Here is a 57671-nt window from a genome sequence, read left to right as displayed (position 1 = left end):
GGATCAGCGGATCGGAGGACGGCGAGAGCCCGGCATCCGCGGCTTCCTTCGGCGACAATATCCGGTCCATCATAGCCCGGTCGGAATGGATAACAGGATTGCCGGAAGTATCTACGATGAACGCAACCGTATCCGGTGACATCCTTTCGGCTGAGAGAAAATCGATGATCGTGTCGAGGACAATGTCGACGCCGACAACGACTTTGCCGTTGCCACGGTGCGCTTGGGCGACAGTCATGCCTAGGGCTCCGGTGGTCGCCATTTCATAGGGGCCGATGGAAACCGGCGTCCTGAGACCCATGGCGGCCTTATACCATGGCCGCGTTCTGGGGTCGTATCCCGAGGTCTGTGCCGCGTGCTCGAACATCCGGTTGCCGTCGGCATCCAGGAAGATCAGCCGATTGTACTGTCCGCCAGCAGGATCGTTCTCAATTGAGCGAACGGCCGTCTCCGCGCCTCGCGGTGAATTGAGAGCAATCCGCCAGCCGCTCGCCTTGAGGCTCACGACATGGAAGAACGATCCATCGGGATATCCGACATAGGCGCCGTCAATATGTGGTGACTTGGACATGCCTTCGCGAAGGATGGCTATCTTGTCATCCATGCGTTCAGGTGGCGGCGTCAGCAGCGAGTTCGCCACAGAAGCCACGATCTCGACCAGTGTAACCGTGTCCCCGGAAAGAACGCCGAACCGGTCGACGAGACGATCAGCAAACACCCGCATGCTTGCCTTGGTGTCCTCGATTGCAGCATTGCGGGCACGGCGGTAATCCAAACCCACCAATGTCAAAGAGACCACGATGAGCAAACTGACCATGGCAAGACTGAGGAGAGTTCGAAGAGACCTGGTCCATTTCGAACCGTCGATATTTCCCGATGGAGCCGGTGCTTGGCCTGATACCGTCAATTTCTGCTTATCCCCCCAATAGTTAGCAGGCACATTATCCCAAATCCGAAAACGTTGTAACAACAAATGGATGCGTGTTGCGGTGATTGAACCTCCGAGCCGATCCAGAGCGGACCGACAGGTGTGAACCTCGAGCCCTACTCGTCTGAGGTTGTCGCCGGCCGGTCGGTGTTGTTATGCTGCGGCCCAGACAGGCCGATTGGCTCTATCGGGAGGTTGGCATGACATCCGGAACCAGCAAGACAGACAGCGAAGCTTACGACTTGGCGAGCAGGACAGCCGATGCACAGCGCGCAAATCTTCCCGAGTGGCAACGCAACCAAATCAGCGATGACGACATGCAAGTCGGAGAAACGTGGTTTGTCTGGGGCTTTTACTGTGCGATGACCGACGATACCGACCGCCGGAAACGCCTGCTGGTGACCTATCTGAACACGAAGTATCCGCAGGTCAAAAATAGCGAAAAAATCGTTGAAGACATCGCCAAAACGGCAGGCGAAGAAAACCGCCTGTTCGATGCAATCGCGGCAGCGGGCCGACAGGCTTACCTGGAAGGCGGCGACAGTCATCTGGCAAGTATCGCGACAATCTTTCTCAACGTGATCAGAAACCACTAGGCCATTGTGACAGAAGAAAATTAGCCACCTACAGGAGCATCTATTGCGGTAGCCGCCATTCAGGCGATTGCCGCCAATCCAGCAGCTCGCCGAATTCTCGGCGATAGGTTCGCAGTTCAGTGGCAACGTCTTCGAGCAGATCGCGCTCGCCCGGGCCCCAATCGCTTGGATCCCACTCGTCTACCAGCTTTTGGAAGCGTGCTAGGGTATCTGTTGTCATTTTCGTCTCCCCTGCTTGATCCCATTTCGGGGCGGGTGCATGCGAAAGGCGATCGCCCAAGCAATCATCGCGCAGACCGCGGCGAAGACACCGCCATATATGATCACGCCAAGCAGTAACCGGTCTTCCTCGCCCATGTGCCTTGTCCCAATGCACAATCCGGATCATCGATTGAACACCATTGTCTGGCGAACGTCTATCGGGTCTTTCCCGTACAAAAGGTGGAATTTTCACCGGCAACTCCACGCTGTCAGATGGCTTCGTGTAGCTGTGACCTAAGGGATACATCCCTGTCGCGGCCACGGCAAACTCAAACATTCTGACGAATCCAAGACCTAGGAAATGTCGAGCCCACGGCGCTTTTCCGAGATATCGCTTGACATTCGAACTAGTTCGTACATTTTGGACGAGCGTCACGAAATGCTGGAGGAGCGACCGTGATGCACCGCTCGCGCAAGTCTGACCCCGGCCAATGCCGGTCACGACAAGCTGCATTGCGCGGTAGATCGCCTGGGAGGAGCGAATGGTCCGGATAATCGAATTCTTTTTCCTGTTGTTGAAGGCAGTGATAGCGCTGCTGCTCGCCGGGATGATCGTACTGGTCTTCGGCAACGTCGTCCTGCGCTATGCCTTCAATGCCGGCATCACTTACTCCGAAGAGCTGTCGCGGATCTTCTTCGTTTGGCTGACCTTCCTCGGTGCCGTCGTCGCGATGCGGGAGCACGCGCATCTCGGTATGGATTCGCTGCTTCGGCAGCTGCCGCCGCTCGGTGCAAAAGCTGCGGTCCTGTCCGGACAGGCGCTGATGCTGTGGGCGACGTGGCTGATGATCAGCGGAAGCTGGACGCAGACGCTCATCAACCTGCATGTCGCCGCCCCCGCCACTGGCATTTCCATGGGCATGTTCTACGGCGCCGGCATCGCCTTCGGGGTTCCCGCATTCCTGATCATCCTTTGGGACGCCTTCGCAGTCGCCACGGGCCGTATCGATATCGCGACGGCCGAGTTGGTGCGTGACAGTGAGGATCAGCTTGCGCTCGACGATCATCCAGTGCCGCCGCTTCCCCATCCGATCGCAAAGCCCTGAGGAGCACGCCATGACCGTCACGATTTTTCTCGGTGCCCTGCTTGGTCCAATGGCGCTGGGTGTGCCCATTGCCTTCGCGTTGATCATCAGCGGTGTGGCGCTGATGATGTATCTCGGCATGTTCGACGCGCAGATCGTCGCCCAGAACGTCCTGAATGGTGCCGACAGCTTTCCGCTGATGGCGGTGCCGTTCTTTCTGCTGGCGGGCGAAGTCATGAATACCGGGGGATTGTCGCGTCGTATAGTCGATCTGGCCATGGCCATGGTTGGCCATGTGCGCGGCGGCCTCGGCTTTGTCGCCATCTTCGCGGCCTGCGTTCTTTCGAGCCTTTCCGGTTCGGCCGTGGCAGATGCGGCAGCACTGGGCGCGCTGCTCTTCCCGATGATGCTCAAGTCCGGCCATGATCCGGCGCGCACCGGCGGACTTCTGGCATCCGCCTCCATCATCGGTCCGATCATTCCGCCTTCCATCGGGTTCATCCTTTATGGCGTGGTGGGCGGTGTTTCGATAACCAAGCTTTTCCTCGCCGGCATTTTTCCTGGTCTGCTGATCGCCGGAGCATTGTGCATCACCTGGGCGATCGTCGCCCGCAAGGAACAATTCGCCCTGCCCGCAAAGCAAAGTGGCGCGATACGGCTCAAGGCATTTCTCGACAGTATCTGGGCGCTTCTGCTGCCGCTGATCATTATCATCGGCCTGAAGTTCGGCGTCTTCACGCCAACGGAAGCCGGCGTCGTCGCAGCGGTCTATTCGCTGTTCGTTTCGATGGTGATCTATCGCGAATTGCCGCCGGCCAAGCTGTTCCAGGTTTTTGTGGCGGCGGCGAAAATCACGTCGGTGGTGATGTTCCTGGTCGCCTGCGCCGCCGTTTCTGCCTGGCTGATCACTGTGGCAAACGTTCCTGGCGAACTTGCCCAGCTCGTTGAGCCGCTGATGGACAATCAAACCCTTCTGCTGCTCGCCATCATGGGGCTCGTCGTTGTCGTGGGCACCGCCATGGATATGACACCGACAATCCTGATCATGACGCCGGTGCTGATGCCGATCATCAAGCAGGCGGGCATCGATCCGGTATATTTCGGCGTCCTCTTCATCATCAACAACGCGATTGGCCTGATCACGCCGCCGGTCGGCACCGTTCTGAACGTGATCTGCGGCGTTTCCAAACTCAGGATGGAAGAGCTGATGAAGGGTGTCATGCCCTTCCTGATTGCTGAACTCATCGTCCTTTTGCTGCTGGTCCTGTTCCCGCAGCTGGTGACCGTTCCGAGCTCCTGGTTCGGGCGATAGGAACGCAAGATTCAACCGGCCGAAGGGAGAACCCGGCCAAACATGGGAGGAAAACAATGTTGAACAGATTGATGAAAATAGCGATGGGCGTTGCTGTTCCGCTAGTCTTGCTGGCAGCAGGTCCGGCAATGGCCGAAATCCGTGAACACCAGATCAAATTCGCTGCCGCCAACAACAAGGGCCATCCGCAAGTGACCGGGATGGAAAAATTCGCCGAACTGGTGGCCGCGAAGAGCGACGGCAAGATCGAGGTCAAGCTTTTCCCCGGCGGCGTGCTGGGCGGTGACGTGCAGACCGTTTCTGCGCTTCAAGGCGGAGTGATCGAGATGACCGTGCTCAATGCCGGGATTCTCGCAGGCAACGTCAAGCAGTTCGGCGCCGTCGATCTGCCCTTCCTCTTCAACAGTGGCGAGGAAGCCGACAAGGTGATGGACGGACCTTTCGGCACCAGCCTCATGGAACTCCTGCCAAACACCGGTCTCGTCGGTCTCGGCTATTGGGAACTCGGCTTCCGCAATCTGACCAACAATCGTCATGCGGTCACGAAGCTCGAGGACATCAAGGGCCTGAAGATCCGCACCATTCAGTCACCGATCCCGATCGAACTGTTCAACAGTCTCGGCGCCAATGCCGTGCCGCTGCCTTACACCGAGCTCTATACGGCGCTGGAAACGGGTACGGTCGACGGTCAGGAAAACCCCGCCGCCAACATCCTCAATGCCAAATTCTATGAAGTGCAGAAATACATGACGGTCACCCGCCATCAGTACAATCCGCAGATCGTGCTGATCAGCAAAAAGTTCTGGGATGGCCTCAATGACGAGGAGAAGGCGCTGCTGCAGTCGGCTGCCACGGAAGCCCGCGACTATCAGCGCAAGGTTTCGCGTGAACTGGACGCGAAGGCCATCGCGGACATCAAGGCGACCGGCATGGAAGTCACCGAACTGACGCCGGAAGAGACGCAGAAACTCCGGGATGCGGTCAAGCCGATGATCGACAAATTCAGTGCCGAGATCGGCGCCGATACGGTAGCTGCGCTGTTCAAGCAACTGGACGCGGCGCGCGGACAGTAATTCGGGAGCCGGCCTTCGCTTGCAGCAGGCCGGCACCCCTCCGATTGATGGAACCCGAGATGACCGAGACACTCCTCAAACCGTTGAAGGCCGGCTTGATCGGCGCCGGTATCCAGGCGTCCCTTACGCCGGCGATGCACATGCAGGAAGGTGCGGCACAGGGCCTCGCCTATGAATATGAACTGATCGATCTCGGTGAGCGCCACGCGACGCCCGCGGACTTGCCGCAACTGTTGCGGCAGGCCGAGCTCGACGGCTTTTCTGGTTTGAATATCACACATCCCTGCAAGCAGCTGGTTATCCCGCTGCTTGACGGACTGTCGGATGAGGCCCGCAATCTCGGTGCGGTCAATACGGTTGTGCTGAAAGATGGCCGGCGTTTTGGCCACAACACCGACTGGTGGGGCTTCGGCGAGAGCTTTCGCCGCGGGCTGCCCGACGCCGACATGTCGTCCGCCGTGCAGATTGGCGCCGGAGGAGCCGGTGTCGCAACGGCCTATGCAATCCTCGCGCTCGGGCTCCGCACGCTGACCGTGTTCGATCAGGACATCCACCGCGCCCAAGCGCTGGTAGCAGGCATGTCGGCGCTTTTCCCGGATTCCGACGTTCGTGCTGGCGCAGATCTCGCTGCAGCAATGAAAGCTGCCGCTGGCCTCATCCATGCGACGCCGACGGGCATGGTGAAATATCCGGGCGTACCGCTTCCTCCCGAGATGCTGGAATCTCGCCACTGGGTCGCCGACATCGTCTACTTTCCCCTGGAAACCGCGCTCCTGGCGGAAGCCAAACGGCGTGGCTGCAGCACGCTCGATGGCGGCGGCATGGCCGTTTTCCAGGCTGTGGGCGCCTTCCGCCTATTCACCGGGTGCGAGCCCGATGCCACGCGCATGCTCAACCACTTCAAGACGCTCACCGCCTGATAGCCGCACGCTCTCATTCGTTAACGCTACGAAAATTAATGCGTGGAAATTGCCATCCAACCCTGGCAAAGCTAATGCTAAGTTAAGGGTTAATCAGTGGCATCTTCCGGTCGCTTCCAAGCGCCTTTCCTGAAACAGAGATGATGAGCACCATACAGGCGCCAGAAACGGACACACTGTCGTTGGATCACCTGATCCTGGCCGACCAGCTCATGGCCGTGCGCCGGAGCATGCTGATATCGGTGCCGGTGAGCATCATTCTCGGGGTTATCAGTGTGCTCGTCGCCGTCTACTACGGGCTTGGACTAGCCGGGTTGTTGTGGTTTTTTGCGTCAAGCGTCGTCAATGTGGCGCGCATTGTGCTTTGCCGGTACCCCGTACGCCTTCTCAATCCCGATGGGTCGGCTGAGCCAAAGAACCTGGATCCGTCGTCGGTCAGGCAGCATCTCTCATGGCAATCGGCCATGGCTGCCGCATCGGGGGTGGTCTGGGCCTTCATCGCGATCCTGTGCGAGGGATACACTGCCCCGCAAACGGTCTTCTACCTGACCGTGATATGCGGGATTACCGCGGGCGCTATAACCGCCGGATTTGCTTACGCGCGCATGCCCATCTGTTACATTGTCCCGGTGCTGTTGTCGGTCGCCGGCTGCCTAATCTATGCGGGCGGGTTTGAACGCTACTGTCTGGCGGCGACGGCAGTACTTTACCTTGCAGCACTGATGCGCGGTGCCTTTGAAAGCGAAGCTCTGTTCCGGCAGTCCAGCCGGTTGAAAAACGAGGCCACCGCCATGGCAGCGTCGCTGGCAGCAGCCAGGGATCAGGCCACGGAAGCGGCGGTTGAGCTCGGGCATCGCGCAGCTCATGATGCACTGACGGGACTTCTCAACCGCAATGGGCTCATGCAAGCGGTTGCATCCCTGCCCCCTGCAAGTGCCACACGGCTTACGCTGATGCTGCTCGATCTCGATGGCTTCAAGGGGATTAACGATGCCTTTGGCCACAAGGCAGGCGACCGCGTGCTTGTCGAGGTCAGCCGGAGACTCCGTCAAAGCCTTGAGAGTGACGTTATTGTGGCTCGTTGGGGCGGCGATGAGTTTGCCGTCCTGTTCGACTCCAGGCTCGGTGAGGATGCCCCTTCAATCGTGGCTACCAAGCTGATCGCCGCCATGTCCATTCCATTTGCCACCTTTGACGCCGGCCGTATTGGCGTCAGCATCGGTATTTGCGCATCAGACGAGCGGGATATCGACGAGATGCTGATTCAGGCAGACGCTGCGCTCTACCGTGCAAAATCCGAGGGACGCAACCGGTATTATATTTTCGATGACGACCTGCGCAAACACCTCGAAATGCGGCGCGACATAGAGCGGGACCTCGCCAAAGCACTCAGCAGCGACGCTTTGGAAGTTTGGTTCCAGCCTATCCTGGGCGCCGGAGGACGCAAGCTTACTGATCTGGAAGCCTTGGTGCGCTGGAACCACCCTCGCCATGGATCAATCCCCGCACCCGATCTGGTGGCGGTCGCATCGATGTCCGGACTGGCAGAACCGCTGTTTCGGACCATTTTGAAGGATGTATGCGCGATGATGCAGACATTGCGCGCGATGAACCTCGGTCACATCAAGGTGGCGATGAACATGTCACCGCGTGAAATGGCGCAGATCGCCGTCGACGACCTGATCCTTACCAAATTGCGTCGACTCGATCTTCCCGCCGCGATGCTGGAAATCGAGATCACCGAGGACACGGCCAAGGATATCCGCTCTGTAAAGAGCAAACTTGCCGCTCTGACCAATGAGGGCGTGCGGATTGCGATAGACGATTTCGGCGTTGGCTATTCGTCGATGTCGTCGCTTCGCCAGCTCCATGTCGACCGGATCAAGATTGATCGGTCGTTTGTCGATGGTATTGCCGGATCGGTCGATGATCGCAACGTGGTGCAATCCATCCTCAGCCTCGGCAAGTCGCTGGGAATAGAAGTCGTCGCGGAAGGTGTCGAGACAGAAGCCGACATGCAAACATTGCGGCGGCTCGGTTGTTCCACCATGCAAGGCTATTATTTTGCGAAGCCAATGCCCCAACACGAAACCATCGAATGGATCAATCGATCCCGGTCGCTCGTCAATTGATGGAACGATGATCCTCGCCGATCAGTATCCGCAATAGCGCATCTCTGCCGCCCCGATCGTCTGGTATCGCCCGTTGCTCGTGACGACCTGTGCGCAGATTGTCGTGGTCGGGTTCCACCAGAACGTGGTCTGGCCCTGCTGGATGGTCTTTTTGTAGCCGCGTGCCAGCAACTGGCTTTGCCCGCTGGCAGCGGTAGCATTGACCAGATCGGCTATATCGCCGGGCGCGCCACCCGGGACGGTGACCGACGATGCCATGCCGGGCGGTATGGCTGATGCAGGCACGGCGTCAGCGTCATCGCCGGTGGACTGGCATCCTGCAAGTGCCAGTAGCGTCAAGATTGTCACGGGCATCGCAATGCGCATCGGATTCTCCCCCTCTCCGAAACCATCGATGATATGGCTGGCGCGAAAACGTGGCAAGCCGAACAACCCGGGAACGAAAGCGGATAAGAGTCTCGGGTCAGAATATTGGTGTAAAGGCAAGATGGCCAATGGATTGGGTCACATAACTACCCTGGAACCCGGCTTAACCCGCTCTGGGTAAACCCATCTATTGAAAGACCTGCGCTTTCTCTTTGTGTACTCTGATCCAGCTAACCGCGAGGGCCCCTAGACCCTACTGCCCCGCCTTCCGGTTCAGCTCAATGGGGAGGAGTAAGAGACTAGAGTTCCCCAACCCTGTCTTATGCTTCTCCCCCTTTTTTCGGCCCGACTGGAGCGGCTCCCTAGTGTATCTTCCGCCCTAGGAAAGCCCCGGTGGCCCCTTCCCCAAGCACCCGCGTACGGCTGGGTGGCTGAGTTGGTCCCAAAAGGCTGATCGCGCGGATGAAAACAAAGAAAAGTTGTGAAACCAACAAATAAAAATAAAAACAAAAGCTTAGGGGCATTCTGAGCGGCCACAGAACCCAAGTTGTGAAGCCTCGACGCCCCACAGGCTGCGAGTTGTGACAACTATTAAATTGGCGGAACTCATTGAGTTTATTGAGCAAAATTGGGTTTAACCCGAACCGACTAATGCCTTTCGACGGACAGACCGGCGCTACACATGGGCGTATCCTGATCCTGCTGACCGCGCGAAGGGGGGGTTACATCATGCTCGATAGAACCGCATTTATTGCAATAGGTTTAGGCCTTGCGATGGTCTTCGCGCTATTGCTGTATTTGGCCCTGCAAGGAAGACACGAAGAATACACGGCAGACAAGCATCTGGGAGCTATTACTCTTTGATCAATCCCGCTGCTCTGCCCTTGTTGATCAGATACGATACAAACGCCGCACAGGCTCCAAGCATGAATAGCGAAGATCGCGGACGAAGAGCGCAAGGAGCCCGTGACCATTCCGAACTTCTGGCTTCACGATTTGCGCCGCAGCGCCGCGACCGGGATGCAGAAGCTTGGAACCCCGCCCGATGTGATTGAGGCCGTGCTGTCCCACACGAGCGCCGACAAGGCCAATAGCCTCAAGGATGTGTATATCAGGTGGATGACTACGCCGATGAGCAGGAGGAGGCGCTGCAAGCGTGGGGGCAAGCCGTCGAGCGACTGGCCAGCGGTGGCCCTCTCAAGCCAAGGCCCGTCGTTGTGCCCTTCCCGCAGGCCCAACACGCTTAGGCATTTGGCGGAAAACGCCCTGAGACACCGAACGCGGGACGAGACGGTTTATTATCACATAAATCTTTGCTTATGTATTACTTTTGGTTGTGTTGAGTGGTCTGCTCAACCCCCGATTGCAGGCGACACTACGTCACAAACTCAGCATCTTGGCACTGCAAATCCAGGAACCCCCGGACTAACGCCCTGCCCTTGGACCGTGGGATGCCCACAGCATGACAGGATGACAGCGCAGCACAACCCGGCAATTGGCCGTCTCAGGGCTCAACATTCCAGAACACCTGATATTGTATCAGAGGGCCTTATTGCTGAAATGCCTGCAATAACAGTAGCTTGGTCGAACACACCCGCATCGTTTTCCGCACAAGGGATACGTCAAGGGGCATTCAGCGCCACCGCCCCGGGGGCTTGGATGCTCTAGGCAGCACCCCAGGTACGGGGGTTCCCCCAGGCCCAGCGCCAGCCCGGGTGGTACGAGGTGGGGCCCATGGCACTGACAGGGGCAATGAAATCCAAAAAATAAAAATACAAATAACCCATTGGCAGAATTGAGCTTTTGTCCGCCTGACCATCGGGCCCCCGGAAATCGGTTTCACCCTCGCGGGGTAAGCAATTGTATTGAAAGACCGGGGGTCGGTCTGTGTGTACTGTGCCCGGGCTGAACTGCTGCTGGGAGGGGCAGCAACAAAGGTCCTAATCCGGCGTTTGTGTTCCTCCCCTTTTTCCGCCCTACTCTTTGATCAGTCCCGCCGCTCTGCCCTTGTTGATGAGGTACGAGACAAACGCCGCACATGCTCCAAGCATAAACAGCGCGTCCGTCTGGTCCACCTTCGCGGCATCCCCGTCTAACAAAGCATGGCGGATACCTTTTTCGTCGCTAGTAAATCCGTAGAGGGAACTAAATCCCTGCTTCATGGCCTTGTGAATTGCCCCGTGCCCTTCGAGTTTGGCCAGCGCTGGACCAAGCTCTTTGGCGTCCGGGACAAGCGATTTTGCCGTAGCCTCCACCGCGTGAATGCTTTCCCTGACACTTCCTGCCCAGTTCCCTGCCGTCGCCCCCTCGGCGGCCAATTTCAAATGCTGACGCGCTCCGTTGAATTCTGTAGATGCAAGATCGGAGAATGCACGTTCCAGTGTTTGCTTTTCGTCGGATGATGAGACTGGGACAATCGTGTCACCGTTCACCACGCGATAAGCTGCGTGGCCCAACCTCAATCGCTGATCAACGTTTCTAGCAAACTCGTAGACGCAGTTGGGGTGGCGCATAACCCATTGCAGAAAGCCAAAGATTTCGAGATATGTTCCTCGAACAAAAATCCCTTTGATCTGCGGGTACAGCACGTCCTCATCTGACGTAAATTCATCTGCCATCTTGTGGTAACGATGCACATGCATGTCACGTAGGATGACTTGCCAATCTCCGAAGACGTATCCCTCGCGGCTCGTTTTTGCAACCAATGAGCCGTGGATATATATTCCCACAGAACCGCTCTCAACTGCTGAGACACTTCTTGCAATTCTAACTGCCGTGGTAGCGGGGCAGACCCTTCCGCCTGCTCGAATGTCAGTTTTGAGCGATCTATGCTTTCTTCCGCCAAGATGTTTTCATCCCGCTGCTGTTCATTTCCGCTCACGATCCACCGTACGCGATCCGGCGTCAATGCATGGGATAGATATACAAATTCATCCACAACTATAGTGCGATCTGCCCTAAGGTTTTTGATCCCTCTCCGCTAGCCACTTATCTCTTCGTTCCAGCATCTCGCGCCTATGCTCTTCCATTTTGCGTTGGTGACGGGATAGAGGGCCGTCCGGAATTTCGATGGCATCGAGCGATTTTTCCAAGCGATCCCGGAGGTTGATCATCTCGGGGATGAATTTCTCCATTCGCGTCACGGGAAATATGAGTTTGTCGGCGAGGCTTTTCCCTTTTTGCGTCTCGTTAAAGATTTCGTCCATCTGCTGCGACGTAAGATTGGATGAGAAACGTGCTGGCTCTCGATTGAACTCTCCCCACGATGCGTGGACGATTTTGTTCCTGATGGTGCTGAATTTCTGCACTTCGGCAAAAAGCCCTTGCAGTTCGACCCTATGCTCTTCCTTGGGCAAGAGTTCGCAGATTTGGGTCAGCATTGCCAACTGGTCTACATTGCTGACGTTGTCAAAAATAATCATCGTCAAATCATAGTTGAGGTCCGTAAGTTTTCGAAACAGGAAACCACATACAACTTCGATTTGAGCCCAAACAGTCATAAACCGTCCAAGCGCAAGGTTCGGCTTTTCGTCGTCTATATTGCTATCAGGGAAGGGAAGATTATTTAGCTCGATGGACGCCATACCAGTCTCCTAGCTCCCGTTAATGGCGTCCAGCATCCCCTTTGCGCAAATTCCGGTCAAGGAGCCGTAGAGAACCCTACCCGTAGGTGTAACAGCGCCGTATGGGCCTCCGTCGCCGGGTATGTCTGATAGCGCTGGTACGGCGCACTGAACCGCTGTGCCGTGAGCGTGTCCGCGAGCCAAAGGGCTCCGCCGCTGGTCTTCCCGATCACCACGCATAGCGGCTCCATCTCGGGCCGTGAGGAGTACATTCCATTGACCTTTGCGTGGACTATGTCCCCGAGCGCAAGGTCATCAAATTCCCGTCTGTTCATCATCTTTGCCTTTTGTTGCGGGGGTGGGCCATCCATCCCTCCCGTTGAGCGGGAATGGTTCACCCAGAAGGCGGTCGCGGATTACCTCGGCGTTAAAGTGATGTCGGTGTGGCGCTATGAGCATGGCTATACCGATGAGCGCGGCAAGTATCATCCGCCGCTTGAAGGCTTTCCGAAGCCCTCGACGGCGCTTGGCCGCAAGCTGTGGCGGAAAGTCGATCTAGACGTGTTCATGGCCTCAAGGACAGTTGCCTAGGAAGTATCCCCGGGGGATACGCGGTTAGCAGGCCCAAGTATCCCCCTGCGACAATGTGTCCCCCAGAGTATCCCCCAACGGCAAAAGGGAGGCCGAATGACCTCCCAAAAGACAGCTAAGTGTTTGAAATTTATGGTGCCCCCAGAGAGACTCGAACTCCCGACCCTCTGATTACAAATCAGATGCTCTACCAACTGAGCTATAAGGGCAGCGGCGTCCGATTAGCACAAAGCTCCGCTCTGTAAAACGAAAAAACAGCCGCTCGCGATAATTTCACCGTTTTTTTGCGTGCCCGGCATTTTGCCAGATCACTCATACCATGCTAGGCGATACATCCCTACTCGCGTACGTGCAGGCAGCCATGACCCGGAAAATCGAAACATTTGCTTTTCTTTCCTCCGGAACGCCCGACTCCGATGAGGCAATGCGCGATCTGACACGGATCTACGGTCATGTTGAGGCCCGCGAAGCCGATGTGATCGTTGCGCTGGGCGGCGACGGCTTCATGCTGCAGACGCTGCAGAACTTCATGAACCAAGGCAAGATGATCTACGGCATGAACCGCGGATCGGTCGGCTTCCTGATGAACGAATACAGCGATACCGAGCTGAAAGAGCGGGTGGAAGCCGCGCATGCCGAGACGATCCGGCCGCTCAAGATGGAGACGGAGTCGGTCGAGGACGGCACGTTCACGGCATTCGCGCTGAACGAGGTCTCGCTGCTGCGCCAGTCCTACCAGGCGGCGAAGATCAGGATCACTGTCGACGACAAGGTGCGGCTGGAAGAATTGATCTGCGACGGCGTGATGGTTGCGACGCCCGCCGGCTCCACGGCCTACAACCTTTCCGCGCAGGGCCCGATCATTCCGCTCGATGCGCGGTTGCTTGCCCTCACCCCGGTTTCGGCGTTTCGACCGCGCCGCTGGCGCGGTGCGCTATTACCCAACCGGGTGACGGTGCGCTTCGATATCCTCGAACCGGAAAAGCGACCGGTCAACGCCGTTGCCGATCACACGGAAGTAAAGTCTGTTCTATCCGTTACAGTCGAAGAAGCATCTCACCTGCGGGCAACCATTCTGTTTGACAAGAACCATTCATGGAACGAACGAATTCTCAAGGAACAGTTCCTTTATTGACAACATCAGAATAAAATCACGCACAAATATAACAAACTCTTAAATGTGACCTCACGTGAGAGTTGACTTTTGCTGCCTCGCGCCGTAACGCACTTGCAGCAAAAACGCTGTGCAATTCGAGTGCCTGTGCTTGGGCCGCCTACGGACGTGCGCAGCACCGAATGCAGATAGAAAGTTAAATCTCCTTTGACCACCTTTGCCGATCTGGGCCTTTCCACGAAAGTGCTCAATGCTGTTGAAGCAGCAGGATATACAATTCCGACACCGATCCAGGCTGGCGCCATCCCGCATGCGCTGCAACGCAAGGACGTTCTCGGCATCGCCCAGACGGGAACCGGCAAGACTGCGTCTTTCGTTCTGCCAATGCTGACGCTGCTCGAGCAGGGCCGTGCCCGCGCCCGTATGCCGCGCACCCTCATTCTCGAGCCGACGCGCGAACTCGCAGCGCAGGTCGAGGAAAACTTCGTCAAATACGGCAAGAACCACCGGTTGAATGTCGCCCTCCTCATCGGTGGCGTCTCCTTCGAAGACCAGTTGCGCAAGCTTGAACGCGGCGCCGACGTGCTGATTGCAACGCCTGGCCGCCTGCTCGACCATTTCGAACGCGGCAAGCTCTTGCTCAGCGCCGTCGACATCCTCGTCATCGACGAAGCCGACCGTATGCTCGACATGGGTTTCATTCCGGATATCGAGCGCATCTGCAAGCTTATCCCGTTCACCCGCCAGACGCTGTTCTTCTCGGCAACCATGCCGCCGGAAATCACCAAACTTACCGAACAGTTCCTGCATTCGCCAGTGCGTATCGAAGTTGCCAAGGCTGCGACGACCGCCAAGACTGTCGAGCAGAAGCTGGTCAAATCCGGCAAGAAGGATTGGGAAAAGCGCGCCGTACTGCGTGACCTGATCCGCGCCGAGGATGAAGGCCTCAAGAACGCAATCATCTTCTGCAACCGCAAGAAGGATGTTTCCGAGCTTTTCCGCTCGCTGGTCAAGCATGAGTTCGATGCCGGTGCGCTCCACGGTGACATGGATCAGCGCGCCCGCACGACGATGCTGGCGAATTTCAAGGACGGCAAGCTCAAGCTGCTCGTCGCGTCAGACGTCGCCGCTCGCGGTCTCGACATTCCCGATGTGAGCCATGTGTTCAATTTCGACGTGCCGATCCATTCGGAAGATTATGTCCATCGCATCGGCCGCACGGGCCGCGCCGGACGTTCGGGCAAGGCTTTTACGCTGGTTACGCCCGCTGATACCAAACATCTGTCGGCCATCGAAAAACTGATTGGCGAAGATATCATCTGGCATGACGGTGACCTCTCGACCCTGCCTCCCTCGACCGAGCCGGACGAGGCGCCACGCCGTGGCCGCGGCAGGGGCAAGCCCGAAGCCAAGCGCAAGCCGCGTAATGAAGGTCGCGAGCGCGAACGGCCGCAGTCGGAAATCGACATCATTGCGGCTGCCGAACGGGCGAAGGAAGCGGAAGCACATCCTCAGCCTGCTGAGGAGCAGCCGGTCGTGCGCACAGCAGAAAAGCCGCAGAAGGCTGCGATCAAGGCCGAGAATGAGCAGCGCCGTGCACGCGTGCCGCATGCCGAGCCGCGCCGTGATCACCGCCGCGAGCGCGACGACATGGGTTCGGCACCAGTCGGTTTCGGCGATGAAATCCCCGCCTTCATGCTGATCGACACCAAGATCTGAGGTTCTCGTGCAATCACCGGGCGTAGGATGCGGTATCGTTTTCCTAAAAGACGCCCGTATCCTCCTGTTGCAGCGCAAGAAGAGCCCCGAGGCCGGCGCCTGGGGCATTCCTGGCGGCAAGGTGGATTTTCTTGAAACAGCCGAACAGGCGATCCGCCGCGAAGCCTTTGAGGAGACCGGCCTCCAGGCTGGGGCAATCTCGCTGCTCGGACTTAGCGAACAGCTTTTTCATGGCGAGCGTCAGCACTGGCTGGGCGTCCTGTTCCTAGCGCAGACCTATTCCGGTGAGATGCAACTGCTGGAGCCGGACAAGCATGGCGGGATCGACTGGTTTCTGCTCGACAGCCTGCCTGAACACGTGACCATGCCGACACGCCACGCCATCGATCTGCTCCGGCAGCGCAGCCTGGTTTAAACGTTACTTGGCCACGCGCAGCGAGGCTTCATAGGCGCGCCTTGCCCATTCGGTCATGACATCCGGATCATCGATTGCCTCGTCCGGTATCGACCAATAGGGCATCTTGACCGGTCCGGATTTACCTACAGGCATCCATTGTTTGCTACCGACCGCTTCGAATTCCGGCGCGGAGATCGAATCGGCTTTCAGGAGAAGGTCTCCATCGGAAAGCTCAACGGCGACAATCAAGCCCTGAAAATAAATACCCTTGCCGCCAAACATGCGTTTGATGGTAACCGGGCCGAGCCCCGCAAACAGATCGTGAATCGCATCATTGTCCATGCCCGAACTATTGCAGGCACGGGCAATGACGTCACGCCCAAAACAGGCATGCGCTTAGTCTTCAACGAGCTTGGTAAATCAGGAGGCGGCGGATGCCAGCGCTTCAGGTTTTGCCGGCGTCAACTCAACCGACTCGCCGCAGCCGCAGGCCGAGGTCTGGTTAGGATTGTTGAAAACGAAGCCGGTGCGCAGTGTCGTCACCTCGAAATCCATCTGCGTTCCGAGGAGGTAGAGTACCGCTTCCGGGGCTACAAAGACTTTCGAGCCGTCCTTCTCAACGACATCATCACCAGGTTTCGCTTCGGTAACGAGGTCGATCATGTACTCCATGCCCGCGCAGCCGCCCTTCTTGATGCCGACGCGGATGCCGAGCGCATTTTCGCGCGTCGCAACAATTTCGCTTACGCGGCGCGCTGCGGCGTCAGTCAACGTCATGACAGAAAAACGACCCATTTCTCATCTCTCTTCTCGAGATCGCGGAACGATCACTCGCATACCATAGTTAATGTTACACAACCGTCACCGCAAGTGTTCAAACTGTCCGCGATTGATAAACATGACTGGCAGAAGGCTGAAATCATGAATTATCGCCATCTCATACTATGCTGCCTGGCATCATCGGCACTCAATTTGATGCCTGCTGTTGCCCAGGAAACAAAGCAGCCCGAACCGAAGCCAACAGAATCCGCACCTGCGGAATCACCCGCACCCAAAGACTCTGAATATCTCGACAATCGCAGCACGCCCGAGACGCTGATCAACTCTTACTACAATGCCATCAACCGGCAGGAATATGCCCGCGCCTACAGCTATTACGCATCCGACAACCCACCGCAGCCATTCCCGCAATTCCAGGCCGGCTACGAGAACACCACGTCCGTTTCCGTCCTCTTCGGCAAGGCGGTAGGCGAAGGCGCCGCCGGTTCTGCCTATTGGAGCCAGCCGCTGGCGATCAAATCCGAGGCCAAGGACGGCACAGTATCGGTCTTCAACGGCTGTTACAGGCTAAGGCTCGCCAATCCGGCCATTCAGGGCGTGCCCTACGTGCCGCTTTCCATACTTGATGGAACGTTGGAGAAATCCGACAAGCCATTCGAGGATAGCGTGCCGGAAGGCTGCGAGGCGCCTTAGATACTGATTTCAAACAGCCTCTTAGTACCAGCCGACGGCGACCTGTGCCTCTTCCGACATGCGGTCGGGCGTCCATGGCGGGTCGAACGTCATGGTAACATCGACGAAGCTTACGCCTTCGACAGCTCCAACGGCATCCTGGACCCAGCCCGGCATTTCGCCTGCGACCGGGCACCCCGGGGCTGTCAGTGTCATTTCGATCTTCACCGAGCGATCGTCCTCGATGTCGATCTTGTAGACGAGGCCGAGTTCATAGATATCGGCGGGAATTTCCGGGTCATACACAGTCTTCAGCGCAGCGATGATATCGTCAGTCATCCGCGCCAGTTCCTCGGCGGGGATGGCCGATACGGATGCTGTCCCGACTTCCGTATGAGCGGATTCAGCTTCAGCAATCGGCGCTGCTTCTTTTTCCAGTATCTCGACTTTATCGGTCATCGTCATCACCCAAAGAATTTCCGCGCCTTTTCCAGCGCATCGCCGAGAACATCGATCTCGTCTCTCGTATTATACATCGCAAATGAGGCACGGCAGGTCGACGTGACGCCAAACCGCTTCAAAAGCGGTTGAGCGCAATGGGTGCCGGCGCGCACTGCAACACCGGCACGATCGATGACCATTGACACGTCATGCGCGTGAATACCCTCCAGCTCGAAAGAAATGATCGCGCCCTTGCCCTTGGCATCACCAAAGATGCGCAAGGAATTGATCTGACGCAGCCGCTCATGCGCGTAGTCACGCAGATCTTCCTCATGGGCGAGAATAGCCGCACGGCCAATCTTTTCGACATACTCGATGGCAGCGCCGAGCCCGATCGCCTGGGCGATCGGTGGCGTACCGGCTTCAAAACGGTGCGGTGGGTGATTGTAAGTGACGATATCCTCGGTCACCTCTTCGATCATTTCGCCGCCGCCCTGAAATGGACGCATCGCCTCAAGCATGTTCTTGCGGCCATAGAGCACGCCAATGCCGGACGGACCGTAGATTTTGTGGCCGGTGAAAATATACCAGTCACAGCCGAGATCTTGCACATCGACCGGAAGGTGAACTGCGCCTTGGCTGCCATCCACCAGCACCGGAATACCGCGCGCATGGGCGATGCGGACGATCTCCTTGATTGGCGTGACGGTGCCGAGCACGTTCGACATATGGGTTATGGCGACGAGCTTCGTGCTATCCGTTAGCCGCTTCTCGAATTCCTCGATGTGGAATGCGCCCTGATCGTCCACGGGTACCCAGACCAGCTTGGCGCCCTGCCGTTCGCGAATGAAATGCCACGGCACGATATTGGAATGGTGCTCCATGATCGACAGCACGATTTCATCACCTTCGCCGATATTCGGCATGCCATAACCGTAGGCGACCGTATTGATCGCCTCGGTGGCCGATTTCGTGAACACGATTTCGTCTACGGACGCGGCATTGAGGAAGCGTCGAATACTCTCGCGCGCCTTCTCATAGGCGTCAGTTGTGGCATTCGACAGGAAGTGCAGGCCGCGGTGTACGTTGGCATACTCATTCGAGTAAGTATGCGTGATCTTGTCGATAACAGCCTTTGGTTTTTGAGCCGAAGCGCCATTGTCGAGATAGACCAGCGGTTTGCCGTAGACCTCACGCGACAGGATAGGAAAATCGCGGCGGATAGCCTCGACATCATAGCTGCTTTGAATGATCTTCGTATCCATATTGCCGCGCTTTCCTGTGAATGTGGCCTGTGTTCGATCGATCAGACGTGTTCGGCAAGCCATTTTTCGAGGATCGCTTCAAGCGCCTCGACGAGTGGTTCGCTTTCCAGTTCTTCGACGATCTCGGCGACGAACGCCTTGATCAGCAGACCGCGCGCTTCATTTTCCGGAATGCCGCGCGCCCGCAGATAGAACAGATGATTGCCGTCGATCTCAGTCACCGTCGCCCCATGGCCGCAGGCCACGTCGTCGGCAAAGATTTCCAGTTCCGGCTTCGCATCGAATTCGCCATCATCCGAGAGAAGCAGGGTGTTGCACGCCATGCGGGCGTCGGTCTTCTGGGCGATCTTGTTGACGTTGATCTGCCCCTGGAACACGCCGCGTGCACGGTCCGTCACGACGTTGCGCATGATCTGCACCGACGTTGTGTTCTCGACCAGATGGCCAAGCGTCATCGTAACGTCCGTGTGGCTGTCGCCGCCGAGCAAATTGACGCCGCGCAGCTGGAAGTCGGAACCTTCGCCTTTCACCAGTACATGCACTTCCTGACGGACGAGCTTGCCACCAGCATTGACTACGTAAAGCGTCAATTTGGCATTGGAGCCAATCGTGGCGATGAACTGCGCCAGCTGCGTTGCATCGACGCCCTGCTCGCGCAGGATGATCCAGGTGATTTCGGCATCGTCGGCAACTGTTACATTGCTGACGCTGGTTGAGAAACCTTCACCCTCACCCCCTGTTTGCCGCTCAATGATTGTCGCCTTGACGCCCTTACCGATCTTGACCGGAAAACGCACATGCCCCTGCCCGCGCGCCTGCGCATTCTGCAGTTCGAGCGGTGCTTCCAGCTCAAGACCGTCGGCGAGCGTGACCGCCCAGCCGTCGGTGACATAGGCCGCATTGATCTGGCCGATCGCATCGTCGCCATCACGAATGGCAAGCTCGCGGATGACTGAGCCATCAGACAGCTTGTCACTGAATTTCGTGAATTCAACGCCTTCAACGCGTGGCGCCGAAACGGCCACGCCGTTCGTGACAAATGCCACTGCCGAGCCGGCGATGACCGGCGGCAATGGATTGGTGCCCGCTGCGCCATCGTAGGCAGCAACACTGCGCAACAGGGTGCGTAGATCGGTATAATGCCAAGCTTCGACGCGGCGCGACGGCAGACCTTGCGTCTTCAGCGCTTCGATCGCGTTGTCGCGGGCGCTGGCGATCTCGCCATCACCGGGTAATTCGCCCATCCGGTCGACGAAAGCGTCGACCAGTGCCGATTCAGCGGGAGTGGGCTGGCGTCCTGTATGAACATTCATGATGCTATCCCTCAGGCTGCCTCACCGATGATATTGGCATAGCCATTCTCTTCGAGACGGAGCGCGAGATCCTTGTCACCCGACTTGATGACCTGTCCCTTGTAGAGGACATGCACGCTGTCCGGCACGATGTAGTCGAGCAGGCGCTGATAGTGCGTGATGACGATCACGGCGCGATCCGGCGAACGCAACGCGTTGACGCCATCGGCAACGATCTTCAATGCATCGATATCGAGGCCGGAATCGGTCTCGTCGAGAACGCAGAGCTTTGGCTCAAGCAGCTTCATCTGCAGGATTTCGGCGCGCTTCTTCTCTCCGCCGGAGAAACCGACATTGAGCGGACGCTTGAGCATGCCAATATCCATGTCGAGCGAACTGGCGGCAGTCTTCACACGGCTGAGGAACTCTGGAATCTTCAACGGCTCTTCACCGCGCGCCTTGCGTTGGGAATTCAAGGCCACCTTCAGAAACTCCATGGTCGCGACGCCCGGTATTTCCATGGGATACTGGAATGCCAGGAAGATGCCCTTGGCGGCGCGTTCGGACGGGTCGAGTTCAAGGATCGATTCTCCGTTGTAGAGAATGTCACCCTCGGTGACCTCGTAGTCATCACGACCGGCGAGAATATACGACAACGTCGATTTGCCGGAACCGTTCGGTCCCATGATCGCCGCGACTTCACCGGCCTTCACCGTAAGATTCAGACCACGAATGATCTCGGTGCCATCCTCGGCGATGCGCGCATGCAGATTTCTGATTTCCAGCATAGTTCTACCTTTTGAATTCCTGGGGATCAGAGCCTTGCCGATCCCAATGATAATCTTGATCCTGTCGCCGGGTGGCTCGATGCCACCCCGATCTATGAACTCTCGCCACCCAGGCTCTTGAGCCGCTCAACGACTGATGAAAGCTCCTTGCGTGCCTTGATCAATTCCGGCTCGAGCACTTGTTCGGTCGCGGAGGAAGAATGGGCCAGCGTATCCGTCAGCTCCTCGATCACTTCGCCCAGCTCCTTGTAGCGCCGCCGCAGCCTATCGAGTTCTTCCTTCGTAACTGGCGCCATCAGCCGACGCTCCCTTCGAGGCTGATGCCGATGAGCTTCTGAGCTTCAACGGCAAATTCCATGGGCAGTTCCTGAATGACTTCCTTGACGAAGCCATTGACGATGAGCGCAATCGCTTCTTCTTCCGGAATGCCGCGCTGCATCACATAGAACAGCGCATCTTCCGAAATCTTCGACGTGGTCGCCTCATGTTCGAACTGAGCTGTGGCGTTCTTCGCCTCGATATAGGGCACGGTGTGTGCGCCGCAATCATTGCCGATCAGCAGCGAGTCACACTGGGTAAAGTTGCGGGCGTTCTCAGCCTTGCGATGCGCCGAAACCTGGCCGCGATACGTGTTATTGGACTTGCCGGCGGAAATGCCCTTGGAGATGATGCGGCTCGACGTGTTCTTGCCGAGATGCAGCATCTTGGTGCCGCTGTCGATCTGCTGATGACCATTCGAAACGGCGATCGAATAAAACTCGCCGCGTGAATTGTCACCGCGCAGGATGACGGACGGATATTTCCAGGTGATCGCCGAACCGGTCTCGACCTGCGTCCAGGAAATCTTCGAGTTGACGCCACGGCAATCGCCACGCTTGGTAACGAAATTGTAGATGCCGCCCTTGCCTTCCGCGTCGCCGGGGAACCAGTTCTGCACGGTCGAATATTTGATCTCGGCGTCATCGAGCGCGATCAATTCAACGACAGCCGCATGCAGCTGGTTCTCGTCGCGCTGCGGCGCGGTGCAGCCTTCAAGGTAGGACACATAGGCGCCTTCTTCGGCGATGATCAGTGTCCGCTCGAACTGGCCCGTATCCCGTTCGTTGATGCGGAAATAGGTGGAGAGTTCCATTGGGCAACGCACGCCCTTCGGCACATAGACAAACGAACCGTCAGTAAAGACAGCCGAATTCAGCGTCGCGTAGAAATTGTCCGAAACCGGGACAACCGTTGCGAGGTACTTCTGCACCAGTTCAGGATGTTCGCGGATCGCTTCCGAAATCGAGCAGAAGATGACGCCGGCCTTGGCCAACTCCTCCTTGAACGTGGTGACGACCGAAACGCTGTCGAAAACGGCGTCCACCGCGACGCGGCCGGACTTGTAGACATTGTCGCTGACTTCTTCCTCGTCGGAAGGGCTCGCCTCGCCGGTCTTGCGGACACCAGCCAGGATTTCCTGCTCTTTCAGCGGAATTCCGAGCTTTTCATAGGTGCGCAGCAGCTCAGGGTCGACGTCTGCAAGCGAAGTAGGGCCGGTCTGGTTCTTCGGACCGGCAAAATAGACCATGTCCTGGAAATCGATCTTCGGATAATTCACACGCGCCCATGTGGGCTCTTCCATCGTCAGCCAGCGCTCGTAGGCCTTGAGACGCCATTCCAGCATCCATTCCGGCTCGTTCTTCTTGGCAGAGATGAAGCGAATAATATCTTCGTTCAGGCCCTTCGGCGCCTTATCCATTTCGATAAGGGTTTCAAAGCCATATTTGTACTGGTCCATATCCAGCGTACGGACACGATCAATAGTTTCCTGCACGGCAGGCATTGGCGTTCTCCATCCACGCGGGGGTCAAGGCCCCGCAGTTGCAAACGTCAAGGCGTATGTCGTCTTGAATATTTGCCTTCTATGTAATGTGCAACCGCACGATTTAACACCGGTATTCACCGGATTTTTTGCAATTAACGGCTATAACCCGCCGTTAAACGAAATTCTCTATGCCGCATCGGCCGCAGCCGGCTTTGACCGGTCGCGCCGCGCGACGATATCTTTAAGCGCATCGAGGAATAGCGCGATGTCTTCCTCGCTTGTCTCCGGTGCTGTCGAAACCCGCAGGCCGCCTGTACCTTCGCCATGTCCCATCGCGGCCAACACGTGGCTCGGACCAACTTTTCCCGACGAACAGGCAGAGCCTGCCGATAGCGCAATTCCAGCCAGATCAAAAGCGATTTGCACCGTTTCCGCCTTCATTTCAGCCAGCGAGAAGAACGTTGTGTTCGGTAACCGGTCCACTGCCTCGCCATAGATGACTGCGTCTGGCGCGATCGCCCAGATACCACACTCGATCGTCTCGCGATTTCGTTGATGCCAGCCACCGGCGTTCAGGCGCTCGCGTGCCACGCGGGCAGCCGCCCCGAAACCGGCAATCACCGGTAGCGCCTCGGTCCCGGCGCGATGCCCCTTTTCCTGGCCGCCACCGCGAACCAGTGCCTTCGGCATGACGAGATCCGAAATCGCGACTATCGCACCGACACCCTTCGGCCCGCCGATCTTGTGCGAGGAAAGGATGAGATAATCTGCAGAACATGTTGTAATATCGAGCGGAATGCGCCCAGCGGCTTGAACGGCGTCAACCACGAATATCCCGCCGAATTCTTTCACGAGTGCGCCGATTGCTGCAATCGGCTGCAATACACCCGTTTCATTGTTGGCGGCCTGAACGGCGACCAGTGGAAGACCTTCGCTGCGGTCATGGGAACCCAGAAGCGTGCGCAGACGATCGAGATCGAGCAGACCATTGCCATCGATCGGCACTATTTCGACCTGTTCGCTTACAAACTGGCCACCAGCAAGCATGCAAGGGTGTTCGCTGGCACTGACGTAGAGCCGCGACAGCCGCATTGCCGCCCGCCCCATCATGTAATGCGGCGTAAGCAGGGTGGAAGCGGCCTCGGTCGCACCCGAAGTAAAGACCACGTGGTCTGGCTTGGCATTGACGAGTGCCGCCACATCGCGGCGCGCTGCTTCCAGAATCGCTTTGGTGGCGCGGCCTTCCTGATGAACGGACGAGGGATTGCCCGTCTGCTCCAGCGCATGAACAACAGCGTCGCGCGCAGCCGGGATCAGCGGCGCACTTGCATTGTAGTCCAAATAGGCGCGATTGCGGGCCATGCCTGTCCTGTTTTGTGTTCTTTTGAACTCTGAACGCTCCAAAAGCGCAATTTTCTTGAAATTCAGTCTCGTACCAGCCTATTAAGCCGTTTCGAGACGAAATTCTACACCAGTTTTGAACAGTTCTAAACTGGTTTTATGGGCGTCGTTGATTGCCGTCAAGCCCGACCTGCAACAACAGCCTTACGGCCAAAAGTGGAGTACACATGCCTGAAGTGATTTTCAATGGACCAGCGGGACGTCTTGAGGGCCGATATCAGCCTTCGACGGAAAAAAATGCCCCGATAGCGATTGTCCTCCATCCGCATCCACAGTTTGGCGGCACCATGAACAATAAGATCGTCTACGATCTGTTCTACATGTTCCAGCAGCGCGGCTTTACGACATTGCGGTTCAACTTCCGTGGTATTGGCCGCAGCCAGGGCGAGTTCGACCATGGTTCGGGCGAATTGTCGGATGCCGCAGGCGCGCTCGACTGGGTGCAGTCGCTGCATCCGGATTCCAAGACATGCTGGGTCGCCGGTTATTCCTTCGGCGCCTGGATCGGCATGCAACTACTGATGCGCCGCCCGGAGATCGAAGGATTTATCTCCGTCGCGCCGCAGCCAAACACCTATGATTTCTCATTCCTCGCGCCTTGCCCTTCTTCCGGACTGATCCTTCATGGCGATCAGGACAAGGTTGCACCACCCAAGGATGTACAGGGCCTGGTTGATAAGTTGAAGACGCAGAAGGGTATCACCATCACACAGAAGACGATGGTCGGTGCTAATCACTTCTTCTCGGGCATGACTGACGAGGTCATCGCCGAATGCTCCGACTATCTCGATCGCCGTTTGAATGGCGAATTGGTCGAGGCCAAGCCGAAGCGCCTGCGCTAAAACGGTTTGACAATGACGCCACCGGAAACGGGGGCGTCACAGCCGGTGGTAGTTGGCCATGTCAATGGCAATCCATGCAGCGCTCGCACGGCGAGATAGGCCCAGGCCTCGGCCTCCATTGAATCGCCGTTGAATCCCAGATCTTCCGCTACAACGACTTTCGCGCCGGAGCTTGCAGCTCCGTCTCTCAGATCGGCCATGATCGTCGCATTCTTGCGCCCGCCCCCGCATATGATCCACAGGGACGGCGTTTCCGGAGCGTGAGGCGCGGCCTTGAGGATCGCCTCGGCCGTTACACGCGCCAAAGTGCGGGCACCATCTGCGAGTTCAAGTCCGCCAAGATCCTCAAGCGTAAAATCGTTGCGGTCCAGCGATTTCGGTGGATTCAGATCAAAGAATGGTTTCGCCAGGTACCGGCTGACGACGTCGGCGACAGCCTGCCCTTCACTGGCGATCGAACCGCCGGCGTCATAAGCGATACCTGCCTTGTCGGAGACCCATTGGTCGATCAGGGTGTTGCCGGGTCCGGTATCGAAGGCGATCGGATCGCCCTTGCCGGTAATGATCGTGACATTGGAAATGCCGCCAATATTAACGAAAACGACGGGCTTCCCGTTGCTTAGTTTGGTCGGAACATGCGCGGCAAGCGCTTGATGATAGGCCGGGACCAAAGGTGCACCTTGCCCACTATGCACCATGTCATTGGCCCGCATGTCGTAGACGACCGGAATACCCGTCATCTCGGCCAGCGTCGCGCCATCGCCGAGCTGCACAGTCAAACCTTCAAAGGGGCGATGCAGTACTGTCTGTCCGTGAAAACCAATTATATCAATACCATCCTTGCCGATCTTGTGATCGGACACGAAGTTGAGCACGGCTTCGGCATGGCGTTTCGACAATTCCCTCTCAATAGCCGCGAGTGCGCCGGGCCGTTCCGCTCTCGTCTTGATTGACTTGGCATCCTCAAGACCGGTTTCGATCCAGCGCCTGAACGCAGTTTCATAGGACACAAAGCCGGATGGGCCGCGCCGCACCAGGTTTTCGCCATCGGTTTCAACAAAAGCGATGTCGATTCCGTCCATGGACGTTCCGCTCATCAAGCCGATTGCACGCCTTATCGCTGCCAAGACACTGCCTTTCTTGTGATTCGATAGAGAATGATGTTAAACGGCACCGTCTTACAAGGCACATGCTTTGTGCCATTGATTCAATCAGGAAAACCCGAAATGTCTGCCTTCAAATCCGAATTTCTGCACACGCTTTCCATGCGCGGCTTCATCCATCAGACCTCCGACGATGCGGGTCTGGATGCGCTCTTCGCCAAGGAAACCGTGTCAGCCTATATCGGCTTTGATCCGACAGCTTCCAGCCTGCATGCGGGCAGCCTGTTGCAGATCATGATGTTGCACTGGATGCAGAAGACCGGCCATCGCCCTGTGGCGCTGATGGGCGGCGGTACCGGCATGGTCGGCGATCCGTCCTTCAAGGATGAGGCACGCAAGCTGATGACGCCGGAAACCATCCAGAGCAATATCGATGGTATCAAGCAGGTGTTCTCCAACTACCTGAACTTCGGCGACGGCTCGCAGGACGCGTTGATGGTCAATAATGCCGAATGGCTGTTGCCGCTCAATTATCTCGAGTTCCTGCGCGATGTCGGCCAGCATTTCTCGGTCAACCGCATGCTATCCTTCGACTCGGTCAAACAGCGGCTCGACCGCGAGCAGTCGCTGTCGTTCCTCGAATTCAACTACATGATCCTGCAGGCCTACGATTTCGTCGAGTTGAACAAGCGCTATGGTCTCCGCTTGCAGATGGGCGGTTCGGACCAGTGGGGCAATATTGTCAACGGCATCGATCTTGGCCATCGCCTCGGGACGCCGCAGCTCTATGCCCTCACCTCGCCGCTGCTGACGACTTCGTCCGGCGCCAAGATGGGCAAGTCCTTGAACGGCGCGATCTGGTTGAACGCCGATCTGCTGAGCCCCTATGATTTCTGGCAGTACTGGCGCAACACGGAAGATGCCGATGTCGAGCGCTTCCTGAAGCTCTACACCACATTGCCACTCGACGAGATTACCCGACTGGCTTCATTGGGCGGCGCGGAGATCAATGAGACCAAAAAGGTCCTTGCCACCGAGATCACCGCACTGCTGCATGGCCGTCAGGCGGCTGACGAAGCAGCGGAAACCGCACGCAAAACCTTCGAGGAAGGCGCGCTGGCCACCAATCTTCCGTCAGTCGAAGTCGCCACCGGCGAACTGGAGGATGGAATTGGCATACTGACCCTTCTCGTCAAGGCGGGGCTTGCATCGTCAAACGGTGAAGCGCGCCGTCACATACAGGGCGGTGCCGTCAGGGTGAATGATGCCAGCATTTCCGACGAGAAAGCGCAGATTGGAGCGTCCGAGATTACCTCGGACGGCGTGATCAAGCTGTCGCTTGGAAAGAAGCGGCATATATTGGTCAAACCTGTCTGATTGGTCTGATTACCAGGAAACCCACCATGCACGCCCTGCAGCGTGGGTTTCATTGAAATTCAAAGATCGAGCGGAAAATGCCGGGCGCAATCACCGAGATCGGATTGACGAATATCTGCGGCTGCTTCAACGGCCCCTGCAGCTTGTAAGTGATGCCGATCAGCCCGCGATCGCGACCATTGCCAAGAACCAGCCCGAGGATTGGCACCTCACCGAAAATGCGGTTGATGCCATAGGCCGGCATGAATGTGCCGGTCAGTGACATGTTGCCCTGCGGATCGCTGAGCACGCCTTGAAATGTGGCACCGATCGTTGAGCCACGAATGACGCCGTTGGCCAGATTGATGTAGTTGGAGCCTTTTTCAATCTGCGAGAAACCGCGATCGAAGGTAACCTTCGAGACGTCAATGTTTTTCTGCACGGCTTCGTTTAGGCTTGTTCCGCTCGGAGAAGTGGAAACGAGTTTGGCGAGGCGCGGCTCATTGACCAGCGTGAAATTCTGGGCGTCCACCTGTCCACGCAGTGGTCCGTCGCCACTGGAGTCCAGCGCGACGCTAATGCTGCCACCCGACATCTTGTCGTAAAAACCAAAGAAACGCAGCATTGCGCCGGCATCCCTCGATTGCAGACTGATGGACCGCGCACCACTTTCGGAACTGTCCGTGGCATTTGCCTTTTGCCCGGATTTGGTTATCGCATTGAAAGCCAGTCCCGAGACGTTCGAGCCTACGCCCTCATAGGAGAGCGACACATTGCGAAAGCTTTCCGAATAGAATCCCGCAACCTCGTCTATGTCTGCATTGACCAGGACACGTTGCGTGCTGTCGCTGGCGGCACCTTTCTTCTTCTTATCGGTGATCTGGTTGAGCAATGGGCGCGCGTCAAAGGATCCGCCATTCACATCAACACGATAGCCGTATTTCGTGCGGGCGACCTTCGCAGCGATGTCGTCGCCCCGATTGAGCCTCACGTCGGTGAAATCGGCGGAGGCCAGGTCGCCATTCACGACGTTTACATCGCCGCGCAAGCGAAACGTATCGCCTGATACATCCAGGTCCTTGATGGTGGCGTTGTCACCATCCTGTTGCAAAGCAAATTTGGCGCTGGCCTTGACCCCTGCCCCTTTTGTCCAGCCAAGCGGCGCGAGCTTTATTTCTGCCTTGGTGAGATCGGCAGTGGCTAACCGCGAGCCGTCAGCTGCCTTGCCAATGTCGACCGATATCGGACCGGAAAGCAACGGGTCGAGCGCCGGAAACAGCGCGTTGCGCGTCTTGTCGTCCAGTTGCAGCGTCACGCTCTGTTCGCGCTTGGCAGTATTGTTCCCGAGTGGTTCGAACAGACTAACATCAGCAGGGATGCCATTGAGCTGCGCCTTGGCATCAATGCGCGCTTCGTCTTGCGTGACGGACAATGTTCCGTCAGCACTGGAAATGATCTGCCCATCAATCTTCTTGGAGATCGAAACATCGGACAACGCCATGTCGGCGGACCATTTCAGGCTGCCAGGCGGCGAACGGCGCGTCACCGGGAAGGTCACAAGCACGTGGGTCTTCACATTGCCCTTGATATCCTCGGGTGCAAATGGAAGGTTCTTCAGTCCGTTGATCGGCTTGAATCCGATGATTTCCGCTACCGCCGACGCATCGCCTTCCAGATTGAGGTCGAGTTCGGACAGAACCGGCCGTTGCGGCCCCCATGGAATGATCAGCGTGCCATTGATAATCCGCGCTTCGCGGTTGTTGGGGGTGAACGATGAGCCTTTTTCGAGATTGATGGTCGTGTATGCTCCACGCACGCTGATCTTGCCGTCGGCATTACGGACGGGCGGCAGGTCGCCAACGATATCGAAACGCGAATTCTCAACGGCAAAATCGACTTGAACTTCATCGGGCTTCAGCGGCGGTGGTTTTCCTGGACCGTCAAAACGCCCAGCCGCAAAGACGACATCAATCCGGCTGTCCTTGGCGGTCCCGCCATGAAGATTCTCAAGCACCCAGCGGCGCGCGCCGGTTGCGACCCAGACTGGCCAAAGCTGCTTGGCATGGGCAACAGGCATTCTCGCAATGTGCAAACCGAGCGTCATGGCAGGCGAACCCTTGCCAAACGTTGCTCCCGCCCGACCATAGAGTTCACTTTCGCCGTTGCCCCGGACAGCGATCTCCGAGACTTCAAGCTGCTTTTCTTCGGGATAATACCACCCGGCCAGCCGCGCATCGAATGGCATCGGTGGTTCCGTCGAATCCTGTGGAGCGGAGATTGCCTGCGAAGTCTTCAACTCAAACTCATAGCCCGGAAAGTCTGGCGGAGCACTCCCCGTAGAACGCGATACAGGACTTATCTTACCCTCGACAACGCCCTTGAAGGCGCCAAAATGAATGTTGGATGGCCGGATCTGGACCTTGTCGGTACCCGAAACGTGTTCGAAACTGATCTGCGTCTCCACCGGCATGTCGTCGACATTGCCGATGGTTACCGGCCCATCACCAATGTTCAGTGTACCCGAAAGACGTGCGGGTTCGGACGCAGTTGCGGCAGTGCCGTCCAGTTTGATTTCGGCTTGATTATCGTAGGCGAGATAAGCTCCATCCGGCTTGATGCCGTCCACGTCGGGAACGGGCGCCTTGCCAAACTTGCCGGTCAAAGGAATGTTGCTGATCGCAAGCGAGAAGGCTTCGACCTTGGCGCCGGCAGCCGATCGCTTGGCCGTCGCTGTTACCTCGATCGCCTTACCGCGCCATTCCACGGTGCCGCTGATCGCCACCGGGCCTCCTGTTTCCGACAAGTCGAGATTGACAATATGCAACTGCTCGGGCTTACCGGCCATCGCGAAATCAAAGGACGTATCGGCAATGGTGATGTCACGTGTCTCGCGCTGATCGAGCAGCGACACGGCAGTTTCCAGTCCGGCAAAGATCACGTTCGTCGCAGCATCGAGATTCACAAGACCGCGGTCGTCCAGGGGCACCAATGCCATGAAGTCGAACGGCACCTGCGACGTGACTTTGATATGGGCACCGTCCAGCTCCAGCCGCTCGACCTTCACATCGCCCTGCAGCAGCGGCAGGGTTGCGAGGCCAATACGAACGGAGCGGACATCGTCGATTTCGATGCCACGCTTGGTGTCGGCAATATTGACGTTACGCGCTTCAAGCGCGACGTGGCGTCGCTTGTCGAGCGATATGTGTGCAGACTGGAGTGTTGCGTCGACTTCCGGGCCAAGCGCCGTCTTGAGGGCCAGTTGCGCACGCGTGGTCAGCGCTTCCCCACCAATCCCGACACGCAGGATCACGAAGGCAATCCCGGCCAGCACAGCGATCAGGATCAAGAAAGACGAAGCAGCGCCGCAAGCAAAACGCACGCGGGACCGCTTTGGCGGGATCACCGCGCGAGCTTCGCCTTGCTCTGAAGCAGAAGGGTACAGGTGCAGTTTTGTGAAGTCTCGCTTTGTAAAACGGACTTTTTCCGGTTTCTCTGTCAAATTCCCAAGCCAATTGAGGAATCAATTGGGAAACCGTAGACGATTCCCGTACCTCTCTATAATTGCGTAACTGAGGCGCGCATTCAATAATCAAAAGAAAGGCATTCCTATGACGGCTTTGGATATCGGCAGCAACGCTCCGGATTTTACCCTGCCCCGCGATGGCGGCGGCACGATCACCCTCTCGGGCCTGCGCGGAAATCCCGTTGTCCTCTACTTCTACCCCAAGGACGACACGAGCGGTTGTACGCAGGAAGCGATCGAGTTTTCTGGCTTGAAGCCTCAGTTTGAGAAGCTCGGTGCAAAGGTCATCGGCATGTCGCCGGACCCCATCAAAAAGCACGACAAGTTCAAGACCAAGCATGAACTGAAGGTTGATCTCGTTGCCGACGAGGACAAGTCAATCATCGAATCGTATGGACTCTGGGTTGAGAAGAGCATGTATGGGCGCAAGTATATGGGCGTCGAGCGGACAACCTTCCTGATCGATTCGGGCGGCAAGATCGCGAAAATCTGGAACAAGGTAAAAGTTCCGGGCCATGCGGCCGAAGTGCTCGAGGCAACAAGAATGCTCCAGACATAATTTGCACGCTTCAATTGAATTACGAGCGCATCGCACTGCTCACGTCAGAGTTTGTTAACCCTAACGGAGTGTAATGTTCTCATAAATTGAAGCTGCGAATCAATGAGCTAGCCGCAATGAAGAAGGTTATAAAATCCAGCATCTTCGGCAGCACAAATGAGCCTCACACGATCATCATCGCGCGGGGCGAGACAATCCGTCATTTCACTATCAGGCCATGGGCGGGACTGCTTGGCGGCACCCTCGCCCTCGGTCTGGCCGGCAGCTATCTGCTGGCGACCTCCTACCTCGTTTTTCGCGATGATTTGATCACCGGCAGCGTTGCCCGGCAGGCACGCCTGCAACAGGCATATGAAGACCGCATTGCCACACTTCGTACCCAGCTCGATCGGGTCACGAGCCGTCAAATGCTCGATCAGAAATTAGTGGATGGCAAAGTCGCCGAGCTCATTCAGCGGCAAAAGGCCCTCGCCGAGCGGCATGACAAACTGGTGCCAGCCATGCAGCGCGCGGCACGCGCCGGAGCAACAACAGATTCAGACCCGGTGATGGACCGCGATGATCAGGATCTGGTGAAATCCGAAGATTCCGATGACTTTTACGGCATTGACCCGATCATCACGGGACCTACCACGTCGACGCGAAAGCCCGTGCCGCGCGATGACAAGACAAAGACGACCATCGACAAGGCTGAACTTCTGGATTCCGTAGACCATTCTCTGAATGACATTGAGTCCCGGCAGGCGCAGCAAATACAGACGCTTTCGAACACTGCCTACGAAAGCGCCGACAAGATCATGGAAGCCCTGGCGGCGACCGGGGCCAAGCATGTGCTGGATGACGGCAAGGCGGGCAGCGGCGGTCCGCTGCTCCTGGCAAACGCAGGTCCCACATCAGGTTTAGATACGAAACTCGCGGATCTTGATGAAGCACTGGCACGCCTTGAAGGCGCCAAGGCCCTCGCAAAGGCAGTCCCTATCGCCAATCCTATTCCCGGAATGCCGGTCTCAAGCCCGTTCGGCGTCAGAAAAGACCCGCTTCTAGGCATGGTGGCCTTTCACTCGGGCATGGATTTCCGCGCCACATCGGGATCTTCGGTACTGGCCACGGCCAATGGAACCGTGACCGCGGCCGACTACAATGGCGGTTATGGCAACATGGTGGAAATTGACCATGGCAATGGTCTCTCCACGCGCTACGGTCATATGAGCCGGATTGTCGTTAGCGTCGGCGAGCATGTCAAACCAGGCGATGTTCTTGGCAAGGTCGGCAGTACCGGCCGATCCACCGGCCCGCATTTGCATTACGAAGTGCGCAAGAACGGCAACGCAATCAATCCGGTTGGCTTTATGACAATCGGCCGCCAGCTCGCCGCTGAACTTTAGGCGCCTGGGCCCGACACCGCCTCAGATCAGGCGATGTCTTCCACTTCCATGTCCGAGCCGTGCACACGGTGCGCCAGCGCCGCCTCCATGAACATGTCGACATCGCCGTCGAGCACGTCCTGAGGGCTCGTACTTTCGACTCCGGTACGCAAGTCCTTCACCAACTGATACGGCTGCAGCACGTAGGAGCGGATCTGGTGCCCCCAGCCAATATCGGTCTTCGACGCCGAGATCGCGTTTGCTTCCTGTTCCCGCTTTTCAAGCTCTGCTTCGTACAGTCGTGCGCGCAGCATCGACCAGGCAGTCGCACGGTTCTTGTGCTGGGAGCGCTCCGCCTGACACTGAACCACGATTCCTGTCGCTATATGGGTGATGCGCACGGCCGAGTCCGTCGTGTTGACGTGCTGACCGCCTGCGCCGGATGCGCGATAGGTATCGATACGGACGTCAGATTCGTTGACCTCGATGTCGATATTGTCGTCGACCACCGGATAGACCCAGATACTCGAGAACGACGTGTGTCTGCGTGCATTCGAATCGTAGGGCGAGATGCGCACCAGCCGATGCACGCCCGACTCCGTTTTCAGGAGGCCATAGGCATTATGCCCCTTTACGAGAATCGTAGCGGATTTGATACCCGCCTCTTCACCATAATGAACTTCGAGCAGGTCCACCTTCATGCCCTTGCGCTCGGCCCATCGTGTATACATGCGCAGAAGCATGTTGGCCCAATCCTGGCTCTCCGTACCGCCGGCACCGGAATGTACTTCGAGGTACGTATCGTTGGCGTCAGCTTCGCCGGAAAGCAGCGTGTCGATCTGACGGCGATCCACTTCCTGCTTGATACCGCGGATGGCCTCTTCCGCCTCGGTGATGATCGACTTGTCGTCCTCCTCCTCGCCCATGGCGATGAGTTCGATATTGTCTTCCAGAGACTGGGTCAGCATGCGGATCGAGTTGATTCCGTCTTCCAGCTGCTGGCGCTCGCGCATGAGTTTTTGCGCTTCCTGCGCGTCATTCCAGAGGGACGGATCTTCGGCGAGCTGGTTCAGATAACCCAGGCGTTTGATTGACGTATCCCAGTCAAAGATGCCTCCTCAGCAGGCTTATGGCCTGCTTGATCTCGTCGACCAGCGTCTCAATTTCGGCGCGCATTGGCTATCCGTTCCTTCTTGTCTTTAAATGGCTTTCGAATTTCGGCGGACCATATTGACTGGTCCACGCGATGTAAAGTCTTCTGGCTTCCATGAAATAATAGAGCCGAAGCGGTCAGAAAAGGCCGCCGCCGCCACCCTGTATGGCGCGATTGACATTGGGAGACTGCACGGTAACAGGCGAGCCCTCAGAGAACGTGTCAGCACCAATGACGGAGTAACTGCCAGCCGGGCCCGTGCCCGGTTTGAATGCTTCCATGATCACGTTCGCGCCGCCCTCGGCGGCCTGCATGCCGGTCTTGCGATCAATGGGCAGAACGGTCATGCCCTCGGGTACACGGAAATCAACGGACCGCTGACCCTGGAGGGCGGCTTCGGCGAAGTCCTTGAATACTGGCGCGGCAAGACCGCTACCGGTGAAGCCCTTGCCCATCGGAACTGGCGTGTCATACCCAAGATAGAGGCCGAACACGAGATCCGGCGTGAAGCCGATGAACCAGGCGTCTTTTTCGTCGTTGGTGGTTCCGGTCTTACCGGCAATCGGACGATTGAGGCTCTTCAGGATCGTTGCAGTACCGCGCTGGACGACGCCTTCCATCATCGAGGTGATCTGGTAGGCGGTCATCGGGTCAAGCACCTGATCACGATCATCGATCAGTTCCGGTTCGGCCTGCCCCTTCCATTCTGCCGCCGAGCAGTTTTCGCACTTGCGTTCGTCATGCTTGAATACGGTCTTGCCATAGCGATCCTGAATACGGTCAATCATCGACGGCGTTATCTTGCGCCCGCCATTGGCTATGATCGAGTAGCCCGTGACCATGCGCAAAACGGTCGTCTCGCCCGATCCCAGTGCCATCGCGAGCACCGGCAACATCTTGTCATAGATGCCAAAGCGCTCGGCATATTCCGCGACCAGCTTCATGCCCATGTCCTGGGCGAGCCGTACCGTCATGAGATTGCGTGACTGCTCGATGCCGTAGCGCAAGGTCGATGGGCCGGCAAACTTGCCGCCATAGTTTTTCGGAGCCCAGATACCAAGGCTGCCGCCCTGATCGACCGAAATCGGACCATCGAGCACGACCGACGCGGGCGTATAGCCGTTATCGAGCGCTGCCGAATAGACAAAGGGCTTGAAGGACGAACCCGGCTGGCGCATTGCCTGCGTGGCGCGGTTGAACTCGGACTCGGCGAAGGAGAAACCACCCACCATAGCCAGAACGCGGCCCGTATGCGGATCCATTGCTACCGCGCCGCCCTCGATCTTCGGAACCTGTTGAAGGTCAAAGGCCGTCTCGCTGCCTTCCTTCTTCTGGACGAAAACCACATCGCCCACGTTGAAGATATTCTCCAGGCTCTTGGCGGTCGTGCGCTTGTCACCGTTGAGCAGGCGGAAGGCCCACTTGATGTCTGCCGCATCAATGGTGCCCTTCTTGCGCTCGCTGGCGAGCTTGTCAGAGGCGTCGCGCTCCGGCTGCAGACCGATAATTGCCTGCTCCGGCGTTACCTCGAGAACGACGGCAAGCTGCCAGTCCGGAACATCGGAAAACGCCTTGATCTCGGAAAGCGGAATGCCCCAGTCTCCATTGGTTGAAATTGTCTTCCAGGCACCGCGATAGCCACGCGCATGGTCATATTTGAACAGACCATGCTGTAGCGCGGCGCGTGCCATCACCTGCAGTTTCGGATCAAGCGTCGTGCGAACGGACAGGCCGCCTTCGTAAAGTGCGTTTTCGCCGTAGCGGGCGATGATCTGGCGACGCACTTCTTCGGCGAAATATTCGGACGCGAAGAGATAGTTGCCGGTTCTGCGCGGCGTAACACCGAGAGGCTCTGCCTTGGCCTCTTTTGCCTCCTCCATCGTCACATAGCCGTTTTCGGCCATACGATCGATCACCCAGTTGCGCCGCTCGACCGCGCGTTCCGGCTGACGGAATGGATGATAGTTGGACGGCCCTTTGGGAAGCGCTGCGAGATAGGCGGCCTCGGCCACCGTCAGCTCATTGACCGATTTGTTGAAATAGGTCAGGGCGGCGCCGGCGATCCCGTAGGAGTTCAGGCCGAAGAAAATTTCATTGAGATAGAGTTCGAGAATGCGATCCTTGGAATAGGCCTGCTCGATACGGAAGGACAGAATTGCTTCCTTGACCTTGCGTCCGATGGTCTGGTCATTGCTCAGCAGGAAGTTCTTTGCCACCTGCTGTGTGATGGTCGACGCGCCGACCGGGCGGCGCGAACCCCAATTCTGGATATTGGTGATAACGGCTCTGGTGAGACCGCCAATGTCCACGCCTGGATGCTGGTAGAAGTTCTTGTCTTCAGCCGAGATGAAGGCAGCCTTGACGCGATCGGGAACTGCCTGGATCGGCAAATAAAGGCGGCGCTGGCGTGCAAATTCCGCCATCAGTGAACCGTCCGACGAATGGACACGCGTCATGACCGGCGGCTCGTACTTCGCCAGAACTTCGTAGTCCGGCAAGTCCTTCGACATGTTGACGACATAGAGCGCAACAGCGCCCGCCGCCAGAAGCGCCATGACCGTGCCGATCCCGAAAAAATATCCGATCAAGCGTATCATCTGTACCCGGAACCCATTTCACTTGTTGGCATGTATACTATCAATGCATGATCCGATCCATGCAGAGTGCGTCTTGAAAACACCGGCGGGAGGTGTTCCTGATCCGGCAATCGTCCAAAGCACGGCCGGTAGCTCGTCGACGCAATTGAGCGACAAATGTGACAAAGGCAAGGAGAACCCGTTCCTGTTCACAATTTAAATACCAATTGTGGAGTTTCGGCAACGCAAAGATCGTTAACGCTCTAGTTTAGCGCGCCTGCGGTCTTCTTGCCGGCAAATTCGCCGACGGCCGCGGCAAGCCTCTCGGCGACATGACCGCGCCATACCGGATCGAGCATCAATTTCTCATCTTCCTCGTTGGAAAGATAGCCGATCTCAACGAGAACCGAGGGAACATCCGGCGCGCGCAGTACCTGGAACCCGGCAAAACGATGCGGGTTGTTGATCATGTTGACGTCTTTCTTGAGCGACTTCACCACTGTCTTGGCAAAGCTCAAAGAAAACGTGTGTGTTTCCCGGCGTGTCAGGTCCATGAGAATGTCGGCAATTTCCGGCGTCTCATTGTCAAATGTTATGCCGGCCACTGCATCCGAACGGTTTTCGCGATCGGCCATCGCCCGCGACTCCGCGTCGGAAGCCTTGTCCGAGACCGTATAGACTGTCGCGCCGCGGATGTTGCCGCTGTTGATCGTATCGGCATGGAGGGAAATAAAGAGATCGGCCTCATACTGGCGGGCGACCCTTACCCGTTCGGTAAGGCGCAGAAACTCATCGCCGTTCCGGGTCATTTCCACCCGCAGGCCAGGCACCTTGCCGAGTTGTTCGCGCAACTGCTGGGCAAACATGAGCGTCACATTCTTTTCCAGGATGCCGCTGGCGCTTTCGGCGCCGCTGTCGATGCCGCCATGACCTGGATCGATCACCACTGTAAATGGCTTCGGAGCCTTGCTCACTTCGTTGGGTGCTGCGGTTGCGATCCGATCGCCTTTTGGTGCGGCTTCGGTTGACGCGGTTATGGCATTCTGCGTCGTCAGAGCCTCGGCGAACTTCCGGTCGGATGATGCTACGAAATCCGCAACGAGTCGGTACCCGGGGCTGTTTTCATTTTTGATGACGTTGAGCTGCTCAACGGCAAAGGGACCCTTGATGGTAAAAATGAGCCGTGAGCGCGAGTCGTCAATCAGACCATAGCGTACATCCGTTATCAGGCCACGCGGCTCGATCGATTTCTTGTCAAAGGCAAAGACTGCTTTCGGCATATCTATGGCCAGCCTGTGCGGCTGGTCGAGCAGCATTGTCGATACGTCAGGCTCTTGGTCGAAATTGATGACGACGCGCGTACGCAGCTCATCACCGGCCGCCTGATAGGTCAGCGCTGCCAGATCGTCTGCCGCAAGCGCAGGCTTGCCTGCCTGCACAAAAATAAGAAAGCTGACGGCAGCCGCCATGAATATTCGACAGATCACACTCATCTCTCTTGCCAACCGGTGCCACGCGTGTAGGCAGGTCCCGCTAGCACAACGTGTATCAGATGCGGCATAGCTTGGCACCCTGCCCCGGGCACACTATCTGTGGCTAACAGGTAAAGAACCATGGTTAATAATATCTTATGGCACCCCATGTCACCGATATGTCAATGACAGGATTATGAAGAAGCCCTTGTCATAAGGCGACACACCTCTTAAAAGCAAAGGTGGGTTACTTCCTGCCCTCCGGAATCAGGCTCTTTGATGTCACGGCAAATGACCGGCTGACGAAGAGACGGAAATACGGAGTTGCAATGGCGAAGCTTCGCTGCGGTAACCGATAAAGAATTTGGCGCGAGCAGACAGGGATTGTCGGCAGCGCTTTTGTGAACGGCAGATCGCGCAGACAAGGCGCATCAAGCCAGCCCTTTCGAGGGTGCTAACAGTGTCGGCACTGCAGCAAAGCGTGCCATTCGTGAGGTCGTTTCGTCAGGAACAGAGATGTTTGGTACAGACGTGACTATTACCGGCTTGCAAGCCGCGGCTGCCCGAGGGCAGCTCCGCGCGATGCCGTGTCTGTCTGTTTCTGCGAACTTAAATAAATCCGGCAAATGTGAAGATGCGGCTCCCAGGACCTTAAGGGTTTCCTGGCTGCCCCGCGTTGAAAGCGTTTCAGCCGGGGAGAAGAATTATAATGTCGGACAAAATGCTAATCGACGCCTCCCACCAGGAGGAAACACGGGTTGTCGTGGTTCGCGGCAATCGAATTGAAGAATTTGACTTTGAATCGGAACACAAGAAACAGATCAAGGGCAATATTTATCTAGCACGCGTGACGCGTGTCGAACCGTCCCTTCAAGCTGCATTCGTAGAGTACGGTGGCAATCGCCACGGCTTTCTCGCATTCAGCGAAATTCATCCCGATTATTATCAGATCCCGGTTGCCGATCGGCAGGCGCTGATCGAGGCCGAAGCTGAAGCTGCAAGCCAAGACGAGGATCATGAGGAAAACGCGAGCGAACAACGCAGCCGCGACCGCAATGATCGCGGCTCGCGCAATCGCCGCCGCGGTCGCCGTGGCCCGCGTCACGGTGATGATTCCGTAAAGCTCGACGCTTCGGAAGATGAAAATGCAAACACTGACGAGTCCGCCGAGGAAACGAGCGACGATCACGAGGCAACGGAGCAGACTGCAGCAAGCGAGTCGACCGATGAAGGATCGAACGAGGAAAGCAGTGGTCAGACGCTCGCCGCTTCGATCGATGCGGATGTGATCTCGGAAGCCGTTACTGTTAGCGAAGATGAAGTGTCCGAAGACGATTCTTCGGACAGGACCGTGTCTGAAGTCACTGAAAGCCGCTCCCGCAAGTCCAAGCGGTCGCACGAAGACAAGGACGATGGCCATGACGAGCTGGATGAGGTCGAATCCGTCGGAGCCGAGGATGCAATGGAGGAAGTTCCGACGCATCAACGTTTCCAGCGCCGCCAGTACAACATCCAGGACGTCATCAAGCGCCGCCAGATCCTGCTGGTGCAGGTTGTAAAGGAAGAACGTGGCAACAAGGGTGCGGCCCTTACCACCTATCTTTCGCTTGCCGGCCGTTACTCCGTCCTGATGCCGAACACTGCGCGCGGCGGCGGCATTTCGCGCAAGATCACCAGCGTCCAGGACCGCAAGCGTCTCAAGGATATCGTCAAGGACCTGGAAGTACCCAAAGGTATGGGGGTGATCCTGCGTACCGCAGGGGCCAATCGCACCAAGCCGGAAGTCAAGCGGGACTACGAATATCTGATGCGTCTGTGGGAAAATGTCCGCAGCCTCACCCTCGCTTCGACTGCGCCCACTCTGGTCTATGAAGAGGGCAGCCTGATCAAGCGGTCCATTCGTGACCTTTACAACAAGGACATCACGGAAATCCTCGTTGCCGGCGAAAACGGTTACCGCGAAGCCAAGGATTTCATGCGCATGCTCATGCCGAGCCATGCCAAGGTCGTGCAGCCCTATCGGGAACTCACTCCGATCTTTGCGCGTAATGGCATCGAGGCACAGCTCGACCGCATGCTGCAGCCGCAGGTTACATTGAAGTCCGGCGGCTACATCATCATCAACCAGACGGAAGCGCTGGTTGCGATCGACGTCAACTCCGGTCGCTCGACACGCGAACATTCGATCGAGGACACGGCGCTACAGACAAATCTTGAGGCCGCCGACGAAGTTGCTCGCCAGCTTCGCCTGCGCGATCTTGCCGGTCTGATTGTGATCGACTTCATCGACATGGAAGAAAATCGCAACAACCGCGCGGTCGAAAAGCGGATGAAGGATTGTCTGAAAGATGATCGCGCCCGCATTCAGGTTGGCCGCATCTCGCACTTCGGACTCCTTGAAATGTCGCGCCAGCGCATCCGCGCCAGCGTCCTCGAATCAACGACCCAGGTCTGCGCCATGTGTGGCGGTACCGGCCACGTGCGCTCCGCCTCTTCCATCGCCCTGCATGTCATGCGGTCGATCGAGGAATACTTGCTGCGTCACTCGCAGAACAACATCATTGTTCGTACGACTGTCGCGACGGCGCTGTATGTGCTCAATCACAAGCGACAGAACCTTGCGGACCTCGAAGCGCGCTTCGGCCTGACGATCAGCATCGAAGCTGACGATAGCGTGGGTGCGCAGCACTTTGCGATTGACAAGGGCTCCATCGCTCTTGGGCCAATCGTGCCTTTGACGGAAACGCCGGCGCTCGGAATTGCTGACGATTTTGATGAGGCCGATCCGGTCTTCGACGAGACGGATGAGGAAACTGCCGAGAGCAATTCTGCTGAAGGTGCCAGAACTGCCGACAATGACGATGCATCGCGCAAGCGCCGGCGGAAGCGCCGTCGCCGTGGCGGTCGTGATCGCCAGGACGTTGCCGGTGCAGAGCAAAGCCAGCCTATTCGCAGTGACGACGATGCGGATGATGTCGATCAGCCGCCCGTTGAAGGTGAAGATGCCGCCGCTACCAAGGCACGCGAGGAAGAAAACGAGCGTCGCAAAAAGCGCCGCCGGGGTCGTCGTGGCGGACGCAAGAACAAGCGCCCCGAAGATGGGGACGATGCTGGCCATCGGGTAACCGCAAAAACGGTACCGGATGCAGAGCCGGTGTTTGTCTCGATCCCGTTGCCGGATTTCGCCAAGCCGAAGACCATCGAGACCATCGCGGATGCAGCTGAAGCCGCATCCACATTCGATGTGATCGAGGTGCCTGCTGCGGAAACCGCTCCCGTGGCCGAGGAAGCACCTGCAAAGAAGCCCGCAAAGCGCAAGTCTCGCGCCAAAGCAGCAGCAGAACCGACTGATGTTGCAGTCGCAGAAGCGCCGGTCAAGCCGAAACGCGCCGCGCGCAAATCGGCGAAAAAGACCGAGGCAGTCGAGGTGACTTCCGAAGCAGCGCCCGTCGCCGAAGTACCGGCTGCACCGGTGGAAGTGGCACCGGAGCCCGCGCTTGAACCAGTGGCAGCGCCTGAGCCCAAGAAGGCCGACGAGAGCAAGCCTGTCGTTACCTCTTCCAGCCCCAAGGAAAAGAAAACGGAAGGTGAACCCGCTCCAAAGCGTGGCTGGTGGCAAAAGAAGGGCTTCTTTTGATCCCTTGGGAAGCTGACAAATGACTTGAAAAACCGGCGCCATCGCCGGTTTTTCTTTAGTGAGACTCTGGTTATGCTTCTTGGCGCCGCAGATTTGCCGAAAAGGAGGCTTCACAAAGTGGGGAGCAGCAGAGGCATCTCTTTCTTTCAAAGATCGATTTGGGTACGAATAAGACATGATTGCATTTCAAAAGATCAGTTCACGTCACTCGATCATTGCCATGGCGCGCAGCGCGCTCATAACGCTTATCGCAGGCGCCTTTTGCGTCTCCCAAACGGCGTCTAGCAGAGCTCAGTCCACGTCTGTACCGATTGTCCGCGATGCGGAAATCGAAGCTCTCGTCACCGACTATGCCACCCCTATCATCAAAACTGCGGGCCTTTCCAAACGCGCCATCAGCATCGTCCTGGTCAACAATCGCAGCTTCAACGCGTTTGTGGATGGTCGGCGTATATTCATCAACACCGGCGCCCTGCTCCAGGCCGAAACGCCAAATGAAATCATCGGCGTGCTCGCCCATGAAACCGGCCACCTCGCTGGGGGCCACCAGTTCAAGCTCCGCGAACAGCTTGCCAATGCCAAGACGATGGCTGTAGTTGCCGGCTTGCTTGGCATGGGCGCAATGGTTGCCGGCGCGGCAAGCCGCCAGGGTGGGCTCGCGCAGGCCGGAGCAGGTGTTGCCATGGGCGGCAACGAGGTCGCCATGCGCAGCCTTCTCAGTTACCAGCGCACCGAAGAAATGGCGGCAGATCGTTCCGCCGTCACTTATCTCGCAAGCACGGGCCAGTCCGCCAAGGGCATGCTGACGACATTCGAGCGTTTCTCCAATGCGTTGTCATTGACCGGCGCGCGGGCCGATCCCTACCGCATCAGCCACCCCCTGCCGCGGGAGCGCATAGCGAACCTGGAAACATTGGCGCATGCGAGCCCCTATTTCGACAAGAAGGACAGCCCCGCCCTGCAGCAGCGCCACGACCTGATGCGTGGCAAGATCGCGGCGTACACGGGCGGCGGCGCAAGCGTTCAGCAAACCTTCCGCAAGGATCCGCAGAATATCGGTGCACGCTACGGCGACGCCATCGCCACCTATCTTAACGGGTCTTCACAGTCAGCCATGTCGAAGCTGGACGCCTTGATCAAAGAGCAGCCGAAGAATCCGTATTTCCAGGAGATCAAGGGTGAGATCCTGCTGAAGCAGAATAAGGCTGGAGAAGCTGCAAAGGCATTTCAGACGGCCAGCGCGCTTGACCCGCGCAAATCCGGTCTCATCCGCATGAGTTACGGCCGGGCTCTGATGCTGACGGGCACGCCAGCCAATCTCAAGGAATCCATTGACATCATCAAGGCCAGTATCGGCCGTGACCGCGAGTCTCCGTCCGGTTATGCCTACCTGGCGCAAGCCTACGGCCAGTTGGGCGACATGCCACGTTCCGACCTCGCCAGTGCAGAGGAAAAATATTACTCCGGCAAGATCCAGGAGGCTCAAATCTTTGCGACCAGAGCACAACGCGGCTTGAAAAGCGGTACGCCAGAGTGGATACAGGCCCAGGATATCATCAGTACCAAACGCAACAGCAAATAAGCCGTAGTCTGCATCCGTTGCAGAACAGAATTTTAAAAAGGACAGTTCACTATGACAAAAGTCGCTCTGATTGGTGCAGCCGCGGGTCTCGTTGGCCTGGCGGCTCTCGCTCTCGGCTATCAGGCCGGTCGGACCGACATGGCAGGTGCGGCGCCCGATATGTCAACGATCACGGCTGCGACGACAGACCGCGCCGAAATCGAAGGCATTGTCCGAAACTATCTGATCAACAATCCCGAGGTGATGATCGAGGTTCAGACCGCGCTCAACGCCAAGCAGGAAGCCGCTCAGAAAGAAGCATCGACGCAGGTAATCAGTGAAAACAAGGATAGGATATTCCTGTCATCGATGGACGCCGTCTTCGGGAACCCCAATGGCGATGTGACGATCGTTGAATTCTTCGACTACAATTGCGGTTATTGCAAAAAGGCGCTTCCGGACATGGATGCATTGCTGCAGAGCGATCCGAACCTGCGCTTTGTAATGAAGGAATTTCCGATCCTCGGAGCGGATTCAACCCGTGCGCACATGGTGGCGAAGGCTTTCAAGGCCGTCATGCCGGAGAAATATCTTGAATTCCACCGTGATCTGCTGGGCGGCGAAGGCCGTGCAACAGAGGAATCGGCCATGGCAATCGCGGTTAAACTCGGTGCCAACGAAACGCAAATCCGCGAGAAAATGAAATCGCCTGAGGTTGCTGCGGCTTTTCGCGACAATTACGACCTTGCAAACAGTTTGAGCATCACTGGCACTCCCTCCTATGTCGTGGGCAACGAAGTCGTGCCAGGTGCGCTCGGCGCCGATGCACTGGCCGAACGGATCAGCCAAATTCGCAACAAATAGAGATAAATCTTTACTTCTGCCTGCGAAAACCCATTGGACAAGCAATAACGTAGCTTTGCAGGCTTTTCGCTTGCCGATAAGCCGTCTATATGGGACCACAATTTGCGAGAGCGTCCGGTAAATCATGAAGCAGCAGATCTTTATCCTCAACGGCCCGAACCTCAACATGCTGGGAAAGCGTGAGCCTGGGATCTATGGCGCTGCGACATTGGGCGATATCGAGGCCTTGTGCCGCGCGGAAGGTGAGAATCTCGGTGTCGAAATCGTTTTTCGCCAGTCCAATCATGAGGGTGATCTGGTCAGCTGGATTCAGGAGGCAGGTGAGCAGAAGGCATTGGTATTGATCAATCCCGCCGCCTACACGCATACATCCATCGCATTGCATGACGCCATCCGCGCGGCCTCCGTCACGCTGGTGGAAGTTCATCTTTCCAACATTCACGCGCGCGAGTCATTCCGCCATCACTCCTACGTTTCCTCTTTGGCCAAAGGGGTGATATGTGGCTTCGGAGTCGATGGCTACGTGATGGGCCTGCGCGCACTCATCAAGCTGGCGGCGTCGCATTAGCGGACACTGCCGAACAGAGATAAGGGGCTTGAAAAAGCATGGCTAGCAGAAACACCGGGATCGACAAGGTCATGATCCGCGACCTCGCGGAAATCCTGAACGAGACGGACCTCACTGACATCGAGATCGAACAGGGCGACCTTCGCATTCGCGTATCGCGGCAGGTAACGGTCCAGGCGGCAGCTCCTCAGCCGATCTATGCGCAAGCTCCAGCCGCCGCACCGGTAGCTGCCACGACAGCCGCTGCTCCTGTTGCCGCACCCGCCGGTGATCCTTCGAAGAATGCCATCCCATCGCCGATGGTCGGAACGGTGTACATGGCGCCCGCGCCGGGCGCACGCGACTTCATCGAGGTCGGGACACAGGTCAAGGAAGGCCAGACGCTCCTCATCATCGAAGCCATGAAAACCATGAATCAGATCCCCTCGCCGCGCGCCGGTACAGTGACCGCAATTCTCGTCAGCGACAGCCAGCCTGTCGAGTACGGCGAATTGCTGGTTGTGATTGAGTAAGGTCCCGGAAGCTTGAGCAGATCGAGAGCGTGATGTTTCAGAAAATTCTCATAGCCAACCGCGGCGAAATTGCACTGCGCGTCCTGCGTGCTTGCAAGGAGCTCGGCATACAGACTGTCGCCGTACACTCGACTGCCGACGCTGATGCCATGCATGTGCGGCTTGCCGACGAAAGCGTCTGCATTGGACCGCCTCCTTCGCGCGAGAGCTATCTGAATATCCACCAGATCGTCGCTGCCTGCGAAATCACGGGCGCCGACGCAATCCACCCGGGATACGGCTTCCTTTCGGAAAACGCCAAGTTCGCCGAGATCCTCGAAGCGCACAACATTACCTTCATCGGCCCCACTGCCGCTCATATCCGCGTCATGGGCGACAAGATCGAAGCCAAGCGTACTGCAAAGCGGCTCGGCATCCCGGTCGTTCCAGGTTCTGACGGCGGTGTGACGGATGACAGGGAAGCCGCCCGGATCTGTGCCGAGATTGGCTATCCGGTCATTATCAAGGCCTCTGCTGGCGGCGGCGGCCGCGGCATGAAGGTTGCGATGAATGAGGAGGAGCTTTCTGTTGCGCTGTCGACCGCGCGCACGGAAGCTGGCGCCGCTTTCGGTGACGATGCCGTCTACATCGAAAAATACCTGCAAAAACCCCGCCATATCGAAGTCCAGATCATGGGCGACGGAAATGGCAAGGCTGTGCATCTGGGCGAACGCGATTGTTCGCTGCAGCGCCGCCACCAGAAGGTCTGGGAAGAGGCCAACTCACCTGCCCTCAATTCCGATGCACGCGAGCGCATCGGAATGATCTGCGCCAATGCCATGGCGGATATGGGTTATCGCGGCGCCGGCACAATCGAGTTCCTCTATGAAAACGGTGAATTCTACTTCATCGAGATGAACACCCGCCTCCAGGTTGAGCATCCTGTGACCGAGGCGATCACCGGCATCGATCTCGTGCACGAACAGATCCGCGTTGCTTCGGGTGGTGGTCTGTCCGTGACCCAGGACGACATCCGCTTTTCCGGGCATGCCATCGAATGCCGCATCAACGCCGAGGATCCGCGCACGTTCACACCCTCGCCGGGCAAGATCACCCATTACCATACGCCCGGTGGCCTTGGTATTCGCGTCGATTCCGGCGTCTATACCGGTTACAAGATCCCGCCATATTATGACAGCCTCATCGGCAAGCTCATCGTTCATGGCCGCAACCGGGTGGAATGCATGATGCGTCTGCGTCGGGCGCTGGATGAGTTCGTCGTCGACGGCATCAAAACCACGTTGCCGCTTTTCCAGGATCTCATAAACAATCCTGACATTGCCAATGGCGATTATGATATTCATTGGCTGGAAAAATATCTGGCTGGCGACACAGCAGACACTGCAGAAGAATAGGCATGTCGGGTAGAGACCCGGAAGAGATCTTCAGAATTGACCCCGCGTTGCTGTTGCGCGCCTATGCAACCGGGGTCTTTCCCATGGCCGAAGAAGCCGATAACCCGGAGATTTTCTGGGTTCGTCCGGAAAAGCGCGGCGTCATTCCCTTCGAGAATTTTCATGTCTCACGCAGCCTGCGCAAGGTTGTCCGGCAGGGTCGCTTCGACATCCGCTATGACACCGACTTTGCCGGCGTCATAGATGGCTGCGCCAGTGGCAGCGGGGAAAGGGCTCGCACCTGGATCAACGCTCCCATTCGGGAAGCCTATAGCAAATTGTTCGAGCTTGACTATTGCCACACGGTCGAAGCCTGGCGTGACGGTGAACTGGTTGGCGGCCTTTACGGCATCGCGTTGGGCTCTGCCTTTTTCGGCGAAAGCATGTTTTCTCGCCAACGGGACGCATCGAAGGTCTGCCTCGTCCATCTGGTGGGCCATCTGATTGAGAAAGGCTTCACCTTGCTCGATACGCAATTCACCACCAACCATCTGGAATCATTTGGTGCCGTTGAAATCCCGCGCCGCCAGTATCAGAAGATGCTGGAAAATGCCCTGGCCCAGCCGGCGGAATTCTAGCGCAACATAACCACCACATTGTCGTGTTAGCCTGCAGCATCACCGCTGATGTTCAGCGCAATAAATTTTTGCAAAGGATGTCGGACTGTCTTTCTCCCGTTCGTCTTAGATGCGGGAAGACCCCAAGGACAAAAGGAGACCTGCCGTGAAAATCAACCCATACCTGCTTTTTGATGGTCAATGCGAACAAGCGTTCAAGTTTTACGAAGACGTGCTCGGTGGCAAGATCGAGGCCATGATCCGGTTTGACGAAATGCAGGAGAGTGGTGACTATCCGCCCGAATCCGCAAAGAAAATCATGCATGTGTCATTGAGGTTCGGCGACAATGTTCTGATGGGATCGGACGATCCTTCTCCCGCTTTTCAGAAGGCACAGGGCATGAGCGTTGCCCTTCACACGGATACGCCAGCCGAAGCCGAGAGCTTATTTGCGGCGCTTTCAAAGGACGCGACAACGGTCATAATGCCGATTGGCGAAACGTCCTGGGCGCAACGGTTCGGAATGTTTGTTGATCGGTTCGGCACTCCGTGGATGATCAACTGTTCCAGGCCGATGTAACTTCTGAACGCAGTCGTCGCGGCCGGTTGTATCGGCCGCCTCACCCTTTGTCGGGGGCGGGCACGTCCGACTTCTGCTTGCAGCTCTTCAGCCACACGTCATAGACAGGATGCTCTACAGCGTTGAGGCCGGGGCTGTCAGCGAACATCCAACCGGAGAAAATCCTGCGAATTTTGCGATCAAGCGTGATTTCGTCGACTTCGACGAATGTGTCCGTCTTCGGCGCCTCCGTGTCCGGACGCGTGTAGCAGGCGCGCGGCGTGAGCTGCAGCGCACCGAATTGCACCGTCTCGTCGATGTAAACGTCGAACGTGGTGATGCGTCCGGTGATCTTGTCGAGGCCGGAAAAGACAGCAATCGGGTTGGTGATCTTTTCGTCGGCAAGTGCGCGCGCACTCACTGCCCCCGTGACCGTGCTCAGAGCGATCAGACCGGTAGCTATAAGGCGCGAATTCACACGGAAGGGAAAGGACAGGGTCGAACGGATCATTTCACTTCCGGTTTTAGCGGTTGCCAAGGAGATTGCGATTCCAATCCGTCGATAATGACCAATTGTGGCAGAAGAAGATCGGCTCAGGAACCAGGCGTCCAGGCGTCGTAGTCGCCAGTCACGGTCGGACGATTGTCGCCATGAGCGATGGAGCCTTTCGGGCGATAGGCAGCGGGGGAACCCGTCAGGTTTGGCTGATGGTTCAATTCCCACGAATGCGGCTGGTAGTTTTCAGCGGAGGGCGGCGTGGCAACTCGGTGGTGTATCCAACCGTGCCAACCGGCAGGAATCGCCGAAGCTTCGGCATAGCCATTGTAAATGACCCAACGGCGCTTGCGCCCTTCGGAATCAAACGTGCCTTCGTAGTAGACATTCCCGAACTGGTCTTCGCCTACCTTCGTACCCTTGCGCCATGTAAAGAAGCGGGTACCGAGGGTCTGTCCGTTCCACCAAGTGAAAAACTGGATAATGAAAGTCTTCATGGCTGTCCTGCTTTGTCCATAGCGCTATGGCAACTCACCGGGTTATGGCCGTATCATTGCCCGATAGCAAGGGTCAAGTTGCCGCGTGACTAGGTCGTAGACGCATTTTGAAACCGGCATGACTCTTCTCGAAACCGAGCCGCTCGTAAAAACGGTGAGCGTCCGGGCGTTTGGCATTGGAGGTCAACTGCACGAGCGCTATGTTTCGCTCCCGTGCCACATCGAGGCAATGATTGATCAATCGTGCGCCGATGCCTTTGCCGCGCATGTCGGCGCGGGTCTGCACGGCTTCGATCGCCATTCGCCTCGTACCGCGTCCAGTCAGCGAGGTAATGAAGGTCACCTGCGCGGTTGCGACTACCTCACCATGAAGGACGCCAACGAAAAGCAGGTCGTTCGGGCTCGCCTCAATCGCCGCAAAGGCACTTTCGTACTGCGGCAGTGCCGTTGGATCGGTCGTATCGCCGTGCCCGCCGATCGAATCATCGGCAAACAGTTTGATCAGCGGCGGCAGGTCATCGCGCGTGGCCCGCCGGAAGGTCAGATCGGCTTCAAGGCTCACGGTGCCAGCTCGTATCCGGTCAGCGATTTCTCCAGCACGACAACAGATATGCCGGAATTTGGCTCGCCCCAATTGTCGGTTCGGCCATTGGTGCGTTCGAACCCCCTGCTTTCATAAAAGCGTATAGCATTTTGATTCTGCTCGATAACTTCGAGCTGTAACGCAAACACGCCAGGAAAGGCACTCTCTACTTCCGCAAGCAAAAGCGAGCCAACGCCCTGTTTCTGATGTTCAGGGTGAACGTAGAGCTGGTTAAGGATGGAAAGCTTATGGTCTTTCTGTGACGCATAGGCCATGCCCATTATATCTGCACCGTCGTCGGCGATGATGAATTCGGAGTAAGGCTTGGCCAGCTGCTTTTTCAACGCGTCGAGCGAGTGGTAGCGATTGGTAATAGCGTTGACCTTCTCAACGCCATAAATGTCGTCATAGGTCGCATGCCAGGTAAGGGCGAGCATGTCCCGCACAGCGTCCAGATCTTCTTTCGTTGCGCTGCGAACCCACATTTTACTCGGTAATCCCCAACTTGGCTTTCACGAGATCACTGACCGCCTGCGGGTTGGCTTTGCCGCCCGTTGATTTCATCACCTGCCCGACGAACCAGCCGGCAAGGCTCGGTTTCGCCTTCGCCTGTTCAACCTTGTCCGGGTTGGCCGCGATGACATCGTCGACGGCTTTTTCGATAGCTCCTGTATCGGTAACCTGCTTCATCCCGCGGCTTTCCACCAGCTCGCGCGGATCTCCGCCCTCGTTCCAGACGATTTCGAAAAGATCCTTGGCGATCTTGCCTGAAATCGTACCTTCCTTGATCAGGTCGATCACTGCGCCTAGCTGCGCCGGCGACACTGGAGATTCCTCGATGCCCTTGCCGGCCCTGTTCAAGGCGCCGAGCAAATCATTGATCACCCAATTGGCGGACAGCTTACCGTCACGTCCCTTGGCCACGGCCTCGTAATAATCAGCGATAGCCTTTTCGGTCACCAGGATCGAGGCATCATAGACTGACAACCCCTGCTCCGAGACGAGGCGGGTCTTCTTGTCATCCGGCAGTTCCGGCAGGTCGGCCTTCAGCTCGTCGACATAGGACTGTTCGAATTCGAGCGGAAGCAAATCAGGATCGGGGAAATAGCGATAGTCATGCGCCTCCTCCTTGGAACGCATGGAACGCGTCTCACCCTTTACCGGGTCGAACAACCGTGTTTCCTGGTCGATCGAACCGCCATCTTCGAGGATGGCGATCTGGCGTCTGGCTTCATATTCGATGGACTGTCCGACAAAGCGGATCGAGTTGACATTCTTGATCTCGCAGCGCGTGCCAAATTCGCCGCCGGGCTTGCGCACAGAAACGTTGACGTCAGCGCGCATCGAGCCCTCGTCCATATTGCCGTCGCAGGTTCCGAGATAGCGCACGATGGTGCGCAGTTTGGTCAGGTAAGCCTTTGCCTCGTCGGAGGAGCGCATGTCCGGCTTGGAAACGATCTCCATCAGCGCCACGCCGGACCGGTTCAAATCGACATAGGACATGGTCGGGTTCTGATCATGCAGCGACTTGCCGGCGTCCTGCTCGAGATGCAAACGCTCGATGCCGATTTCGATGTCCTCGAACTCGCCCTTTTTGTCGGGGCCCACCGAAATGATCATCTTGCCTTCGCCGACGATCGGCTGCTTGAACTGCGAAATCTGGTAGCCCTGCGGCAGATCCGGATAGAAATAGTTCTTGCGGTCGAATACCGACTTCAAGTTGATCTGCGCCTTCAGGCCAAGTCCGGTGCGGATCGCCTGGCGCACGCACCATTCATTGATCACCGGCAGCATGCCCGGCATGGCAGCATCGACCAGCGAGACATTTTCGTTCGGCTCGGCGCCGAAAGTTGTCGACGCACCGGAAAACAGTTTCGAATTGGAGGTGACCTGGGCATGGACTTCCATGCCGACGACGATCTCCCAGTCGCCTGTGGCACCGGATATGAAACGCTTGGGTTCGGGCGTACGGGTATCAACGAGAGTCATGCTGGCCTGTCATTCCTGGCTAAAAATTTCTCTACATTGGCTAGTGCAATCCGCCTAGCGAGGCAAGTGTTTCTCCATCTCTGCGCCCCGAAGATTGAGGAAATGCTGGCGATGGATGGTTCAATCCACCATCGGCCCGGCATAACCCTTGGTGTGGTTTCCGTGTGTTGCCATGATAACGTGAGCCCGGGAGCGGCGAGTCGAACTGATTTGCTCGATGCATATTTACGGAGGACACCATGCAGAATATCCACGGTCTTGCCATTCCTGAGACCCTTGCCGAGGCGGCCGCGCCAGAGACAACGGCACTTGTCGTCTATGACATGCAGATTGGAATATTGCGGCAGCTCCCCCATGGTCCGGCTGTCCTGGAGAGCGTCCTGCGTACATTGGAACTGGCTCGTTCCGCCGGAACCCGCGTTTTCTTCATGCGGCATATGTCTTTGCCCGCCCGGATGGCAGGCGTCTTTCAGTTCCGGCAAATGATGACCTGGCAACGCAAATCATTGGCGGAGGACGTCCACCCGTGGTTTCTACGCGACAGCCCCGGCTTCGCCCTCGCCCCGGAACTTGAGGTCCGCGACGACGAGGTCATCTTCGACAAGATTACCTTTTCAGCCTTTGAAGGCACCCCACTGGCGATCGCCATGCGCGACTGCGGCCTGAAGAGCTTTGTAATCTGCGGCATTGCGACCGAGATCGGCATCGAGCCAACCGTCCGCCATGGTGCCGATCTCGGCCTCATCCCGATCGTCGTCACTGATGCTTGCGGTGGCGGTGACAATGAGGCGGCCGAGCGCGCGATGGCCAGCATGAAATATATGGGCGATGCCATGCTATGCAGCGTTGAGGAACTATCTGCCGTCTGGCGCTAATAACTGCTGGCTGGATTTTCGTTGTAACCCGTCCCAGACGGTTCATAGTGCACCTGATTGCCCCTGAAGGAGCGGAGGGATACCAGTTTGTGCTCCCATCGGGCGCGGTTTGGGAGGGCTCGATGACTACCTTGCGAAAAGCGCCGGGCGGCGCAATCCCTGAGGAAACGCTTGATCCGGACGACTGGACCGGCGTGCAGGATTTGTCACATCAGATTATCGACGATGCTGTCGGTTATTTGCGTGACATACGCGATCGGCCGGTCTGGCAGGATATGCCAGAGACCGTGAAGGCATTCTTTGAAACGCCCCTGCCGCAAGCGCCTGCGCCGCTGGCCGACATCTATCGCGACGTTGCGGAGAATGTGATGTCGCACCCTATGGGCAACATCCATCCCCGGTTCTGGTCCTGGTACATGGGATCCAGCAATTTTACTGGAGCGCTCGCGGATTTTCTGGCGGCCATCCAGGGATCGAACCTTGGTGGCGGCAATCATGCGGCGGCCTATATGGACCAGCAGGTGGTCAACTGGTGCAAGGAAATGCTGGGTTTTCCTGAAACAGCAAGTGGCACACTGGTCAGCGGCGGTTCAATGGCGAACATCATTGGTCTTGCCGTTGCGCGGAACCTGAAGGCCGGCATCGACGTACGGGAACTCGGTGTCGCGGCCATGGTAAAACCCTTGCGCTTCTACGGCTCCGATCAACTGCACAGTTGTCATCGCAAGGCGGTGGAGGCTCTCGGGCTGGGAAACCTGGCCCTGCGACGCATTCCAACAGACCAGGAGTTGCGGATCGACCTTGATGCCTTGCGCACGGCGATCGCCGAGGATCGCGCGGCGGGGTTCCGGCCCGCCTGCGTAATCGGGACCGCCGGGACGGTGAATACCGGCGCAATCGACGACCTGCAGGCGCTGGCCGAATTGGCTGCGCAGGAGGATCTCTGGTTCCATGTCGATGGCTGCATCGGCGCCTTGATCACGATCGCGCCCGAAAACAGTTATCGCGTTGCCGGTATCGAGCTCGCCGACTCCGTCGCTCTCGATCCGCACAAATGGCTGCACACGCCGTTCGAAGCCGGATGCGCACTGATCCGCGACGCCGCTGCGCATCGCGCCACATTCGCGGTCACGCCGGAATATCTGGAGATGACGCCGCGCGGCCTCGCCTCGGCCCACTGGCTGCATGATTTCGGGCTGCAGACGACGCGCGGTTTCCGGGCACTGAAGATATGGATGGCGCTCAAGGAGCACGGCGTCGAGAAGTTCGGACGGCTGATCGACCAGAACATTGCGCAAGGCCACTATCTGACGGCCCTGGTCGAAGCCGAACCTCTGCTTGAGCTTGTAGCGCCAACGAACATCAATATCGTCTGCTATCGTTATCGCCCCGACGGGATCGATGGCGACAGCCTGAAGGCGCTCAACACCGAAATCATGCTGAGGCTGCAGGAAGAAGGCACCGCCGCGATATCGGATACGACCGTGCATGGCCAGCATTGCCTGCGAGTGGCGATCAACAATCACCGGACCCGGCACGAGGACCTAGACCTGCTAATCCGGGAAACAATCCGGCTCGGCGGTGAGATCGTGAAAACCGGAGTGCCGCCGGCCTAACTAGGGTGCCAGCATCTCCCGCAGCACAATGCGCTTGTAATTCTCCACCAGCGCGTCGCCCTCGCGGCGCTCAACCGATATTGCAAGACGCATCGTCGCCTCGCCGAGCTGCATGATCAGGAAACTCGAGGTCTCGAGCGCCGCCCGATCCGCCTCGGGATCGACACGCGCCCGCGCCGCCGCGAGCACGGCGCCATTGATACGGCTATCGGCAAGGTCGATATTGCGCAGCGCCTTGTCGGCTTGCGTCCCCGACCAGATATCGCGCATCACCGGCTCGGCCAGGAACCTCGCATAATACGTGTCGATGAGTTCGCCGAAGGCGCGTCGCAGCCCCTGGGCGTCCCGGACATCCTGCAGACCGTCCGCGATACACACCTGCCCCGCCATATTGTAGCGTTCCGCCAGCGTGCGGATGATCGCGCCCTTATCGGGAAAGTACTGGTAGAGCGAGCCGATCGAAATCCCGGCCATTTCCGCGACCTCGCTCATGCGCATGGCATCGCTGCCACCCTGCTCGATCAAGGTTGAAGCGCAGGCAAGGATCCGCTCCACCCGCTCGCGGCTGCGCTTCTGCGCCGGCTCGCGCCTCGCTCCTTCAATGGTCGCACCATGATTCATGAGTATCCCTCACATTTTGCTTGACTCTCATAATATGAGGATTTATCACATTTGCAAATATGAGATTTGCTCATGTTTAAAGGGAGATGAAAATGACCACCTTTCACGCTTCGAAATTCCCTGTTCTGATCGTCGGCGGCACAGGCAAGACCGGCCGCCGCGTCGCCGAGCGCCTGAGCGCGCAGGGCGTTCCCGTCCGCATCGGTTCGCGCAGTGGCAGCCCTGCCTTCGATTGGGAAAACCCCGCCACCTGGGCGACCGCGCTCGAAGGCGTATCCGCCGCCTACATCACCTATTATCCCGATCTCGCCGTGCCCGGCGCTGCCGATGCGGTCGGCGACCTTGCACGTCTCGCCACTGCCAAGGGCGTCAAGCGCCTCGTGCTCCTGTCGGGCCGCGGCGAACCGGAGGCCCAGCGCGCCGAACAGGCCCTACAAGCCTCCGGTGCCGACTGGACCATTGTCCGCGCCAGCTGGTTCATGCAGAATTTCAGCGAGAGCATGCTGCTTGGTTCCATCCTCGCCGGCGAGATGGCGCTGCCGGTCGATAGGGTGCGCGAACCCTTCATCAATGTGGACGACATCGCTGATGTCGTTACGGCTGCCCTCACAGACGGCCGCCATATCGGCCAACTCTATGAGGTTACCGGCCCTCGCATGCTGACTTTCGCCGAAGCCACCGCCGAAATCGCCAAGGCCGCAGGGCGCGACATCAGCTACGTCTCCATCAGCCCGGATGCGTTCATGCAAGGTCTCGAACAGGAGCAGGTACCCGCCGATATCGCCGCGCTCGTCAATGAGCTCTTCACCGTGGTGCTGGATGGGCGCAACGAATATCTCACCGACGGCGTCCGGCAGGCACTTGGCCGCAGCCCGCGCGATTTTGCCGACTACGCCCGCCAAACTGCAGCAACCGGCGTCTGGGAGGGCGCGAAATGATTGCCCTCGTCCCGCTCCTCACTCTCCTCGCCGCGCTTGGCAGCGGCCTGATGGCCGGGCTGTTCTTCGCCTTCTCCAGCTTCGTCATGGCAGCGCTGGCGAAGCTGCCGCCCGAGCAGGGCATCTCCGCCATGAATTCGATCAATGTTACGATCCTCAACGCCACGTTCGGACTGGCCTTCTTCGGCACGGCTGTGCTCTGCCTCGCGCTTGGTGTCATTAGTGCTCTGCGCTGGGCGGAACCGGGATCCGCATGGCTCCTCGCGGCCAGCCTCCTCTACCTCGCCGGGACGATCGCTGTCACCATGGTGTTCAATGTCCCGCTCAATGATGCGCTGGCCGCCGTCACTCCGGAAAGCCCGGAAGGCACCGCCCTATGGACCCGTTATCTCGCCGAATGGCTGCCGTGGAACCATGTACGCACGCTCGCCAATATCGCCGCGCTCATCGCCTTCATCCTCGCCTATGCCAGACAGGCCGCCGCCTGAACGCCAGCGAAGCGCGCATCCCCGCGCTTCGCCCATCGAAATCCCGTCCTTGAGAAAATCCCGGCCCTCAGGCAAACTCCCGCCGCCAAAGCCGAGGAGTAACTTTCATGTACCAGCCGCCGCACTTCCGCGAGGACAGGCTCGAAGTCCAGCACGCGCTCATCAAGGCGCATCCACTCGGTCTTTTGATCTCCACCGGCGACGAAGGCCCGATGGCCAATGCCATTCCCTTCCTGCTCGATGCCGGCGCCTCGCCCAAGGGCACGCTGCGCGCCCACCTCGCTCGCGCCAACGCGCAATGGCGTGCGCTAGCCGTAGACTGGCGGGCGCTTGTCGTCTTCCAGGGCGCCGACAGCTATGTGACGCCCTCCTGGTATGCGACGAAGCGCGAGACCGGCAAGGTCGTGCCCACGTGGAACTATGCCATCGTGCAGGCGCGCGGCACGGCAAGGATCATCGAGGATCGCGACTGGCTGGCACACCACGTCGCGCAGCTCACCGGGCACAATGAGGCACCGCGCGCCGAACCCTGGGCGGTCGACGACGCCCCGCAGACCTTCATCGACGCCCAGCTCAAGGGCATTATCGGCATCGAGATCGACATCGCCGCCATCGAAGGCAAGTGGAAGGTCAGCCAGAACCGCCCGGAAAGCGACCGCACCGGCGTTGCAGACGGTCTCGAAGCCGATCAGGACACGGCGGAAGCACGCGCGATGGCAGAGATGGTGAGACGGGGTGGTGGAACGTAACGGATTAGCCGATATTTTCGAAGTGGAAGTAGTGAGCCCAAATTCTCAATTAACAGAACAGCCAGAAGAAGGATTCCTTTGCTGGGACCTCTATGTCCTTACCAAGGATGCTTGCGTTCAAAAGTGTGTATTCCTGAAGTGATTGAACAATACGGTTTGCAGCCTTCCATCACCGGAAATCCCTAAACTATTAAGAAAACTGCCAAAATCGTCCTTGTTCTTTAAATAGGCCTCAAAGCTGACCTTCTCATACTCTAGAATAAAGTTACTCGATTTGAAAATGACCTCAGCGGCGTTCTGCTCTAAACCTTGCCAAACCACATTCCGGTTTTCAGATGCCCGATGTGCCCAGCTTTCGTCTTCATAGCCTCTCGGCGCTAGTACGCTACGCCAACTATGGACGAAAGCGACGTCTATAAAAATCTGGTTGCGCCAATTCTGATCTCGTACTTTGTCAGCAAAGGTTGCTACGTCAACCGAATTCGGTGAAACATTTTGAGCGATCGATGAACTCGTCATCGCTGCGTAGCTCAGGAAACCGAATGAACGTACCAACAGATTTCGACGATCCATGTTTCCCTCAACGCGGTCGCAAAAGATACGAATTACGCACTAGAGCGGATCATTGCTTGTCGGAATCGCACCGGGATTCCCAAATCAGTTGATATGTGATTCATCATGGATGCTGGGATTGGAGGCCAGCATCCATGACGCGACCCTATTCCAATGATCTTCGTGAG

54 protein-coding genes and 1 tRNA gene (1 of these 55 running past the window's edge) are annotated in these 57671 nt (G+C 57.5%); 28 read left to right on the top strand and 27 right to left on the bottom strand.

Annotated features, from left to right (window positions below; translation table 11 throughout):
- On the bottom strand, positions 1 to 817 hold the beginning of the coding sequence (locus CU102_RS25500) for an adenylate/guanylate cyclase domain-containing protein (RefSeq protein WP_106713870.1). Its footprint begins 1082 nt before the window's first position; the window shows 817 of its 1899 coding nt (coding positions 1-817); it begins with the start codon at positions 815 to 817; the stop codon falls past the left edge of the window.
- Positions 818 to 1128: 311 nt separating this feature from the next.
- On the opposite strand from CU102_RS25500, the gene CU102_RS25495 reads away from it, so the two are divergent.
- On the top strand, positions 1129 to 1524 hold the full coding sequence (locus CU102_RS25495; protein WP_133624683.1) for a hypothetical protein: 396 nt from the start codon (positions 1129 to 1131) through the stop codon (positions 1522 to 1524).
- A gap of 40 nt (positions 1525 to 1564) precedes the next feature.
- On the opposite strand, the gene CU102_RS25490 is transcribed toward CU102_RS25495, so the two are convergent.
- The gene (locus CU102_RS25490; RefSeq protein ID WP_106713868.1) at positions 1565 to 1744 is read right to left on the bottom strand and encodes a hypothetical protein; all 180 of its coding nucleotides are present in this window, start codon (positions 1742 to 1744) and stop codon (positions 1565 to 1567) included.
- Between the two features lie 523 nt (positions 1745 to 2267).
- Between CU102_RS25490 and CU102_RS25485 the strand changes: the two genes are divergently transcribed.
- The 5 genes from CU102_RS25485 to CU102_RS25465 all read left to right on the top strand — a co-directional run bounded on the left by CU102_RS25485 (position 2268) and on the right by CU102_RS25465 (position 8247).
- The gene (locus CU102_RS25485; protein WP_106713867.1) at positions 2268 to 2831 is read left to right on the top strand and encodes a TRAP transporter small permease; all 564 of its coding nucleotides are present in this window, start codon (positions 2268 to 2270) and stop codon (positions 2829 to 2831) included.
- Between the two features lie 10 nt (positions 2832 to 2841).
- Positions 2842 to 4122, top strand: a complete 1281-nt coding sequence (locus tag CU102_RS25480; RefSeq protein WP_106713866.1) for a TRAP transporter large permease — start codon at positions 2842 to 2844, stop codon at positions 4120 to 4122.
- Between the two features lie 56 nt (positions 4123 to 4178).
- On the top strand, positions 4179 to 5195 hold the full coding sequence (locus CU102_RS25475) for a TRAP transporter substrate-binding protein (RefSeq protein WP_106713865.1): 1017 nt from the start codon (positions 4179 to 4181) through the stop codon (positions 5193 to 5195).
- Between the two features lie 59 nt (positions 5196 to 5254).
- Positions 5255 to 6115, top strand: a complete 861-nt coding sequence (locus tag CU102_RS25470; protein ID WP_106713878.1) for a shikimate dehydrogenase — start codon at positions 5255 to 5257, stop codon at positions 6113 to 6115.
- Between the two features lie 140 nt (positions 6116 to 6255).
- Positions 6256 to 8247 carry a putative bifunctional diguanylate cyclase/phosphodiesterase gene (locus CU102_RS25465; protein WP_245425546.1) on the top strand — a complete coding sequence of 664 codons (1992 nt, stop codon included), beginning with the start codon at positions 6256 to 6258 and terminating at the stop codon, positions 8245 to 8247.
- A 21-nt stretch (positions 8248 to 8268) separates the two neighbouring features.
- Here the strand turns inward: CU102_RS25465 and CU102_RS25460 are convergent, their stop codons facing one another.
- The 3 genes from CU102_RS25460 to CU102_RS25440 all read right to left on the bottom strand — a co-directional run bounded on the left by CU102_RS25460 (position 8269) and on the right by CU102_RS25440 (position 12197).
- On the bottom strand, positions 8269 to 8670 hold the full coding sequence (locus CU102_RS25460; RefSeq protein ID WP_133624685.1) for a hypothetical protein: 402 nt from the start codon (positions 8668 to 8670) through the stop codon (positions 8269 to 8271).
- 1919 nt (positions 8671 to 10589) lie between these two features.
- Positions 10590 to 11342 (bottom strand): hypothetical protein, encoded by a 753-nt coding sequence (locus CU102_RS25445; protein ID WP_106713861.1) that lies wholly within the window; start codon positions 11340 to 11342, stop codon positions 10590 to 10592.
- Between the two features lie 228 nt (positions 11343 to 11570).
- Complete coding sequence (locus tag CU102_RS25440) at positions 11571 to 12197, bottom strand: hypothetical protein (protein ID WP_106713860.1); 627 nt, start codon at positions 12195 to 12197, stop codon at positions 11571 to 11573.
- Positions 12198 to 12359: 162 nt separating this feature from the next.
- Here CU102_RS25440 and CU102_RS29535 point away from each other — a divergent pair, with 162 nt between their 5' ends.
- The gene (locus tag CU102_RS29535; protein WP_133624686.1) at positions 12360 to 12767 is read left to right on the top strand and encodes a hypothetical protein; all 408 of its coding nucleotides are present in this window, start codon (positions 12360 to 12362) and stop codon (positions 12765 to 12767) included.
- Between the two features lie 133 nt (positions 12768 to 12900).
- Here CU102_RS29535 and CU102_RS25430 read toward each other — a convergent pair.
- Positions 12901 to 12976: transfer RNA gene (locus CU102_RS25430), tRNA-Thr, on the bottom strand.
- 110 nt (positions 12977 to 13086) lie between these two features.
- Between CU102_RS25430 and CU102_RS25425 the strand changes: the two genes are divergently transcribed.
- The 3 genes from CU102_RS25425 to CU102_RS25415 all read left to right on the top strand — a co-directional run bounded on the left by CU102_RS25425 (position 13087) and on the right by CU102_RS25415 (position 16015).
- On the top strand, positions 13087 to 13902 hold the full coding sequence (locus CU102_RS25425) for an NAD kinase (RefSeq protein ID WP_342588789.1): 816 nt from the start codon (positions 13087 to 13089) through the stop codon (positions 13900 to 13902).
- 186 nt (positions 13903 to 14088) lie between these two features.
- A complete protein-coding gene (locus CU102_RS25420) occupies positions 14089 to 15600 on the top strand; it encodes a DEAD/DEAH box helicase (RefSeq protein ID WP_106713858.1) in 1512 nt (503 codons plus the stop codon).
- Between the two features lie 7 nt (positions 15601 to 15607).
- The gene (locus CU102_RS25415) at positions 15608 to 16015 is read left to right on the top strand and encodes an NUDIX domain-containing protein (RefSeq protein ID WP_106713857.1); all 408 of its coding nucleotides are present in this window, start codon (positions 15608 to 15610) and stop codon (positions 16013 to 16015) included.
- A gap of 3 nt (positions 16016 to 16018) precedes the next feature.
- Here CU102_RS25415 and CU102_RS25410 read toward each other — a convergent pair whose 3' ends face one another.
- Positions 16019 to 16339: a TfoX/Sxy family protein gene (locus tag CU102_RS25410; protein ID WP_106713856.1), complete on the bottom strand. Its 321-nt coding sequence runs from the start codon at positions 16337 to 16339 to the stop codon at positions 16019 to 16021.
- Between the two features lie 78 nt (positions 16340 to 16417).
- Positions 16418 to 16792 (bottom strand): Fe-S cluster assembly scaffold SufA, encoded by a 375-nt coding sequence (gene sufA / locus CU102_RS25405; protein ID WP_106713855.1) that lies wholly within the window; start codon positions 16790 to 16792, stop codon positions 16418 to 16420.
- Between the two features lie 126 nt (positions 16793 to 16918).
- On the opposite strand from sufA, the gene CU102_RS25400 reads away from it, so the two are divergent.
- Entirely contained in the window at positions 16919 to 17470 is a 552-nt protein-coding gene (locus CU102_RS25400; protein ID WP_133624688.1) for a hypothetical protein, read from the top strand.
- Between the two features lie 21 nt (positions 17471 to 17491).
- Here CU102_RS25400 and CU102_RS25395 read toward each other — a convergent pair whose 3' ends face one another.
- From CU102_RS25395 to CU102_RS25365, 7 genes are all read right to left on the bottom strand, one after another.
- Complete coding sequence (locus CU102_RS25395; RefSeq protein ID WP_106713875.1) at positions 17492 to 17908, bottom strand: SUF system Fe-S cluster assembly protein; 417 nt, start codon at positions 17906 to 17908, stop codon at positions 17492 to 17494.
- A 5-nt stretch (positions 17909 to 17913) separates the two neighbouring features.
- A complete protein-coding gene (locus CU102_RS25390; RefSeq protein ID WP_106713874.1) occupies positions 17914 to 19155 on the bottom strand; it encodes a cysteine desulfurase in 1242 nt (413 codons plus the stop codon).
- 41 nt (positions 19156 to 19196) lie between these two features.
- Positions 19197 to 20468 carry a Fe-S cluster assembly protein SufD gene (gene sufD, locus CU102_RS25385; RefSeq protein WP_106713853.1) on the bottom strand — a complete coding sequence of 424 codons (1272 nt, stop codon included), beginning with the start codon at positions 20466 to 20468 and terminating at the stop codon, positions 19197 to 19199.
- Positions 20469 to 20479: 11 nt separating this feature from the next.
- Entirely contained in the window at positions 20480 to 21235 is a 756-nt protein-coding gene (sufC, locus tag CU102_RS25380; protein WP_106713852.1) for a Fe-S cluster assembly ATPase SufC, read from the bottom strand.
- 92 nt (positions 21236 to 21327) lie between these two features.
- Entirely contained in the window at positions 21328 to 21531 is a 204-nt protein-coding gene (locus tag CU102_RS25375; RefSeq protein ID WP_106713851.1) for a hypothetical protein, read from the bottom strand.
- A complete protein-coding gene (gene sufB, locus CU102_RS25370; RefSeq protein WP_106713850.1) occupies positions 21531 to 23057 on the bottom strand; it encodes a Fe-S cluster assembly protein SufB in 1527 nt (508 codons plus the stop codon). The genes CU102_RS25375 and sufB overlap by 1 nt, the downstream gene beginning before the upstream one ends.
- A gap of 168 nt (positions 23058 to 23225) precedes the next feature.
- On the bottom strand, positions 23226 to 24401 hold the full coding sequence (locus CU102_RS25365) for a cysteine desulfurase family protein (RefSeq protein WP_106713849.1): 1176 nt from the start codon (positions 24399 to 24401) through the stop codon (positions 23226 to 23228).
- A gap of 206 nt (positions 24402 to 24607) precedes the next feature.
- Here CU102_RS25365 and CU102_RS25360 point away from each other — a divergent pair, with 206 nt between their 5' ends.
- Positions 24608 to 25282, top strand: coding sequence for an alpha/beta hydrolase (locus CU102_RS25360; RefSeq protein ID WP_027231414.1), 675 nt, complete (start codon positions 24608 to 24610; stop codon positions 25280 to 25282).
- Here CU102_RS25360 and CU102_RS25355 read toward each other — a convergent pair.
- Positions 25279 to 26409 (bottom strand): anhydro-N-acetylmuramic acid kinase, encoded by a 1131-nt coding sequence (locus CU102_RS25355; protein ID WP_106713848.1) that lies wholly within the window; start codon positions 26407 to 26409, stop codon positions 25279 to 25281. The genes CU102_RS25360 and CU102_RS25355 overlap by 4 nt on opposite strands.
- Positions 26410 to 26508: 99 nt before the next feature.
- On the opposite strand from CU102_RS25355, the gene tyrS reads away from it, so the two are divergent.
- Complete coding sequence (gene tyrS / locus CU102_RS25350; RefSeq protein ID WP_106713847.1) at positions 26509 to 27762, top strand: tyrosine--tRNA ligase; 1254 nt, start codon at positions 26509 to 26511, stop codon at positions 27760 to 27762.
- Between the two features lie 49 nt (positions 27763 to 27811).
- On the opposite strand, the gene CU102_RS25345 is transcribed toward tyrS, so the two are convergent.
- Positions 27812 to 31120 carry a YhdP family protein gene (locus CU102_RS25345; protein ID WP_133624690.1) on the bottom strand — a complete coding sequence of 1103 codons (3309 nt, stop codon included), beginning with the start codon at positions 31118 to 31120 and terminating at the stop codon, positions 27812 to 27814.
- A 229-nt stretch (positions 31121 to 31349) separates the two neighbouring features.
- Here CU102_RS25345 and CU102_RS25340 point away from each other — a divergent pair, with 229 nt between their 5' ends.
- Both CU102_RS25340 and CU102_RS25335 read left to right on the top strand, forming a co-directional pair.
- The gene (locus CU102_RS25340; RefSeq protein WP_106713845.1) at positions 31350 to 31823 is read left to right on the top strand and encodes a peroxiredoxin; all 474 of its coding nucleotides are present in this window, start codon (positions 31350 to 31352) and stop codon (positions 31821 to 31823) included.
- 116 nt (positions 31824 to 31939) lie between these two features.
- Positions 31940 to 33208 carry a M23 family metallopeptidase gene (locus CU102_RS25335; protein WP_106713844.1) on the top strand — a complete coding sequence of 423 codons (1269 nt, stop codon included), beginning with the start codon at positions 31940 to 31942 and terminating at the stop codon, positions 33206 to 33208.
- A 26-nt stretch (positions 33209 to 33234) separates the two neighbouring features.
- On the opposite strand, the gene prfB is transcribed toward CU102_RS25335, so the two are convergent.
- From prfB to CU102_RS25320, 3 genes are all read right to left on the bottom strand, one after another.
- Positions 33235 to 34363, bottom strand: a protein-coding gene (prfB, locus tag CU102_RS25330; RefSeq protein ID WP_106713843.1) for a peptide chain release factor 2 whose coding sequence is annotated in 2 segments (ribosomal slippage) — positions 33235 to 34293 and positions 34295 to 34363 — 1128 coding nt in all. Because the reading frame shifts where the segments join, the coding sequence is not laid out codon by codon here.
- Positions 34364 to 34477: 114 nt separating this feature from the next.
- Positions 34478 to 36937, bottom strand: coding sequence for a penicillin-binding protein 1A (locus CU102_RS25325; RefSeq protein ID WP_106713842.1), 2460 nt, complete (start codon positions 36935 to 36937; stop codon positions 34478 to 34480).
- A gap of 242 nt (positions 36938 to 37179) precedes the next feature.
- The gene (locus CU102_RS25320) at positions 37180 to 38385 is read right to left on the bottom strand and encodes an N-acetylmuramoyl-L-alanine amidase (RefSeq protein ID WP_425351602.1); all 1206 of its coding nucleotides are present in this window, start codon (positions 38383 to 38385) and stop codon (positions 37180 to 37182) included.
- A 712-nt stretch (positions 38386 to 39097) separates the two neighbouring features.
- Between CU102_RS25320 and CU102_RS25315 the strand changes: the two genes are divergently transcribed.
- The 8 genes from CU102_RS25315 to CU102_RS25280 all read left to right on the top strand — a co-directional run bounded on the left by CU102_RS25315 (position 39098) and on the right by CU102_RS25280 (position 48100).
- On the top strand, positions 39098 to 42025 hold the full coding sequence (locus CU102_RS25315) for an Rne/Rng family ribonuclease (protein WP_106713840.1): 2928 nt from the start codon (positions 39098 to 39100) through the stop codon (positions 42023 to 42025).
- 175 nt (positions 42026 to 42200) lie between these two features.
- Positions 42201 to 43607, top strand: a complete 1407-nt coding sequence (locus CU102_RS25310; RefSeq protein ID WP_106713839.1) for a M48 family metalloprotease — start codon at positions 42201 to 42203, stop codon at positions 43605 to 43607.
- Between the two features lie 51 nt (positions 43608 to 43658).
- Positions 43659 to 44450, top strand: a complete 792-nt coding sequence (locus CU102_RS25305; protein ID WP_106713838.1) for a DsbA family protein — start codon at positions 43659 to 43661, stop codon at positions 44448 to 44450.
- 124 nt (positions 44451 to 44574) lie between these two features.
- Positions 44575 to 45018 (top strand): type II 3-dehydroquinate dehydratase, encoded by a 444-nt coding sequence (gene aroQ / locus CU102_RS25300; protein ID WP_106713837.1) that lies wholly within the window; start codon positions 44575 to 44577, stop codon positions 45016 to 45018.
- A gap of 38 nt (positions 45019 to 45056) precedes the next feature.
- Positions 45057 to 45530, top strand: coding sequence for an acetyl-CoA carboxylase biotin carboxyl carrier protein (accB, locus tag CU102_RS25295; protein WP_106713836.1), 474 nt, complete (start codon positions 45057 to 45059; stop codon positions 45528 to 45530).
- A gap of 32 nt (positions 45531 to 45562) precedes the next feature.
- Entirely contained in the window at positions 45563 to 46924 is a 1362-nt protein-coding gene (gene accC / locus CU102_RS25290) for an acetyl-CoA carboxylase biotin carboxylase subunit (protein WP_106713835.1), read from the top strand.
- 83 nt (positions 46925 to 47007) lie between these two features.
- Positions 47008 to 47541, top strand: a complete 534-nt coding sequence (gene aat, locus CU102_RS25285) for a leucyl/phenylalanyl-tRNA--protein transferase (RefSeq protein WP_245425550.1) — start codon at positions 47008 to 47010, stop codon at positions 47539 to 47541.
- A gap of 145 nt (positions 47542 to 47686) precedes the next feature.
- Complete coding sequence (locus tag CU102_RS25280; protein ID WP_106713873.1) at positions 47687 to 48100, top strand: VOC family protein; 414 nt, start codon at positions 47687 to 47689, stop codon at positions 48098 to 48100.
- Between the two features lie 40 nt (positions 48101 to 48140).
- Here CU102_RS25280 and CU102_RS25275 read toward each other — a convergent pair whose 3' ends face one another.
- The 5 genes from CU102_RS25275 to gatB form a co-directional block, all read right to left on the bottom strand.
- On the bottom strand, positions 48141 to 48590 hold the full coding sequence (locus CU102_RS25275; protein ID WP_106713833.1) for a DUF2155 domain-containing protein: 450 nt from the start codon (positions 48588 to 48590) through the stop codon (positions 48141 to 48143).
- Between the two features lie 83 nt (positions 48591 to 48673).
- Entirely contained in the window at positions 48674 to 49072 is a 399-nt protein-coding gene (locus tag CU102_RS25270; RefSeq protein WP_106713832.1) for an NADH:ubiquinone oxidoreductase subunit NDUFA12, read from the bottom strand.
- A gap of 73 nt (positions 49073 to 49145) precedes the next feature.
- Entirely contained in the window at positions 49146 to 49634 is a 489-nt protein-coding gene (locus CU102_RS25265) for a GNAT family N-acetyltransferase (protein ID WP_106713831.1), read from the bottom strand.
- Positions 49631 to 50140 (bottom strand): GNAT family N-acetyltransferase, encoded by a 510-nt coding sequence (locus tag CU102_RS25260; RefSeq protein WP_106713830.1) that lies wholly within the window; start codon positions 50138 to 50140, stop codon positions 49631 to 49633. The genes CU102_RS25265 and CU102_RS25260 overlap by 4 nt, the downstream gene beginning before the upstream one ends.
- Position 50141: 1 nt before the next feature.
- On the bottom strand, positions 50142 to 51644 hold the full coding sequence (gene gatB / locus CU102_RS25255; protein ID WP_106713829.1) for an Asp-tRNA(Asn)/Glu-tRNA(Gln) amidotransferase subunit GatB: 1503 nt from the start codon (positions 51642 to 51644) through the stop codon (positions 50142 to 50144).
- Between the two features lie 239 nt (positions 51645 to 51883).
- On the opposite strand from gatB, the gene CU102_RS25250 reads away from it, so the two are divergent.
- Positions 51884 to 52519: a cysteine hydrolase family protein gene (locus CU102_RS25250; RefSeq protein ID WP_245425543.1), complete on the top strand. Its 636-nt coding sequence runs from the start codon at positions 51884 to 51886 to the stop codon at positions 52517 to 52519.
- Positions 52520 to 52641: 122 nt separating this feature from the next.
- On the top strand, positions 52642 to 54135 hold the full coding sequence (locus CU102_RS25245) for a pyridoxal phosphate-dependent decarboxylase family protein (protein ID WP_106713828.1): 1494 nt from the start codon (positions 52642 to 52644) through the stop codon (positions 54133 to 54135).
- Here the strand turns inward: CU102_RS25245 and CU102_RS25240 are convergent, their stop codons facing one another.
- On the bottom strand, positions 54136 to 54756 hold the full coding sequence (locus CU102_RS25240) for a TetR/AcrR family transcriptional regulator (protein WP_106713827.1): 621 nt from the start codon (positions 54754 to 54756) through the stop codon (positions 54136 to 54138).
- A gap of 92 nt (positions 54757 to 54848) precedes the next feature.
- Between CU102_RS25240 and CU102_RS25235 the strand changes: the two genes are divergently transcribed.
- The 3 genes from CU102_RS25235 (at position 54849) to CU102_RS25225 (ending at position 56931) form a co-directional block, all read left to right on the top strand.
- The gene (locus CU102_RS25235) at positions 54849 to 55694 is read left to right on the top strand and encodes an NAD(P)H-binding protein (protein ID WP_106713871.1); all 846 of its coding nucleotides are present in this window, start codon (positions 54849 to 54851) and stop codon (positions 55692 to 55694) included.
- A complete protein-coding gene (locus tag CU102_RS25230; protein ID WP_106713826.1) occupies positions 55691 to 56182 on the top strand; it encodes an anthrone oxygenase family protein in 492 nt (163 codons plus the stop codon). Before CU102_RS25235 ends, CU102_RS25230 begins: the two co-directional genes overlap by 4 nt.
- A gap of 107 nt (positions 56183 to 56289) precedes the next feature.
- Entirely contained in the window at positions 56290 to 56931 is a 642-nt protein-coding gene (locus CU102_RS25225; protein ID WP_106713825.1) for an FMN-binding negative transcriptional regulator, read from the top strand.
- A gap of 117 nt (positions 56932 to 57048) precedes the next feature.
- Here the strand turns inward: CU102_RS25225 and CU102_RS25220 are convergent, their stop codons facing one another.
- On the bottom strand, positions 57049 to 57504 hold the full coding sequence (locus tag CU102_RS25220) for a hypothetical protein (protein WP_106713824.1): 456 nt from the start codon (positions 57502 to 57504) through the stop codon (positions 57049 to 57051).
- Positions 57505 to 57671 lie beyond the last annotated feature (167 nt).

This window comes from Phyllobacterium brassicacearum (assembly GCF_003010955.1).
Lineage (GTDB): Bacteria > Pseudomonadota > Alphaproteobacteria > Rhizobiales > Rhizobiaceae > Phyllobacterium > Phyllobacterium brassicacearum.
This window is presented reverse-complemented; position numbering and strand designations above follow the sequence as displayed.

Excerpts from the sequence above, each read along its gene's own strand:
- CU102_RS25495 (WP_133624683.1), top strand. The coding sequence starts at position 1,129 with ATGACATCCGGAACCAGCAAGACAGACAGCGAAGCTTACGACTTGGCG.
- CU102_RS25490 (WP_106713868.1), bottom strand. The coding sequence starts at position 1,744 with ATGACAACAGATACCCTAGCACGCTTCCAAAAGCTGGTAGACGAGTGG.
- CU102_RS25485 (WP_106713867.1), top strand. The coding sequence starts at position 2,268 with ATGGTCCGGATAATCGAATTCTTTTTCCTGTTGTTGAAGGCAGTGATA.
- CU102_RS25480 (WP_106713866.1), top strand. The coding sequence starts at position 2,842 with ATGACCGTCACGATTTTTCTCGGTGCCCTGCTTGGTCCAATGGCGCTG.
- CU102_RS25475 (WP_106713865.1), top strand. The coding sequence starts at position 4,179 with ATGTTGAACAGATTGATGAAAATAGCGATGGGCGTTGCTGTTCCGCTA.
- CU102_RS25470 (WP_106713878.1), top strand. The coding sequence starts at position 5,255 with ATGACCGAGACACTCCTCAAACCGTTGAAGGCCGGCTTGATCGGCGCC.
- CU102_RS25465 (WP_245425546.1), top strand. The coding sequence starts at position 6,256 with ATGATGAGCACCATACAGGCGCCAGAAACGGACACACTGTCGTTGGAT.
- CU102_RS25440 (WP_106713860.1), bottom strand. The coding sequence starts at position 12,197 with ATGGCGTCCATCGAGCTAAATAATCTTCCCTTCCCTGATAGCAATATA.
- CU102_RS25425 (WP_342588789.1), top strand. The coding sequence starts at position 13,087 with ATGCTAGGCGATACATCCCTACTCGCGTACGTGCAGGCAGCCATGACC.
- CU102_RS25410 (WP_106713856.1), bottom strand. The coding sequence starts at position 16,339 with ATGGACAATGATGCGATTCACGATCTGTTTGCGGGGCTCGGCCCGGTT.
- sufA (WP_106713855.1), bottom strand. The coding sequence starts at position 16,792 with ATGGGTCGTTTTTCTGTCATGACGTTGACTGACGCCGCAGCGCGCCGC.
- CU102_RS25400 (WP_133624688.1), top strand. The coding sequence starts at position 16,919 with ATGAATTATCGCCATCTCATACTATGCTGCCTGGCATCATCGGCACTC.
- CU102_RS25395 (WP_106713875.1), bottom strand. The coding sequence starts at position 17,908 with ATGACCGATAAAGTCGAGATACTGGAAAAAGAAGCAGCGCCGATTGCT.
- CU102_RS25390 (WP_106713874.1), bottom strand. The coding sequence starts at position 19,155 with ATGGATACGAAGATCATTCAAAGCAGCTATGATGTCGAGGCTATCCGC.
- sufD (WP_106713853.1), bottom strand. The coding sequence starts at position 20,468 with ATGAATGTTCATACAGGACGCCAGCCCACTCCCGCTGAATCGGCACTG.
- sufC (WP_106713852.1), bottom strand. The coding sequence starts at position 21,235 with ATGCTGGAAATCAGAAATCTGCATGCGCGCATCGCCGAGGATGGCACC.
- CU102_RS25375 (WP_106713851.1), bottom strand. The coding sequence starts at position 21,531 with ATGGCGCCAGTTACGAAGGAAGAACTCGATAGGCTGCGGCGGCGCTAC.
- sufB (WP_106713850.1), bottom strand. The coding sequence starts at position 23,057 with ATGCCTGCCGTGCAGGAAACTATTGATCGTGTCCGTACGCTGGATATG.
- CU102_RS25365 (WP_106713849.1), bottom strand. The coding sequence starts at position 24,401 with ATGGCCCGCAATCGCGCCTATTTGGACTACAATGCAAGTGCGCCGCTG.
- CU102_RS25360 (WP_027231414.1), top strand. The coding sequence starts at position 24,608 with ATGCCTGAAGTGATTTTCAATGGACCAGCGGGACGTCTTGAGGGCCGA.
- tyrS (WP_106713847.1), top strand. The coding sequence starts at position 26,509 with ATGTCTGCCTTCAAATCCGAATTTCTGCACACGCTTTCCATGCGCGGC.
- CU102_RS25340 (WP_106713845.1), top strand. The coding sequence starts at position 31,350 with ATGACGGCTTTGGATATCGGCAGCAACGCTCCGGATTTTACCCTGCCC.
- CU102_RS25335 (WP_106713844.1), top strand. The coding sequence starts at position 31,940 with ATGAAGAAGGTTATAAAATCCAGCATCTTCGGCAGCACAAATGAGCCT.
- CU102_RS25325 (WP_106713842.1), bottom strand. The coding sequence starts at position 36,937 with ATGATACGCTTGATCGGATATTTTTTCGGGATCGGCACGGTCATGGCG.
- CU102_RS25320 (WP_425351602.1), bottom strand. The coding sequence starts at position 38,385 with ATGGCGGCTGCCGTCAGCTTTCTTATTTTTGTGCAGGCAGGCAAGCCT.
- CU102_RS25315 (WP_106713840.1), top strand. The coding sequence starts at position 39,098 with ATGTCGGACAAAATGCTAATCGACGCCTCCCACCAGGAGGAAACACGG.
- CU102_RS25310 (WP_106713839.1), top strand. The coding sequence starts at position 42,201 with ATGATTGCATTTCAAAAGATCAGTTCACGTCACTCGATCATTGCCATG.
- CU102_RS25305 (WP_106713838.1), top strand. The coding sequence starts at position 43,659 with ATGACAAAAGTCGCTCTGATTGGTGCAGCCGCGGGTCTCGTTGGCCTG.
- aroQ (WP_106713837.1), top strand. The coding sequence starts at position 44,575 with ATGAAGCAGCAGATCTTTATCCTCAACGGCCCGAACCTCAACATGCTG.
- accB (WP_106713836.1), top strand. The coding sequence starts at position 45,057 with ATGGCTAGCAGAAACACCGGGATCGACAAGGTCATGATCCGCGACCTC.
- accC (WP_106713835.1), top strand. The coding sequence starts at position 45,563 with ATGTTTCAGAAAATTCTCATAGCCAACCGCGGCGAAATTGCACTGCGC.
- aat (WP_245425550.1), top strand. The coding sequence starts at position 47,008 with ATGGCCGAAGAAGCCGATAACCCGGAGATTTTCTGGGTTCGTCCGGAA.
- CU102_RS25275 (WP_106713833.1), bottom strand. The coding sequence starts at position 48,590 with ATGATCCGTTCGACCCTGTCCTTTCCCTTCCGTGTGAATTCGCGCCTT.
- CU102_RS25270 (WP_106713832.1), bottom strand. The coding sequence starts at position 49,072 with ATGAAGACTTTCATTATCCAGTTTTTCACTTGGTGGAACGGACAGACC.
- CU102_RS25260 (WP_106713830.1), bottom strand. The coding sequence starts at position 50,140 with ATGTGGGTTCGCAGCGCAACGAAAGAAGATCTGGACGCTGTGCGGGAC.
- gatB (WP_106713829.1), bottom strand. The coding sequence starts at position 51,644 with ATGACTCTCGTTGATACCCGTACGCCCGAACCCAAGCGTTTCATATCC.
- CU102_RS25250 (WP_245425543.1), top strand. The coding sequence starts at position 51,884 with ATGCAGAATATCCACGGTCTTGCCATTCCTGAGACCCTTGCCGAGGCG.
- CU102_RS25245 (WP_106713828.1), top strand. The coding sequence starts at position 52,642 with ATGACTACCTTGCGAAAAGCGCCGGGCGGCGCAATCCCTGAGGAAACG.
- CU102_RS25240 (WP_106713827.1), bottom strand. The coding sequence starts at position 54,756 with ATGAATCATGGTGCGACCATTGAAGGAGCGAGGCGCGAGCCGGCGCAG.
- CU102_RS25235 (WP_106713871.1), top strand. The coding sequence starts at position 54,849 with ATGACCACCTTTCACGCTTCGAAATTCCCTGTTCTGATCGTCGGCGGC.
- CU102_RS25230 (WP_106713826.1), top strand. The coding sequence starts at position 55,691 with ATGATTGCCCTCGTCCCGCTCCTCACTCTCCTCGCCGCGCTTGGCAGC.
- CU102_RS25225 (WP_106713825.1), top strand. The coding sequence starts at position 56,290 with ATGTACCAGCCGCCGCACTTCCGCGAGGACAGGCTCGAAGTCCAGCAC.
- CU102_RS25220 (WP_106713824.1), bottom strand. The coding sequence starts at position 57,504 with ATGGATCGTCGAAATCTGTTGGTACGTTCATTCGGTTTCCTGAGCTAC.